General features: G+C 58.4%; 58 protein-coding genes (2 of these 58 only partly in view). 18 read left to right on the forward strand and 40 right to left on the reverse strand.

What is annotated here, in order from left to right; genetic code table 11:
* The 17 genes from fliD to KGA88_RS12200 all read right to left on the reverse strand — a co-directional run.
* Positions 1 to 1,186: the 5' portion of a flagellar filament capping protein FliD gene (fliD, locus tag KGA88_RS12120; RefSeq protein WP_110659840.1), read on the reverse strand. The gene continues 203 nt to the left of window position 1, outside the view; only the first 1,186 of its 1,389 coding nucleotides appear in the window; its start codon is at positions 1,184 to 1,186; its stop codon lies off the left edge, out of view.
* An 81-nt stretch (positions 1,187 to 1,267) separates the two neighbouring features.
* The gene (locus KGA88_RS12125; protein WP_110659839.1) at positions 1,268 to 1,615 is read right to left on the reverse strand and encodes a flagellar protein FlaG; all 348 of its coding nucleotides are present in this window, start codon (positions 1,613 to 1,615) and stop codon (positions 1,268 to 1,270) included.
* A gap of 74 nt (positions 1,616 to 1,689) precedes the next feature.
* Positions 1,690 to 3,126, reverse strand: a complete 1,437-nt coding sequence (locus KGA88_RS12130; RefSeq protein ID WP_110659838.1) for a flagellin — start codon at positions 3,124 to 3,126, stop codon at positions 1,690 to 1,692.
* Positions 3,127 to 3,379: 253 nt separating this feature from the next.
* Positions 3,380 to 4,309 carry a ketoacyl-ACP synthase III gene (locus KGA88_RS12135; RefSeq protein ID WP_110659837.1) on the reverse strand — a complete coding sequence of 310 codons (930 nt, stop codon included), beginning with the start codon at positions 4,307 to 4,309 and terminating at the stop codon, positions 3,380 to 3,382.
* A gap of 299 nt (positions 4,310 to 4,608) precedes the next feature.
* Complete coding sequence (locus KGA88_RS12140) at positions 4,609 to 6,198, reverse strand: flagellar hook-associated protein 3 (protein ID WP_110659836.1); 1,590 nt, start codon at positions 6,196 to 6,198, stop codon at positions 4,609 to 4,611.
* 13 nt (positions 6,199 to 6,211) lie between these two features.
* On the reverse strand, positions 6,212 to 8,224 hold the full coding sequence (flgK, locus tag KGA88_RS12145) for a flagellar hook-associated protein FlgK (RefSeq protein ID WP_223591246.1): 2,013 nt from the start codon (positions 8,222 to 8,224) through the stop codon (positions 6,212 to 6,214).
* 23 nt (positions 8,225 to 8,247) lie between these two features.
* Positions 8,248 to 9,537, reverse strand: a complete 1,290-nt coding sequence (gene flgJ, locus KGA88_RS12150; RefSeq protein WP_223591248.1) for a flagellar assembly peptidoglycan hydrolase FlgJ — start codon at positions 9,535 to 9,537, stop codon at positions 8,248 to 8,250.
* 11 nt (positions 9,538 to 9,548) lie between these two features.
* Positions 9,549 to 10,637: a flagellar basal body P-ring protein FlgI gene (locus KGA88_RS12155; protein WP_110661583.1), complete on the reverse strand. Its 1,089-nt coding sequence runs from the start codon at positions 10,635 to 10,637 to the stop codon at positions 9,549 to 9,551.
* A gap of 27 nt (positions 10,638 to 10,664) precedes the next feature.
* Entirely contained in the window at positions 10,665 to 11,360 is a 696-nt protein-coding gene (gene flgH, locus KGA88_RS12160) for a flagellar basal body L-ring protein FlgH (RefSeq protein WP_110661585.1), read from the reverse strand.
* Between the two features lie 52 nt (positions 11,361 to 11,412).
* Entirely contained in the window at positions 11,413 to 12,198 is a 786-nt protein-coding gene (gene flgG, locus KGA88_RS12165; protein ID WP_110661587.1) for a flagellar basal-body rod protein FlgG, read from the reverse strand.
* Positions 12,199 to 12,243: 45 nt separating this feature from the next.
* Complete coding sequence (locus tag KGA88_RS12170; RefSeq protein ID WP_110661589.1) at positions 12,244 to 12,984, reverse strand: flagellar basal body rod protein FlgF; 741 nt, start codon at positions 12,982 to 12,984, stop codon at positions 12,244 to 12,246.
* A gap of 203 nt (positions 12,985 to 13,187) precedes the next feature.
* On the reverse strand, positions 13,188 to 13,784 hold the full coding sequence (locus tag KGA88_RS12175; RefSeq protein WP_223591251.1) for a cytochrome c3 family protein: 597 nt from the start codon (positions 13,782 to 13,784) through the stop codon (positions 13,188 to 13,190).
* Positions 13,785 to 13,793: 9 nt separating this feature from the next.
* Positions 13,794 to 14,285 carry a nitrate reductase cytochrome c-type subunit gene (locus KGA88_RS12180; RefSeq protein WP_223591253.1) on the reverse strand — a complete coding sequence of 164 codons (492 nt, stop codon included), beginning with the start codon at positions 14,283 to 14,285 and terminating at the stop codon, positions 13,794 to 13,796.
* Between the two features lie 11 nt (positions 14,286 to 14,296).
* On the reverse strand, positions 14,297 to 16,801 hold the full coding sequence (gene napA / locus KGA88_RS12185; protein WP_223591255.1) for a nitrate reductase catalytic subunit NapA: 2,505 nt from the start codon (positions 16,799 to 16,801) through the stop codon (positions 14,297 to 14,299).
* Entirely contained in the window at positions 16,792 to 17,058 is a 267-nt protein-coding gene (locus tag KGA88_RS12190; RefSeq protein WP_223591257.1) for a chaperone NapD, read from the reverse strand. Before KGA88_RS12190 ends, napA begins: the two co-directional genes overlap by 10 nt.
* Positions 17,059 to 17,095: 37 nt before the next feature.
* The gene (locus KGA88_RS12195; RefSeq protein WP_095945465.1) at positions 17,096 to 17,263 is read right to left on the reverse strand and encodes a periplasmic nitrate reductase, NapE protein; all 168 of its coding nucleotides are present in this window, start codon (positions 17,261 to 17,263) and stop codon (positions 17,096 to 17,098) included.
* Positions 17,264 to 17,418: 155 nt separating this feature from the next.
* Positions 17,419 to 18,978 carry a sigma-54-dependent transcriptional regulator gene (locus KGA88_RS12200; protein WP_095945466.1) on the reverse strand — a complete coding sequence of 520 codons (1,560 nt, stop codon included), beginning with the start codon at positions 18,976 to 18,978 and terminating at the stop codon, positions 17,419 to 17,421.
* Positions 18,979 to 19,381: 403 nt separating this feature from the next.
* On the opposite strand from KGA88_RS12200, the gene phhA reads away from it, so the two are divergent.
* The 6 genes from phhA (at position 19,382) to KGA88_RS12225 (ending at position 23,787) form a co-directional block, all read left to right on the forward strand.
* On the forward strand, positions 19,382 to 20,173 hold the full coding sequence (gene phhA / locus KGA88_RS12205) for a phenylalanine 4-monooxygenase (protein WP_223591259.1): 792 nt from the start codon (positions 19,382 to 19,384) through the stop codon (positions 20,171 to 20,173).
* A gap of 105 nt (positions 20,174 to 20,278) precedes the next feature.
* The gene (locus KGA88_RS12210; RefSeq protein ID WP_046816880.1) at positions 20,279 to 20,635 is read left to right on the forward strand and encodes a 4a-hydroxytetrahydrobiopterin dehydratase; all 357 of its coding nucleotides are present in this window, start codon (positions 20,279 to 20,281) and stop codon (positions 20,633 to 20,635) included.
* A complete protein-coding gene (locus KGA88_RS12215) occupies positions 20,635 to 21,828 on the forward strand; it encodes an amino acid aminotransferase (RefSeq protein ID WP_223591261.1) in 1,194 nt (397 codons plus the stop codon). The genes KGA88_RS12210 and KGA88_RS12215 overlap by 1 nt, the downstream gene beginning before the upstream one ends.
* Positions 21,829 to 22,096: 268 nt before the next feature.
* Positions 22,097 to 22,228: a hypothetical protein gene (locus KGA88_RS31410; protein ID WP_008051162.1), complete on the forward strand. Its 132-nt coding sequence runs from the start codon at positions 22,097 to 22,099 to the stop codon at positions 22,226 to 22,228.
* 74 nt (positions 22,229 to 22,302) lie between these two features.
* On the forward strand, positions 22,303 to 22,488 hold the full coding sequence (locus KGA88_RS12220) for a hypothetical protein (RefSeq protein ID WP_103394704.1): 186 nt from the start codon (positions 22,303 to 22,305) through the stop codon (positions 22,486 to 22,488).
* A gap of 99 nt (positions 22,489 to 22,587) precedes the next feature.
* On the forward strand, positions 22,588 to 23,787 hold the full coding sequence (locus KGA88_RS12225) for an MFS transporter (RefSeq protein ID WP_223591263.1): 1,200 nt from the start codon (positions 22,588 to 22,590) through the stop codon (positions 23,785 to 23,787).
* On the opposite strand, the gene arfB is transcribed toward KGA88_RS12225, so the two are convergent.
* The 7 genes from arfB to KGA88_RS12260 form a co-directional block, all read right to left on the reverse strand.
* Complete coding sequence (gene arfB / locus KGA88_RS12230) at positions 23,784 to 24,197, reverse strand: alternative ribosome rescue aminoacyl-tRNA hydrolase ArfB (protein ID WP_056853046.1); 414 nt, start codon at positions 24,195 to 24,197, stop codon at positions 23,784 to 23,786. The two genes, KGA88_RS12225 and arfB, sit on opposite strands and share 4 nt — an antisense overlap.
* Before the next feature lie 220 nt (positions 24,198 to 24,417).
* Entirely contained in the window at positions 24,418 to 25,830 is a 1,413-nt protein-coding gene (locus KGA88_RS12235) for an amino acid permease (protein ID WP_223591271.1), read from the reverse strand.
* A gap of 917 nt (positions 25,831 to 26,747) precedes the next feature.
* A complete protein-coding gene (gene rluB, locus KGA88_RS12240) occupies positions 26,748 to 27,959 on the reverse strand; it encodes a 23S rRNA pseudouridine(2605) synthase RluB (protein ID WP_223591273.1) in 1,212 nt (403 codons plus the stop codon).
* Positions 27,960 to 28,223: 264 nt separating this feature from the next.
* The gene (gene scpB / locus KGA88_RS12245) at positions 28,224 to 29,201 is read right to left on the reverse strand and encodes an SMC-Scp complex subunit ScpB (protein WP_223591283.1); all 978 of its coding nucleotides are present in this window, start codon (positions 29,199 to 29,201) and stop codon (positions 28,224 to 28,226) included.
* Between the two features lie 11 nt (positions 29,202 to 29,212).
* Positions 29,213 to 29,971, reverse strand: coding sequence for a segregation and condensation protein A (locus tag KGA88_RS12250; RefSeq protein ID WP_173862173.1), 759 nt, complete (start codon positions 29,969 to 29,971; stop codon positions 29,213 to 29,215).
* Positions 29,972 to 30,031: 60 nt separating this feature from the next.
* On the reverse strand, positions 30,032 to 30,661 hold the full coding sequence (locus tag KGA88_RS12255) for an L-threonylcarbamoyladenylate synthase (protein ID WP_103394698.1): 630 nt from the start codon (positions 30,659 to 30,661) through the stop codon (positions 30,032 to 30,034).
* 13 nt (positions 30,662 to 30,674) lie between these two features.
* The gene (locus KGA88_RS12260) at positions 30,675 to 31,538 is read right to left on the reverse strand and encodes a PHP domain-containing protein (protein WP_110658554.1); all 864 of its coding nucleotides are present in this window, start codon (positions 31,536 to 31,538) and stop codon (positions 30,675 to 30,677) included.
* 87 nt (positions 31,539 to 31,625) lie between these two features.
* Between KGA88_RS12260 and KGA88_RS12265 the strand changes: the two genes are divergently transcribed.
* From KGA88_RS12265 to KGA88_RS12280, 4 genes are all read left to right on the forward strand, one after another.
* On the forward strand, positions 31,626 to 32,222 hold the full coding sequence (locus KGA88_RS12265) for a septation protein A (protein WP_110658553.1): 597 nt from the start codon (positions 31,626 to 31,628) through the stop codon (positions 32,220 to 32,222).
* A 1-nt stretch (position 32,223) separates the two neighbouring features.
* A complete protein-coding gene (locus KGA88_RS12270; RefSeq protein ID WP_007984134.1) occupies positions 32,224 to 32,523 on the forward strand; it encodes a YciI family protein in 300 nt (99 codons plus the stop codon).
* A 110-nt stretch (positions 32,524 to 32,633) separates the two neighbouring features.
* Positions 32,634 to 33,047, forward strand: coding sequence for a translation initiation factor 2 (locus KGA88_RS12275; protein WP_110658552.1), 414 nt, complete (start codon positions 32,634 to 32,636; stop codon positions 33,045 to 33,047).
* A 7-nt stretch (positions 33,048 to 33,054) separates the two neighbouring features.
* On the forward strand, positions 33,055 to 33,732 hold the full coding sequence (locus tag KGA88_RS12280) for a response regulator transcription factor (RefSeq protein WP_007984138.1): 678 nt from the start codon (positions 33,055 to 33,057) through the stop codon (positions 33,730 to 33,732).
* 268 nt (positions 33,733 to 34,000) lie between these two features.
* Here the strand turns inward: KGA88_RS12280 and KGA88_RS12285 are convergent, their stop codons facing one another.
* From KGA88_RS12285 to KGA88_RS12325, 9 genes are all read right to left on the reverse strand, one after another.
* Positions 34,001 to 34,768 carry a LuxR family transcriptional regulator gene (locus KGA88_RS12285; protein WP_223591285.1) on the reverse strand — a complete coding sequence of 256 codons (768 nt, stop codon included), beginning with the start codon at positions 34,766 to 34,768 and terminating at the stop codon, positions 34,001 to 34,003.
* A gap of 91 nt (positions 34,769 to 34,859) precedes the next feature.
* Positions 34,860 to 35,453 carry an anthranilate synthase component II gene (locus tag KGA88_RS12290; protein WP_223591287.1) on the reverse strand — a complete coding sequence of 198 codons (594 nt, stop codon included), beginning with the start codon at positions 35,451 to 35,453 and terminating at the stop codon, positions 34,860 to 34,862.
* Positions 35,453 to 36,925 (reverse strand): anthranilate synthase component I family protein, encoded by a 1,473-nt coding sequence (locus tag KGA88_RS12295; protein WP_223591289.1) that lies wholly within the window; start codon positions 36,923 to 36,925, stop codon positions 35,453 to 35,455. Before KGA88_RS12295 ends, KGA88_RS12290 begins: the two co-directional genes overlap by 1 nt.
* Before the next feature lie 488 nt (positions 36,926 to 37,413).
* Positions 37,414 to 38,286, reverse strand: a complete 873-nt coding sequence (locus tag KGA88_RS12300) for an alpha/beta fold hydrolase (RefSeq protein WP_110658548.1) — start codon at positions 38,284 to 38,286, stop codon at positions 37,414 to 37,416.
* A gap of 29 nt (positions 38,287 to 38,315) precedes the next feature.
* The gene (locus KGA88_RS12305; RefSeq protein ID WP_110658547.1) at positions 38,316 to 39,200 is read right to left on the reverse strand and encodes a DMT family transporter; all 885 of its coding nucleotides are present in this window, start codon (positions 39,198 to 39,200) and stop codon (positions 38,316 to 38,318) included.
* Positions 39,201 to 39,207: 7 nt separating this feature from the next.
* Positions 39,208 to 39,819 (reverse strand): flavodoxin family protein, encoded by a 612-nt coding sequence (locus tag KGA88_RS12310; RefSeq protein ID WP_223591291.1) that lies wholly within the window; start codon positions 39,817 to 39,819, stop codon positions 39,208 to 39,210.
* Between the two features lie 4 nt (positions 39,820 to 39,823).
* Entirely contained in the window at positions 39,824 to 40,510 is a 687-nt protein-coding gene (locus KGA88_RS12315) for an iron-containing redox enzyme family protein (protein ID WP_110658545.1), read from the reverse strand.
* A complete protein-coding gene (locus KGA88_RS12320; RefSeq protein ID WP_110658544.1) occupies positions 40,503 to 41,057 on the reverse strand; it encodes an acetyltransferase in 555 nt (184 codons plus the stop codon). Before KGA88_RS12320 ends, KGA88_RS12315 begins: the two co-directional genes overlap by 8 nt.
* Before the next feature lie 13 nt (positions 41,058 to 41,070).
* Entirely contained in the window at positions 41,071 to 42,426 is a 1,356-nt protein-coding gene (locus KGA88_RS12325) for a phenylacetate--CoA ligase family protein (protein WP_110658543.1), read from the reverse strand.
* 386 nt (positions 42,427 to 42,812) lie between these two features.
* Between KGA88_RS12325 and KGA88_RS12330 the strand changes: the two genes are divergently transcribed.
* The gene (locus KGA88_RS12330; RefSeq protein ID WP_110658542.1) at positions 42,813 to 43,262 is read left to right on the forward strand and encodes a Spy/CpxP family protein refolding chaperone; all 450 of its coding nucleotides are present in this window, start codon (positions 42,813 to 42,815) and stop codon (positions 43,260 to 43,262) included.
* Positions 43,263 to 43,437: 175 nt separating this feature from the next.
* Positions 43,438 to 44,781 carry a sensor histidine kinase gene (locus KGA88_RS12335; protein WP_110658541.1) on the forward strand — a complete coding sequence of 448 codons (1,344 nt, stop codon included), beginning with the start codon at positions 43,438 to 43,440 and terminating at the stop codon, positions 44,779 to 44,781.
* Between the two features lie 108 nt (positions 44,782 to 44,889).
* Here KGA88_RS12335 and KGA88_RS12340 read toward each other — a convergent pair whose 3' ends face one another.
* On the reverse strand, positions 44,890 to 45,456 hold the full coding sequence (locus KGA88_RS12340) for an NAD(P)H nitroreductase (RefSeq protein WP_223591293.1): 567 nt from the start codon (positions 45,454 to 45,456) through the stop codon (positions 44,890 to 44,892).
* Positions 45,457 to 45,577: 121 nt separating this feature from the next.
* Here KGA88_RS12340 and KGA88_RS12345 point away from each other — a divergent pair, with 121 nt between their 5' ends.
* Positions 45,578 to 47,032 (forward strand): TrkH family potassium uptake protein, encoded by a 1,455-nt coding sequence (locus tag KGA88_RS12345; protein WP_110662382.1) that lies wholly within the window; start codon positions 45,578 to 45,580, stop codon positions 47,030 to 47,032.
* Here KGA88_RS12345 and KGA88_RS12350 read toward each other — a convergent pair.
* Positions 46,989 to 48,050 carry an AraC family transcriptional regulator gene (locus tag KGA88_RS12350; RefSeq protein ID WP_110662383.1) on the reverse strand — a complete coding sequence of 354 codons (1,062 nt, stop codon included), beginning with the start codon at positions 48,048 to 48,050 and terminating at the stop codon, positions 46,989 to 46,991. The two genes, KGA88_RS12345 and KGA88_RS12350, sit on opposite strands and share 44 nt — an antisense overlap.
* A 160-nt stretch (positions 48,051 to 48,210) precedes the next feature.
* Between KGA88_RS12350 and KGA88_RS12355 the strand changes: the two genes are divergently transcribed.
* A complete protein-coding gene (locus KGA88_RS12355; protein ID WP_103394688.1) occupies positions 48,211 to 48,522 on the forward strand; it encodes a DUF962 domain-containing protein in 312 nt (103 codons plus the stop codon).
* A 27-nt stretch (positions 48,523 to 48,549) separates the two neighbouring features.
* Positions 48,550 to 49,140 (forward strand): HD domain-containing protein, encoded by a 591-nt coding sequence (locus tag KGA88_RS12360; protein ID WP_223591295.1) that lies wholly within the window; start codon positions 48,550 to 48,552, stop codon positions 49,138 to 49,140.
* A gap of 162 nt (positions 49,141 to 49,302) precedes the next feature.
* On the opposite strand, the gene KGA88_RS12365 is transcribed toward KGA88_RS12360, so the two are convergent.
* Entirely contained in the window at positions 49,303 to 50,118 is an 816-nt protein-coding gene (locus tag KGA88_RS12365) for a UDP-2,3-diacylglucosamine diphosphatase (RefSeq protein ID WP_110659686.1), read from the reverse strand.
* A gap of 134 nt (positions 50,119 to 50,252) precedes the next feature.
* On the opposite strand from KGA88_RS12365, the gene KGA88_RS12370 reads away from it, so the two are divergent.
* Positions 50,253 to 51,017: an AraC family transcriptional regulator gene (locus KGA88_RS12370; RefSeq protein WP_223591297.1), complete on the forward strand. Its 765-nt coding sequence runs from the start codon at positions 50,253 to 50,255 to the stop codon at positions 51,015 to 51,017.
* A 71-nt stretch (positions 51,018 to 51,088) separates the two neighbouring features.
* Positions 51,089 to 51,982 carry a DMT family transporter gene (locus tag KGA88_RS12375; RefSeq protein ID WP_223591299.1) on the forward strand — a complete coding sequence of 298 codons (894 nt, stop codon included), beginning with the start codon at positions 51,089 to 51,091 and terminating at the stop codon, positions 51,980 to 51,982.
* Here KGA88_RS12375 and KGA88_RS12380 read toward each other — a convergent pair.
* The 4 genes from KGA88_RS12380 to recQ all read right to left on the reverse strand — a co-directional run bounded on the left by KGA88_RS12380 (position 51,976) and on the right by recQ (position 56,355).
* Positions 51,976 to 52,263 (reverse strand): SelT/SelW/SelH family protein, encoded by a 288-nt coding sequence (locus tag KGA88_RS12380; RefSeq protein ID WP_110659683.1) that lies wholly within the window; start codon positions 52,261 to 52,263, stop codon positions 51,976 to 51,978. The two genes, KGA88_RS12375 and KGA88_RS12380, sit on opposite strands and share 7 nt — an antisense overlap.
* 33 nt (positions 52,264 to 52,296) lie before the next feature.
* A complete protein-coding gene (locus tag KGA88_RS12385) occupies positions 52,297 to 53,547 on the reverse strand; it encodes a FimV family protein (RefSeq protein ID WP_223591301.1) in 1,251 nt (416 codons plus the stop codon).
* A gap of 127 nt (positions 53,548 to 53,674) precedes the next feature.
* Positions 53,675 to 54,109, reverse strand: coding sequence for a MarR family transcriptional regulator (locus KGA88_RS12390; protein ID WP_223591303.1), 435 nt, complete (start codon positions 54,107 to 54,109; stop codon positions 53,675 to 53,677).
* Between the two features lie 119 nt (positions 54,110 to 54,228).
* Positions 54,229 to 56,355, reverse strand: coding sequence for a DNA helicase RecQ (recQ, locus tag KGA88_RS12395; protein ID WP_223591305.1), 2,127 nt, complete (start codon positions 56,353 to 56,355; stop codon positions 54,229 to 54,231).
* Positions 56,356 to 56,639: 284 nt separating this feature from the next.
* Between recQ and KGA88_RS12400 the strand changes: the two genes are divergently transcribed.
* On the forward strand, positions 56,640 to 56,683 hold the 5' portion of the coding sequence (locus KGA88_RS12400; protein ID WP_046816855.1) for a YecA family protein. The gene runs 544 nt beyond the window's last position; 44 of the gene's 588 nt are visible here — the first part of the coding sequence; its start codon is at positions 56,640 to 56,642; its stop codon lies off the right edge, out of view.

Raw genomic sequence — 56,683 nt, forward strand, 5'->3', positions numbered from 1 at the left:
CCAGCGCGCCGGTAGTGGCTTTTGCAATGCCATCCGTAGCGGTGGTCATGCGCGCCAGCAATCCTTTGTCACCATTGAAAATACTGGTGATGTCCGCCGCATTGGTCGCGACCGCTTTGTCCCACTTCTTATCGTCTATGACCAGCAGACCCGTGGTCGAATCCGTACTGATACCGAATTGAGCGATTGATTTGAATGTGCCCGTGCCGGACATCGAGTTCAACTCATTGCGCAACGAACTCATCAGGGTGCGCATCGAGGCATCACCGGTCAATGCACCAGCAACCGGATTACCGTCTGCCCCTATCGTGACTTTGGTCTCGGCACTTATTGCCTTCACCAAAGCATTGTAGGTATCGACAAAACCTTTGACACCCGACTTCAATGCCGAGTTGCTGGTAGCCACTGAAATGGTGGTCGGTGTCGGTTTGGGTGCGCCGGTAGCTGTCGGTGAAACCGACAACAACTTGATGCTCACACCACTGACCGCTTCGGCAATCGTGTTGGTCTTGGACTGCATATCAATGCCATCAATGCTGTACAAGGCGTTTTTCGGCTGATCGATAACTGTTGCACCAACGTCAAGACCAGAGCTACCCGATAGCGTCAGATCCGAGCCCACCCCCATGGTCGTAGAGGTCAGCACCAGCCGCGAACCCGTAGCATCCGTCAGGATGTTTGCACTCAATCCGGACGTGGAAAATTGCGAATTGATTGAGTCCCGCACTTGTTGCAGCGTTGCCCCTGCCGGAACACTCAAGTCATAGTTTTTACCCGACTGCGTAATCGTCAAGGTTGTCGGCGTCGAACCACTGTTCACCACCGACGAAGTACCGCCCGCAAAAGTACTGGTCGACAGCTTCGAGGCGCTCGCCAACTGCGTCACTACCAACGCAAAACTGCCCGTAGAGGCACCATTGCCCGCCGTCATGGTGGCGACCTTTTCATCCGAGGATGAGGTAATCATGCCGCGGAAACTGTTATCCGCACCCATGTTTGCCAAAGCGCCGCGGAAGGCATCCAGAGCCGCCTGGATCTTGCCGAGGGACGACAGCGTGGTAGTTGCTTTCAACGTCTGAGTGTTGATCTGCGTCTGCTTGGGCACTTTTTCCGCGTCAACCAGAGACTTAACAATCGCCTGGGTATCGATATTCGAGCCGATACCACTAACCGTTGAACCCGCCATCGTCTTTCTCCTTATGCAGTGGCCGCCGCTTTCTTGGCGAATGGCGCCTCAAACGCAGACAGCAACAAAATTCATGCCAGCTTAAACTTTGTCATCAAACAACAAGTGGCTGGCTTGGCTCAGGCTTTGCGCCAGTTTTAATGCAGTTTCCGAAGGGATCTGGCGAATCACATCACCACTTTCGGTGGCGATGACTTTGACCACAACCCGTCCAGTAGAATCATCAATGGAAAAATCCAGCTTGCGCTGACTCGCTTGTACAAATTCGCGAATATCAGTAACAGCCTTTTCCAGCTCATCACGCTTCGGTTCCGTTGCCACCGGCGCAATAGCCTCAACTTTGGTTCGGCTGGCCGGCTCAATGGCTGCTGGCGGGTTTTGCGGCACAACCGATGGATAAGACTGGTTCAACTTGATGCTCATATCCATGTCCAACCTCCTCATTACGGAAAAGACAAAAGGGCACGTAAACGCGCCCTTCCGTCAATTACCAAACGCTGAAATTACTGAAGCAGCTTCAGCACAGCGGATGGCAGTTGGTTAGCTTGCGACAGGATGGCAGTCGAAGCCGATTGCAGAGTTTGTTGCTTGGTCAGCTCTGCAGTTTCAGCAGCGAAGTCCACGTCCTGCACGGTCGAACGAGCAGCGGTGGAGTTCTTCTGGATGTTCTGCAGGTTGTCGGCTGTGGTGGTCAGACGGTTTTGGGTAGCACCCAGACCCGAGCGAACGCCGTCGATGGTGCCGATAGCCTTGTCGATAACTGCCAGAGCGTTTTGCGCGTTGGTAGCGTCGGTGACGTCGGTGTCGGAAATAGCGGTTTTGGTCGACGACACAGTTGCAGCACCGAACAGTTGAGTAACACCGTCCGCAGCACCAGCACCCAGGGAGTAACCTTTGGCGGAATCCAGAGAGATCTGACCGGTTACAACCATTGTGTCGAGGATTGGAGTAGAGGTACCGGCATAGGCACCAGCACCATCTTTAACATCAACACCAATTGCGGCCTGTGCACCAGCATCGGTACCCGAGAACACCAGGTTTTCGCCCGAGTCGGACTTCACTTCCAGAGTGCCGTTGACTTCGTCATAGTTGACGCTGATGCCCAGCTTGGCGGAGTTGGACTTCAACTGATCGGCCAGGCTGGCGGTGTCTGTCACGCCGACAAACTTGACGGCGCTACCGTTGCCCACAGCCAGGGAGAAGTTTGCCGGAGTGGTTGCTGCTGCAGCAGCGACAGAGAATTTAACCTCAGTGCTCGCAGTGGCAGTCAGGCCACCCACTGCACCGTTCAACTGGGCAGCGATGTCCTTGGCAGAGGCGCCAGCGAGGTAAGAAACACTTTTGGTCTGGCCGTTACCAGTAACGGTGATGTCACCGGCAGCAAGACCCAAAGCAGCTGGAGTTACCGCAGAGCTCTTGATTTGCTGCGAACCAATCTTGTTGGCCGCTACGTTTTCCAGGCTGATGTTGATGGTTTCGTTGGCGTTCGCACCAACTTGAATAGCCTTGGTACCGTACGAACCGTCCAGCAGTTTCTGGCCGCCGAAAGTAGTGGTTTGCGAAATACGGGTCAGTTCCGAAGTCAGAGCCTGGTATTCGTCGTTGTTCGACTTACGGTCGTCGGCGCTCAGGGAGCCGGTAGCCGAGGACAGGGCCAGGGTACGCATTTTCTGCAGGATGTCGGTCGAAGCCTGCATTGCGCCTTCAGCGGTTTGAGCGATGGAGATACCGTCGTTCACGTTCTTGACAGCTTGGCCCAGACCGTTGATTTGGCTGGTCAGGCGGTTAGCGATTTGCAGGCCGGCAGCGTCGTCTTTAGCGCTGTTGATACGCAGGCCGGAAGACAGGCGCTGCATGGAGGTAGCCAGGGCGCCGCCAGCTTTGTTCAGGTTGCCCTGGGTAGTGATCGACGCAATGTTGGTGTTTACGGTTAAAGCCATGACGAAATCCTCGTTGGATGGATACTGCGGCTTCCGGCCCTGGCAACCGCCTGGTGTGGCCTAGAGAACCTACGTAATAGTTATCGTCGTGAAGAGGCTTTGCTTGAGCGGTTTTTTCGAATTTTTTAGTGGCAGCTTGCCAGCCCCTTTATTTTCAAGGCTTTAGAGCCAGAAAGTCGGCGTCATAAAAACGCAAAACGCCCGGAAGTTTAAATTTCCGGGCGTTGTTTTTTTGTAGCGTCGAGTCAGTCAATCAACCGCGATAAAGAATCGCCGAACCCCACGAGAGGCCCACGCCAAAGCCGCTGATGGCAACTCGGGTCCACTTGGAGTCGAAGACATGATTCTGCAGCAGCAGTGGAATACTCGAGGAGACCGTATTGCCGGTCTCGAGCATATCCTTGACAAACTTCTCCGGCTCACCTTCTTCGAAGCGGCGCGCTACAGCATCAACGATGGCCGCACTGCCCTGGTGAATGCAGAAGGCATCGATATCGGCTGCCTGCAAATTGGACTCGTCCAGCAGCTCATGCAAATGCGCAGGGACTTTCAACAGCGCAAAGTTGAACACCTGGCGACCGTTCATGAAGAACACACCGTCGCTGACCTTCAGGTGCGGTGCGCCGGAACCGTCGGTGCCGAACTTCGATTTGCCCAACTGCCAGACAGCATTCTCGCCCATCCAGGTGGCGGTAGCGGCATCGCCGAACAGCATGGTGGTATTGCGGTCTTCCGGATCGACAATCTTGGAATAAGGGTCAGCGGTGATCAGCAGGCCGTTTTTCAGCCCTGCCGCTTCCATGAAGCCTTTGATCGCATAGATGCCATAGACATAACCGGAACAGCCCAGAGAAATATCGAACGCGGCGACATGGGTCGGCAAGCCCAGCTTGTCCTGAACGATCGCGGCGGTGTGCGGCAAGCCTTCCTCATCACCATTCTGGGTGACGACGATCAAGCAATCGATGGACTCGCGCTTGAGTTCGGGGCTGGCGGCGAACAGCGCATTGGCTGCTTCGACACACAGGTCGGAAGTTTCCTGATCGGCATCCATGCGCGGCAAAAACGCAGAACCGATCTTGCCAAGAATAAAGGTTTCGTCCTTGTCGAACTTTGCACCCTGGGCGTAATTATCAATCCCGGCTGCCGGCACGTAACTCGCTATATTTTTTATGCCAATCATTATGGCTTCCCAATAATAAACAGCTGAACATCGCCGCTCGCTGAATCGAGGGCGTCTACAGTCGGGGCCCACCCCACAGAGGAGGCATTGTCGGGGCTCAAACAGCCCGCCACCGTCACCGCCCGCAGACAGGATACAGTGAAGATGCCCGTTTTGACCGACGGGTCACTCATAGATCGCTGCTTTATTTGAATTAATGGTCGGGATCGCGCCCGCCCTGTGCCGTATACGCCTGAAAAAAAAACAAAAAAAAGCCAGCCCCCGATAACAGGGGCTGGCTCCAGACGGCCAAGACCGACTTAAAGCTTGTTGAACAGGCTCAACTGGGAAACCTTGGCGAATGCCAATTGCGCGGCCTGCAGCATGGTTTGCTGCATGGTCAGCCGGGTCAGCACTTCCGCAGGGTCGGTATCTTTGATGGAAGACTGTGAAGACGCATTGATCAGGCCTGTACTCTGAATCTGATCACTCTGCATATCCATCACATTACCCCGAGCACCGATTGCACCGCGCGTCAGGTCAACCTGGTTTTTGGCATTGCTCAGGTTGGCAATTGAAGACGCAATCACGCTGTCCAGATTGCGCTGTGCCGCTGGATTACCTGAAGTCGGTATCTCAAGTGCCTGCCGAAGCTGACTGACGGTATCAAGTACGTTCTGTGTCTGGTGCGTGTTGACTGCGATATCGAATTGATCGCCTGCTGCCGGGGTAGCTGGGGGGGTGCCTCCGGTGAGGGTAAAGCTGACACCGGCAGCTGTCGCCACGCCAGCGACCACTGCCCCCGAAGTTACCGGTGTGCTGCTACTGGTCAACGGGCGGGAGTACAACTCAAAGGTCCCTGGTCCCGTGAACTTCAGGACCGCTCCGCCTTCAGGGAAAAAGCTCTTGTAATCGGCAGCGTTGGTCACTGAAGCCTGGCCAATCTGTACCGTTGAAGTGTTACCCGGAGCACGCGTGCTGGCGAAACTGTCTGGCTTTGCCGCCAACTGGAAACTATGACCGGCGATGACCGCATCCGCATTTGCAGCGTTGTCACTTGCCTGGAACGAGATATCCAGCGCAAAGGACACTCCGCGGAAATTGATGTCGGAACCATCCTTGTTATTCGGATCGAAACTCCCGCCACCACTCGCCTCGGCAGTTACATCGTTACCGGCGGCATCGGTAATTACAAACTGTGTACTGCTGGTGAATGAAAGTGTGTATGGCTGACCGTTGCGGAAGTTGGCATCGAACGCAGGGCCGGAACTTACCAGCCCCTGAGTCAAGGCCACGCGCCCGTCATCTACGGCCGGCGCGGTCATGGTGGTCGAACTGCGAGCGGCGTTGACCGCCTGCTGGAAAACGTCCCAACCAGTGTCGTTAAGGCCCAGTGACATCGAGTCACCGATTTTCAGCTCTAGTTGAGTCTGATCACCTTGATAACTGTAGGTACCGTCACTGTTGCGCAGAAAGGGCTGTGTGTTGCTGCTGGCACCGGAAAAGATGTATCTACCGTTAGCATCTTTGCTGTTCATCAAGTTCAGCAACTGTTCTTCGGCCTGACCGACTTCCTCACCAATGGATCTGCGATCATCGTCATTCAACGACGCACCGCCGGCACGCACCGCCAACTCGCTGACCTTTTGCAGCACGGTGTTGATACTGTCCAGCACACTTTCTTCCTGCGCCTGAGCGGTGTTCAGTGCATTGATGTTAGTGGTGTACTGACCCAGCATGGCTTTTTGCTGCTCAAGTTGCAGCAAACGGGCCGCACCAACAGGGTCATCCGACGCGGTCTCAAGCTTGACGCCGCTACTGGCCTGCTCCGCACTCTTCATCACGTTATTGAGATTGCGGGAATAGTTGGCCGCCGACGTGGCGTAATACTGCGCAGTAGAAATTCGCATGTTCTACGGCTCCTTAAAGGGCATTGATCAGAGTGCTGAAAATTTCCTGCGCAGTCTTGATGATCTGCGAAGAGGCCGTGTAGTACTGCTGGAACTTGGTCAGGTTGCCAGCCTCCTCATCGAGATCGACACCGGACACAGAGTCACGCGCATTTCGCGCCCCGGTCAAAATGGTGTCAGTGGCGGTGCCATCCAGTTGAGCTTGCTTGGCCTGGGAACCGACCGTCGAGACCAGGCCACCATACGCATCAGTAAAACTCACGCCCGGACTGGTGGCAGTCGCACCAACCGTCGCCTTGGTTTGCAGCCCGAGCAAGGCCTGGGCATTGCGGTTGTCGGTACTGTCAGCAGCGGTCATGGCGATGTTGAAGCTGTCCCCCGAAGCCGGGCTGCCGCTGACGGTCATCCCCACATTGAAGGTTTTGGCGTTGCCGCCGGCATCGGTGTAAGGCACTGCGATATTCAGGTCGTTGTTCTGGCCAGGCACGATGTTGCCGGTGCCGATGCTATTGCCCTTGGCGTCGAATACTTGATAGGCCGTGGCACTGGTCATCAGCATGCGAACCGGCATTGCAGTCTTGACTGCGGCCTGCACTTCCAGGCGCTGCACCGGATCATAGATGTCCAGGGAGGTGGTCAGGCTCGGCTGGCTGACAGCGCCAGTACCGGCATTGCCCGAGGCCTTGGTCGACGTCAGAGGAGCAGCGGTCGCCAGGGTCTTGGCGTCGGTCATGACCGTGGTCATGTCTGCGGCACCGCTACGGGTCGGCGTAACCTTGAAGGAGTCACCGACGGCCACCGAACCGCTGTTCAGGCTCAGGCTGAAACCATCGATCACCGGGTCAGCGGCAGGCGGCGTGGCGAACGCGAAGTTGCCCATGTCGGTGTTATCCGACAGTCGACGCACGTTGTAGCCCGACGCCGTGACCGTGACCTGATAATCACTGGCTTGCAACTTGCTGGCATCTTTGATGGTGACATTCAGATTGCCGGACGCTGGATTGTTGTTGGCATTGGCAATGCTGCGCTGGCTGATGGCCGTCGCGCTATTGATGTTGTTGAACAGTGCGGCACCGAAGTTACCGTTCTGATCCAGCCCCTGCCCCAGCTGTTTGTTGACCTGATCGGCCACAACCATGGCGATACGCCCCAGGTTGTTGACCGCGGGCGTCAGCACTTCTGTTCGATAGCGCAGCAATCCGCCCATCTGACCGCCGCTCAACACACCCGTGATATCGATCGACGAACTACCACGATCCATGATGACCGTTGAACGAGTCGGATCGGCCGGGTCCGCCGTCACACGCAGTTTATTGACCGTGTCGCCGACAACCAGCGGTTGGCCGCTGCCCAGATAGATATCCAGTCGGCCTTCGGTTTGGGTGACCTGTGTACCGACCAGTTCGTTGAGCTGACGGATGCTTTCGTTACGCTGGTCCAGCAGTTCGTTGGGCGTCCCCCCCGAACTACTGACTTCACCAATTTTCTTGTTGTAGGCCGCGACGGTCGACGCCAGTTTGTTGACCTGTTCGGCCATCGAGCCCAGTTGATCGTTGATGTACGAACCCTGCTGCTTCAACTGCTGGGACATGGCATTGAAGCGACTGCTCAGGCCCTGGGCATTGGTCAACAAGGCCTGACGAGAAGCGTTGTCGTTGGAGTTGCCGGACAGCGTTTGCAGCGACGAAAAGAACGACTGCAGTGTCTTGGTAATACCGGTGCCGCTGTCGGACAGCAGCTTGTCCACTTGCGTGGCCTGCCCCAGATAAGCCTGCGCGTCACCATTGAGCGAAGTCGTGGTCTGCAATTGCGCATCAAGGTAGCTGTTATAGACCCGACGCACATCCGCCAGGGTCGTACCGGTGCCGATGAACACATTGCCATTCTGAATAGAGCCTTTGCTGCCCTGAACAGTTTGCTGACGCGAATAGCCGACGGTATCGACGTTGGAAATGTTATTACCGGTAGTCACCAAGGAAGCGTGACTGGCGGACAAACCCGACATCCCGATATTGAGCAAACTCATGGTTCAGACCTTAATCCTTGTGCCTATAAAGGCGTGGTGGAAACGCCCGCCGCAGCGTAGTTCTGGTAACTCGTCATCTGCTTGGCTATCTGCGAAATCTTGCTTGCGTAGTCCGGGTCGGTTGCGTAACCGGCCTTCTGCAACTCGCGTACAAATTGTTCTGGGTTATCGGCCGACTTCACGACATCTTGATAGCGATTATTGGTCTGCAGCAAAGTCACAAGGTCATGGAAACTGTCCTTGTAGGAGTCGTAGGAACGGAACTCGGCCGTCTCCTTGACCATCTGCCCGTTGCGGAATTCGCTGGTGATCGCCCGCGCCGAACTACCCTGCCAGCTGTTGCCGGCCTTGATGCCGAACAGGTTGTGGCTGCTGCTGCCGTCCTGGGCACGCATGACCGACTTGCCCCAGCCGGTTTCCAGGGCTGCCTGGGCTACCAGGTAACGTGGATCGACACCGATCCGGGCAGCGGCCTCCTTGGCCATCGGCAACATGGTGTTGACGAACTGGTCGGCGGAGCTGAAGGCTTTCTTCGCTGGCGCCAGAGGAATCTGCGCCATGGCGCGACCGTAAATCTGCATGCCGCCAGCGGAAGCCTGCTGCGCGTTCGCCAGCCAGTCGCCGTTGTACAGCGGCCCCGTACCGGTGCTCGTGGTGCGCTCCGGCAACGCGGTCTTGTCGAGCCTCGTGGTGGCAGCGGTCGTCGCCGAAGGCACCAGCCCCGCCAACAGCCGGTCAGCCAGCTTCGGCGGCAACGCCAGGCGTCGCTGATTGATCAGCGCCATGTCATTGCGATGGGTACCCTCGCCCGCCTCTTGCGACGTATGGACCGATCGCGAAGCCCACAACGGACGCTGGCCATTGACCCGCGACAGAGGGCCATTGATTGCCACCGTGCCCGCCGCCACCGGCGTTTGCACGGCAGCTTTCGCGGCCTCTTGCTTGGCCAGCGACGCTGCGGCGGCTTCACCCGGGGCCATTGGCTTGTTCTTCGACATCTGGCGCATCAACACGTCCGCCAGGCCAATACCGCCACCTTCGCGGGACATGGAAACAGCCAGTTGCTGGTCGTACATTTCCTGGTACTGCTTGGCCGCCGGCGTGTTCATCGGATTGTCCTGGCCCAATGCTTCGGTGGCCGAGCGCATCGACTTGAGCATTTCCCCGAGGAACAGCGACTCGAACTCCTGCGCCACCTTGCGCATGTTGCCGTCGCTGTTCTTGTCGCCGACCTTGAGCTGATTCAGACGATTCAAGTCCGAATAGGAGCCCGAATCGCTGCTGCTGACCAGACCGCTCTTGCGCATATCCACGATGGCCGTCCTCAGATCACGATCAGGTCGGCTTGCAGCGCGCCGGCCTGTTTCAGCGCTTCGAGGATCGCCATCAAGTCACCCGGTGCCGCGCCGACCTGGTTCACCGCCCGCACGATCTCGTCGAGGGTGGTGCCCGGGCCGAACTTGAACATCGGCTTGGCTTCCTGCTGGGCATTGACCTTCGAACGTGGCACGACCGCCGTGGTGCCATTGGACAGAGGGCCGGGCTGGCTGACGATCGGGTCTTCGGTGATGGTCACGGTCAAGCTGCCGTGAGTGACGGCCGCCGGGGAAACCTTGACGTTCTGGCCGATCACGATGGTGCCGGTACGGGAGTTGATGATGACTTTCGCCACCGCCTGGCCTGGATCGATTTCGAGGTTTTCCAGGATCGACAGGTAGTCGACCCGCTGGCTCGGATCGAGCGGCGCGGTGACGCGAACCGAACCACCGTCGATGGCCTGGGCCACGCCAGGGCCGAGCATGTCGTTGATCTTGTCGACGATGCGCTTGGCGGTGGTGAAGTCGGAGCGGTTGAGGTTCAGCGTCAGGCTGTTGCCCTGGTTGAAACCGCTCGGCACCGCGCGCTCTACCGATGCACCACCGGGGATGCGACCGGCTGACGGAACGTTGACGGTAATCTTCGAGCCGTCGCGACCTTCCGCATCGAAACCGCCGACCACCAGGTTGCCCTGGGCCACCGCGTAGACGTTGCCGTCGATACCTTTGAGTGGCGTCAGCAGCAAGGTGCCGCCGCGCAAGCTCTTGGAGTTACCGATGGACGAAACGGTGATGTCGACCTGTTGACCCGGCTTGGCGAACGCCGGCAAATCGGCACTGATCGACACCGCCGCGACGTTCTTCAGCTGCACGTTGCCCGAGCCCGGCGGCACCTTGATGCCGAACTGCGAGAGCATATTATTGAAGGTCTGCAGGGTGAACGGGGTTTGCGTCGTCTGGTCGCCGGTGCCGTTGAGCCCGACCACCAGGCCATAACCGATCAACTGGTTGGAACGCACGCCGGAAATGCTGGCGATATCCTTCAGGCGTTCGGCCTGCGCGTTGAACGCGGCGGACAGCATCAAGGCGGCCACCATGAGGTGTTTAAGATTCAAACTGACCACCTAGAAAGGGAACAGCGGGCTGAGGAAGAAACGGTCGAACCAGCCTGGCTGACTCGCATCGGCAAACGAACCGGTGCCCGAGTAGGTGATGCGCGCATCGGCCACACGGGTCGACGACACGGTGTTGTCGGTGGCGATGTCATCGGCGCGAACCAGGCCGGCAATCCGTACCAGCTCGTCGCCGGTATTGAGGGTCATCCACTTCTCGCCGCGCACCGCGATGATGCCGTTGGGCAACACATCGGCGACGGTCACGGTGATCGAGCCGGTCAGTGTGTTGCCTTGGGCCGCCTTGCTGTCGCCCTTGGTGGCGCGGTCGCCTTCGTAGCTGGCGCTCAGGCTCAGGTCGCCATCACCGAACGGGTTGTTGGTGGTGGCACTGCCGCCGAACAGCGAGGTCAGGCCGATGCCGGTCTTGCTGTTCTTGGCCACCTGCGAGTTGGCGTTTTTACTCGCCTGGGTCCTTTCGTTCAGGGTGATGGTGATGATGTCACCGATCCGGAACGCCTTGCGGTCGCTATAGAGGTTCTGTTCGAAACCGGCCTGATAGATCGAGCCGTTGTTCGCGGCCGCCGGCAACGGCGTACGCGGCAACACCGGAGCGTAGTAAGGGTCATTGGGCTTGGGCGTCGAAGGCACGCAACCTGCGAGCGCGACGATCCCACTCAGTGCCAGAACAGATACATAGCGATTCATGACCCTACCTCACGGTGTTGCAGGCAGCCTCATGGCCGCCACATAGACTTGATTACAGATTCTGCGTTACGAACGAGAGCATCTGGTCGGCGGTGGAGATCACCTTGGAGTTCATCTCGTAGGCGCGCTGGGTGGTGATCATGTTGACCATCTCCTCAACGGTGCTGACGTTGGACGTTTCCAGGGTGTTCTGCAGCATGGTGCCGAAACCGTTCAGGCCCGGGGTGCCGACTTGCGGCGCGCCACTGGCGGCGGTTTCCAGGAACAGGTTGTTGCCCACCGCTTGCAGGCCGGCCGGGTTGATGAAGTCGGCGGTTTGCAGGTTGCCGATCACCTGGGCAGCCGGGTTGCCGGCAACGGTGATGGACACGGTGCCGTCGCGGCCGACCGTGAAGGTCTGTGCGTCGTTCGGAATGACAACCGCCGGCTCCAGGGCAAAGCCACTGGCGTTGACGATCTGGCCGTTGGAGTCCAGGTGGAAAGTACCGTCACGGGTGTAGGAGGTGGTGCCGTCCGGTTGCAGGATCTGGAAGAAACCACGACCGTCGATGGCCATGTCCAGCGGCTGCTCGGTGGTTTGCAAGCTGCCGGCGGTGAAGTTTTTCTGGGTGCCGACGATGCGCACACCGGTACCCAGTTGCAGACCCGACGGCAGTTCGCTGTCCTGGGTCGACTGGGCGCCTGGCTGACGCTTGATCTGGTAGAGCAGGTCCTGGAACTCGGCGCGGTCACGTTTGAAACCCGTGGTCGACACGTTGGCCAGGTTGTTGGAAATGGTGGTCAGGTTGGTGTCCTGGGCGGACAGACCTGTTTTGGCAACCCATAGAGCCGGAAGCATTCGATTCTCCTCGTGCGCCTGTTTTACGGCGCGACGTTCTGGTAATTAGCTGATCTGCAAGACCCGAGCCATGGCCTGGTCATCGTCTTTGGCGGTGTTCATCATCTTGATGTGCAGCTCGAACTGCTTGGACAAGGCCAGCACCGAGGTCATCTCTTCCACGGCATTGACGTTGCTCGACTCGAGAAACCCCGACACCAGCTTGACGTCGGCATCAGCTTGCGCAGGCGCGCCGTCCTTGGTGTGGATCGAACCGTCCAGGCCCTTGGTCATGTTCTTGAGGTCCGGATTGACCAGCTTGATGCGGTCGACTTCAGCCATCACCCGGGGACCTTCGCCCATCGCGCGGATGCTGATGGTGCCGTCCTCGCCGACTTCGATCTGCTGCTCCGGCGGCACGGCAATCGGCCCGCCATTGCCCATGACCGGCATGCCGTTGCCGGCGCGCAGCACGCCCAGGGCATCAACATTCAGGCTGCCGGTGCGCACGTAGCTTTCACCGCCATCGGGATTCTGTACGGCAATCCAGCCGCTGCCTTGCACGGCAACGTCGAGGTCGCGGCCGGTTTCCACCAGCGAGCCCGGGGAGAAATCGGTGGCCGGGCGTTCGGACATGGCAAACGCACGCGCCGGAAAGCTGTCACCGAACACCGGCATCGAACGGGCCTGCTCCAGGTCTTTCTGGAAGCCATTGGTGGAGATGTTCGCGAGGTTGTTGGCATGAGCCTTTTGCGCCAGAGCATTCTGGCTGGCGCCGGTCATTGCCACATAAAGGTACTTGTCCACAATTGTTCCTCTGCCTGCCGGACGTTTGCCGCCCACTGCTGTGTTGCGCAGGTTGTAGCAATTTGCAGACCAACTTGCGCGCGCAGGCTCAAACCCCTTTTAAACAGGGCGTTCGAGGCTAATCAGAAGGGAATCGAACAATGTATCGAAGACGAAAAACCGGCGCGGATATGCCGTTTGGCGGCAACACCGTGAAAAGCCGGCTACCAGCCTTTCACGCCGCTCATGTCGGGCAGTTTGTGGGCAATGCCTTTATGGCAGTCAATACAGGTCGCCTGGCCACTGGCCAATGATGTGGAGTGCATGCTGGCAGCGCGTTTGCCCTGGCGTGTGAAGTCCATGAACTCGAAGTTATGGCAGTTGCGGCACTCCCGGGAATCGTTTGCCTTGAGCCGTGCCCACTCGTGTTCGGCCAGCTCCCGACGCATGTCCAGAAACTTGTCCCGGGTACTGATAGTGCCGAACAACTTGCCCCATACCTCCTTGGAAGCCTGCATCTTGCGGGCGATTTTGTGCGTCCACTCGTGGGGTACGTGACAGTCCGGGCATGTGGCGCGCACGCCCGAGCGGTTGGTGTAGTGAATGGTTTCCTGCAACTCGACATAAACGTTGTCGCGCATTTCATGGCAGGACGTGCAGAACTTCTCGGTGTTGGTCGCTTCCAGCGCGGTGTTGAACCCGCCCCAGAAAATCACCCCGGCGATAAACCCGCCGAGGGTCAGGAAGCCCAGGCTGTAATGCACGCTGGGCCGACGCAGCACACCCCAATAATCCTTGAGCAAGGCAAGCAAAGATTTCATGGCCTCTCCTCAAGGTTTCGGCTGGCGGTTGATTTCGTCTTGCAAGACCTGGTCGATGTTCTTGAAGCTGTTGCTCACCAGTGGCTTCACATCCTTTTGCGGCACGTGACACTGGTTGCAGAAGTATCGGCGCGGCGACACCGCCGCCAATGCCTGGCCGTCACGGTCCATGTAGTGCGTGATGCTGATCATCGACGCCTGGGTACGCGCACTGTTGGCGCGACTGTGACAGGACAGGCACTTGTTGCTGTTCTTGTCGATGGCATAGCCGCGAATGCTGTGGGGAATGGTGGGCGGTTGCTCGGGGTAATTGCGCTCACGCTTGAGGTCCTTGTTCTCGTCTTCCGCGATGGGCGGTGCCGGCAGCTCCTGGGTCAGGGTCCCGCCGACTCGCCGCCCGTCCGGCGCTGGCGCATCCAGTGGGTAACCAGGGTCTGCCGCAAACGCTACGGGCAACCAGACCAGCAGAGCAGCAAGCAGGGGCAGCGAACGATAATTCATGAAAGCTCTCCTTATGCCGTCTTGATCAACTCAATCCTGATCGCGCATTTCTTGTAGTCAGTCTGCTTGGAGATGGGGTCCGTCGCATCGAGCGTGACTTTGTTGATCAACCTGTTGGCATCGAAAAACGGCACGAATACCAGACCTTGGGGCGGCTTGTTGCGCCCCCGGGTTTCAATGCGCGCACGCATTTCGCCGCGCCGACTGATCAGTTTCACTTCGCTGCCACGCCGGGCATTCAAGGCCTTGGCATCGGCCGGGTGCATGTAGACCAGCGCGTCGGGGACCGCTTTATAGAGTTCTTCGACACGCTGGGTCATGGTCCCGGTGTGCCAATGCTCAAGCACCCGACCGGTACTCAACCAGAACGGGAAGTCCGCGTCCGGGGCTTCCGCAGGAGGCTCGTAGGGCAGCGCGAAGATGATCGCCTTCTTGTCGGGGTAGCCGTAGAACTGCACGCCACTGCCCTTTTCGACATAGGGGTCGTAACCCTCACGGAAGCGCCAAAGCGTTTCCTTGCCTTCGACGACAGGCCAGCGCAACCCGCGCTCGGAGTGATAACGATCAAAGGGTGCAAGGTCATGACCATGTCCACGGCCGAACTGGGCATATTCTTCGAACAGGCCTTTTTGCAGGTAGAAACCGAAATCCCGGGCTTCGTCGTTCTGATAACCCGCCGCCATCTGCTCAACCGGGAACTCATCGACCTGGCCATTCTTGAACAGCACCTCATACAGGGTCTTGCCCTTGTATTGCGGTGAACCGTCCAACAGCTCTTGCGGCCAAACCTCGTCGGTTTTAAAGCGCTTGGAAAACTCGACCAATTGCCAGAGATCCGACTTGGCGTCACCCGGCGCCGAGACCAGTTGATGCCAGAACTGCGTACGCCGCTCCGCGTTGCCGTAAGCGCCCTCTTTCTCGACCCACATCGCCGTGGGCAAAATCAGATCGGCTGCCTGTGCCGAGACGGTGGGATACACATCCGACACCACCACGAAGTTCTCGGGGTTGCGCCACCCCGGCAGCACTTCCTGCATGATGTTAGGCCCGGCCTGCATGTTGTTGCTGGCCATCGTCCAATACACATTGAGCACGCCATCCTTGAGCATGCGACTCTGCTGCACGGCATGGAACCCGACCTTTTCCTTGATGGTGCCCGCCGGGAGCTTCCAGATTTTTTCCGCGGTGGCGCGGTGCGCCGGGTTGGTGACCACCAGGTCGGCCGGCAAGCGATGGGAGAACGTGCCCACTTCACGCGCAGTCCCGCAGGCCGAAGGCTGGCCCGTCAGCGAGAAAGGACTGTTGCCCGGCTCGCTGATCTTCCCGGTCAACAGGTGAATGTTGTAGATCAGGTTGTTGGCCCACACACCGCGGGTATGCTGGTTGAAGCCCATGGTCCAGAACGAAACCACCTTGCGCTTGGGGTCGGCATACAGTTCGGCCAATGCCTTGAGGCGCTCGGCCGGCACCCCGGTTTCCTTGGCGGTGCGTTCGAGGGTGTAGGGTTTTACGAAAGCGGCGAATTGCTCGAAGTCGATGTCGGTCCAGGTGTTCGCCTTGTCGGCATTCCTGGCTTTCATCTCCAGCGGATTATCGGCACGCAAACCGTAGCCGATGTCATCGGTGCCTTTGGCGAATTTGGTGTGCTTGCTGACGAAGTCTTTGTTGACCGAACCGCTTTCAATGATGTGGTTGGCGATGTAGTTGAGAATGAGCAAATCAGTCTGTGGCTTGAACACCATCGGAATGTCGGCCAATTCAAAACTGCGATGTTCGAAAGTAGAGAGCACGGCCACTTTCACATTTGGCTGACTTAAACGGCGATCGGTCACCCGACTCCAAAGAATCGGATGCATTTCCGCCATGTTTGAACCCCACAGGACGAATGCATCGGTGACTTCGATATCGTCATAACAGCCCATCGGCTCATCGATACCGAAAGTGCGCATGAACCCCATGACCGCCGAGGCCATGCAATGGCGTGCATTGGGGTCGATGTTGTTCGAGCGGAACCCCGCCTTCATCAATTTGTTGGCCGCGTACCCTTCCCAGACCGTCCACTGTCCGGAACCGAACATGGCGATCGATTCCCCGCCCTTGTTCTTCAGCGCCTCCTTGTACTTCAACTCCATCACATCGAACGCCTGCTTCCAGGACACCGGCTGAAACTCGCCCTGTTTGTCATATTGCCCGTTGGTCATGCGCAACAGCGGCTGAGTCAGCCGATCAACGCCGTACATGATCTTGGATAGAAAGTATCCTTTGACGCAGTTCAATCCGCGATTGACCTCGGCTTTAACGTCACCATGGGTTGCAACAACCCTGTTGTCCTTGGTCGCCACCATGACACTGCAACCGGTACCACAAAAACGACAGGGCGCCTTGTTCCAGTCCAAGGCGACCATGTCTTCTTCGGTAACCAGGTTGCTGGCAGAGGTAAACACCGGGAGGCCCGCAGCCGCCGCAGCGATCCCCGCAGCCTGGGCTTTAACAAACTCTCGCCGCGTCATAGGCATGTGTTTTCTCCCGTTACATCGAGAATTTCGTGATAAACCAGAGCGGCGTTGAGCACACCCGGCAAGCGGTTGATCTGATCGATTCGCTGAAGGATCTGGCTTTCGTGTTCGGTTTCCAGCACAACCACCAGTTTGCCGGCGGGACTTTCCTGATGAAGCTCAACGCCCTTGAGCAAACGCAGATTGGCTTTCACCGCCTCGAACAAGGCAGGACGGGCATGTACCACCAGGCTGGCAATATGCAGCGTCTTTTCCATGACCCGTACTCCCTGCTGAATTAGAGATAGATGGCAATCAGTTAGGGGGGCCTGGCGGACCGAGGAGCATTTGCAGAAACCAGACAAAAAAACCGTAACCACCGACTATCGCCACCGATAACAGTGGAAACAGAACAATGATCAGGAAATAGAACAGGCGAGTTTCTTTGCGAACTCGCCGGGTAGAGTCATCCATTGATGGCATGGTTAGCGCTCCTGCCAAACTGTGAGAAAAGCCTAGATGGCTTGTTCGGCAACTTCCATGATTCAGATCAATGGAAGGAATTTAGCGCTTTAAACAAGAATAAAACACACTGGACAATTATTAACACTCACTAAACATTCTTATTTTAACAAGCCTCAACGCTCAAGTTTGCCTATTTCATATTCACGCAACTTGTTGGCAATCGTTGTATGAGAGACACCCAGCCGCTTGCCGAGCAATCGGCTGCTGGCATGCTCCGAATAAAGCCGCTCCAGCACTGCTTTTTCAAAGCGTCCGACAATTTCATCCAGTCCGCCTTCGAGCGAAAAGTCGCCCAATGGCTGACGCACACCATAGTCAGGCAGACGAATATGCTCAGCCTTGACCGTCCCGCCGTCACACAGGGAAACCGCCTGGAACAGCACGTTCTCCAGCTGCCGCACGTTGCCCGGCCAATGGTAGTGACTGAGCCGCTCCATTGCCGCCGGGGCGAGCTTGGGTAACGGACAACCAATCTGCCGACTGGCCTGATCGAGGAAGTGTTCCACCAGCGGCGTCAAGCCATCAAGGCATTCGCGCAACGGCGGGATGTGCAGCGACAACACGTTCAAGCGGTGATAGAGATCTTGGCGGAACTCGCCGCGAGCGCACAATTCGGACAGGTCGACCTGGGTCGCGCAGATCACTCGCACGTCGAGGTACACCTCTTCATCGCTGCCTACACGGCGGAAGCAACCGTCCTGCAAAAAGCGCAGCAATTTCACTTGCAAGCGCGGGCTCATTTCGCCGACGCCATCGAGAAACAGCGTACCGCCCGCCGTCAGCTCCAGCAGCCCGAGCTTGCCCTCGGCCCGCGCCCCTTCGAAGGCACCGGGGCCGTAACCGAACAACTCCGTCTCGGCCATGGACTCCGGAAGACCGGCGCAATTGAGCGCCATCAATGGCGACTGCCCGCGAGGACTGGCCAGATGGCAGGCCCGCGCCAACAATTCCTTGCCGGTGCCGGTTTCCCCTTCTATCAATAGCGGCGCATCCAGTGGCGCCATGCGCCGCGCCTCGCGCACCACCGCCGCCATGACTTTAGAACTCTGGAAGATGCTGTCGAAGCCACGCAATTCCTGCTTGCGCACGTTGTAGATACGCTCACCCACCCGGTCGGCGCGGTGCAGGGTCAACACCGCACCGGCCATGGCCTCGCTGTCGTCATGCTCCGACTGCAAAGGCGCAATGTCGGCCAGGAACACGTCGCCCTTGACCTTGACCCGCAGCCCGTTGATCCGCGATTTGTTGGCGCGCACCAGTTCCGGCAAATCGAAATCCTCGGCGTAGCGCGACAGGGGAATCCCCGGCACCTCGTCGACCCGCACACCCAGCAACTGCGCCGCTGCCCGGTTGGCCGCGACGATGGAGCCACCCATGTCGATCGACAGCACCGGAAACTCCAGCGCACCGAGCAGTGCATTGAGCTCCATATGACGACGCTCGCTCGGCATCAGCCCTACACGCTTGACGCCAAAGACCCCGGCAATCGCTTCGAATTTCGGACGCAAGGCCTGGAACTGAATATTGATCAGGTTCGGGCAATGCAGGTAGATGGCGTTGCCATGCTCCCCCCCCACCTCACCGCGAGCCACGTTGATCCCGTACTCCACCAGCAGGTTGAGAATGTCGCGCAGGATGCCGATGCGGTTCTGGCAGTGGACTTTGATACGCATATAAAAGGCCTGAAAGAGCAGTGATTGAGGTCGATGCCTGACGCACAAACTGTGGGAGCGGGCTTGCTCGCGAAGGCGTCGGCATAGCCAACATTGATGTATCAGATAGACCGTTTTCGCGAGCAAGCCCGCTCCCACAGGGGGCTACGACACCCTTGAGGTGGAGTTTTCTGCGGCAGCGCCAAGATAGTCGTCAAGATTATGTGACAGGTGGAGGGCTTTTCCCACCCGCCAATCTCAACATTTACGCACTTGGGCCAAATACGTAACGAAAACTTTACGATTATCGAGGGTTTTTCCTGCGGGTTACGCCGAGCACCTGCTGCAACGGTGCAATTCATGGGGTATTTCTAGGTCCATAGCAGCACAAAACAAGAACGAAGCCCCCTAGCAGGAGAGCAGCATGAAGCAGACGCAATACGTGGCTCGCGAGCCCGATGCGCAAGGTTTTATCGACTACCCCGCCGAAGAACACGCGGTGTGGAACACGCTGATCACTCGCCAACTGAAAGTGATCGAAGGGCGTGCGTGCCAGGAATACCTGGACGGTATCGAAAAACTCGGTCTGCCCCACGACCGCATTCCTCAACTCGGCGAAATCAACAAGGTCCTCGGTGAAACCACCGGTTGGCAGGTTGCCCGGGTTCCCGCACTGATTCCCTTCCAGACCTTTTTCGAATTGCTGGCCAGCAAGCAGTTTCCGGTAGCGACCTTTATTCGTACCCGCGAGGAACTGGATTACCTGCAAGAGCCGGACATTTTCCACGAGATCTTCGGCCACTGCCCGTTGCTGACCAACCCGTGGTTCGCCGAATTCACCCACACCTACGGCAAGCTCGGCCTCAAGGCGTCCAAGGAAGAACGCGTGTACCTGGCGCGCCTGTACTGGATGACCATCGAATTTGGCCTGGTCGACACCCCGCAAGGCCAGCGCATCTACGGCGGCGGCATCCTGTCTTCTCCGAAAGAGACCGTGTATTGCCTGTCGGACGAGCCTGAGCATCAGGCGTTCGATCCGCTGGAATGCATGCGCACGCCATACCGCATCGACATCCTGCAGCCACTGTACTTCACCCTGCCAAATCTCAAGCGTCTGTTCGACCTGGCTCACGAAGACATCATGGGCATGGTCAAGCAAGCGATGCAGATGGGTCTGCACGCACCGAAATTTCCGCCAAAACCAAAAGCTGCGTGAACCGCGACTTTTGCTGACAAGTGAGTCTGTCAGTCACCGTCGCTTTGGTTTAGCGTGACGGTACTGTCGACCGATATAAAAACACTCGATTTCAGGAAACACACCATGTCCACTTTGAACCAAGCCCATTGCGAAGCCTGCCGCGCCGACGCCCCACAAGTCAGCGACGAAGAACTGCCGATCCTGATCAAACAGATCCCGGACTGGAACATCGAAGTTCGCGACAGCATCATGCAGTTGGAGAAGGTCTTCCTGTTCAAGAACTTCAAACACGCCCTGGCGTTCACCAACGCGGTCGGTGAAATCTCCGAGGCTGAAGGCCACCACCCAGGCCTGCTGACCGAGTGGGGCAAAGTGACCGTGACCTGGTGGAGCCACTCGATCAAGGGCCTGCACCGCAACGACTTCATCATGGCCGCGCGCACTGACATCGTTGCCAAGGACGCTGAGGGGCGCAAGTAATGCACTTCGACGCCATCGGTCGAGTACCTGGCGACCCGATCCTCGGCCTGATGGAGGCCTACGCGCAGGACCCGAACCCGCGCAAGTTCGATTTGGGCGTGGGTGTCTATAAAGACGCCCAGGGCCTGACGCCGATTCTCGAGTCGGTGAAACTTGCCGAGCAACGCCTGGTGGACGGTCAGCCGACCAAGACCTACATCGGTGGTCACGGCGAACCGGCGTTCGGTAAAGCGATCAATGAGCTGGTGCTCGGCGCGGACTCGGCAGTGATCGCCGCACAACGCGCTGGCGCCACCCAGACTCCGGGCGGCACCGGGGCTTTGCGCCTGAGCGCGGACTTTATCGCCCAATGCCTGCCGGGACGCGGCGTATGGTTGAGCAACCCGACCTGGCCGATCCACGAAACGATTTTTGCGACAGCCAAGGTCAAGGTCAGCCACTACCCATACGTGGGCAGTGACAACCGTCTCGACGTCGACGGCATGCTGGCGGCGCTCAATGAAGCGCCCAAGGGCGATGTGGTATTGCTGCACGCCTGCTGTCACAACCCGACCGGTTTCGACCTGTCCCAGGAGGACTGGCAACGGGTGCTGGAGGTAGTCCGCAAGCGCGAACTGCTGCCGCTGATCGACTTCGCCTATCAAGGATTCGGCGATGGCCTGGAGCAGGATGCCTGGTCGACCCGGCTGTTCGCCGCCGAATTGCCGGAACTGCTGATCACCAGCTCTTGCTCGAAGAACTTCGGCCTGTACCGCGACCGCACCGGTGCGCTGATTGTCTGCGCGAAAAACGCCGACAAGCTCACCGACATCCGCAGCCAGCTGGCCAACATCGCCCGCAACCTGTGGTCGACGCCACCGGATCACGGTGCTGCCGTGGTCGCGACCATCCTCGGCGACCCGGAGTTGAAAAACCTCTGGGCTGACGAAGTGGAAGGTATGCGCCTGCGTATCGCCCAACTGCGCAGCGGTTTGGTGGAGGCGCTGGAGCCTCACGGCTTGCGCGAGCGCTTTGCGCACATTGGCGTGCAACGCGGGATGTTCTCCTACACCGGCCTGTCGCCTGAGCAGGTGAAGAACCTGCGCGATCATCACAGCGTGTACATGGTCAACTCCGGCCGGGCCAACGTGGCTGGCATCGATGCCACGCGCCTGGATCTGCTGGCCGAGGCGATTGCCAGCGTCTGCAGATAGCATAAACGCACTGCAAACCCTATGTGGGAGCGGGCTTGCTCGCGAATGTGGAGTGTCAGTCGACTTCAAAGCTGACTGATCCACCGCATTCGCGAGCAAGCCCGCTCCCACATTTGTTATGTGTTGCCCCCTCTGTCTATACAACCCCATCCGTCGAAACAAATGGATATAAAAGTCCGTTTGTCATTTTCAGTGCTGTATCCTGCCCAGGCTTTTTTAAAGCGCGGATCTACCAGATCTATCAACAGACTTAGCGAGGAGCGCAACCATGCACGAGATTCCCAATCTCCCCTTCCCAAGCCTGCACGTACCTGAGCAGACGACCACGCAACAAGCCGGCGCCCAACAGCCCGAGCCGAAAGAAGCCACTGACAGCCGCCAGGCTGACAGAGAAGACTGAAACACCCGCCGTACAGACCGTGTGGAAAGCGCTAACATGCGCTTTCCACACTGCCTGAAACGAGAACTCTATCCATGACCGATGAATTCAGCGAAGCGCAGGCCAGCGTCCTGATTGGCACCGCCGAGAAAATGATCGAGATCTGGAATCGCCTCTCCCCCGAGAAACAAGCCTCGTTGCTCGCCCGCTTCGGCACCCAGGAAAACGCCCTGGCCGCCCTGGTCACCACGCAACTGGTCGCTCCCGTCAAAGCTGAATGACGCCGCCCGGCAAATAGTTTTACTTTTTCACAACCAACGAGCGTCCACACCGCTATCATAAGCAGCCTATCTATCCTGCTTTACCGTGGACCTTTACCCATGCCTGAAAACCAGCGCCCCCTGGCGGTCACGCTGCAAGTCGTCTCCATCGTCCTTTTCACCTTCATCGGCTACCTGAATATCGGCATCCCCCTGGCCGTATTGCCCGGTTACGTCCACACCGACCTGGGCTTCGGCGCCGTGGTCGCGGGCCTGGTGATCAGCGTGCAATACCTGGCCACCCTGCTTAGCCGCCCTTATGCCGGGAAGATCATCGACAACAAGGGCAGTAAACTGGCCGTAATGTACGGCCTGGCCGGTTGCGGCTTGAGCGGTGTATTCATGCTGATTTCGGCCTGGACCCAAAGCCTGCCGGCCTTGAGCCTGATCAGCCTGCTGATCGGTCGCCTGGTACTCGGCAGCGCGGAAAGCCTGGTGGGCTCAGGCTCGATTGGCTGGGGCATCGGCCGGGTCGGCGCGGCGAACACCGCCAAGGTCATCTCCTGGAACGGTATCGCCAGCTATGGCGCACTGGCCGTCGGCGCGCCCTTGGGCGTGTTGCTCGTCCATCAACTGGGCTTGTGGAGCATGGGCGTGAGCATTGTCTTGCTGGCCGCGCTCGGCCTGCTGCTGGCCTGGCCGAAAACCGCCGCGCCCATCGTCGCCGGTGAGCGCCTGCCGTTCATGCACGTGCTCGGGCGGGTCTTCCCCCACGGCTGCGGCCTGGCCCTGGGCTCCATCGGTTTTGGCACCATCGCCACCTTCATCACCCTGTATTACGCCACGCAACACTGGGACAACGCGGTGCTGTGCCTGAGCCTGTTCGGTGCCAGCTTCATCGGCGCGCGCCTGCTGTTCGGCAACCTGATCAACCGCCTCGGCGGCTTTCGCGTGGCCATCGCCTGCCTGTCGGTGGAAACCCTCGGCTTGCTGTTGCTGTGGCTGGCACCGGATGCCCATTGGGCACTGGCGGGTGCGGCACTGAGCGGCTTCGGCTTTTCGCTGGTGTTTCCGGCGCTGGGAGTGGAAGCGGTCAACCTGGTACCGGCCTCCAGCCGTGGTGCGGCTGTCGGTGCCTATTCGCTGTTCATCGACTTGTCGTTGGGCATTACCGGACCATTGGCCGGTGCGATTGCGGCAGGATTTGGTTTTGCATCGATCTTCCTGTTCGCCGCCCTCGCCGCACTCAGCGGTTTGATGCTGAGCCTGTACCTGTACCGGCAGGCGCCGAAGCAACGCGAAGCGCGGGACACGCCCTAGAAGTCGACCTTGCCGCGCCCGGCCTTGATGTTGCCACGCTTGCTCTTGGATTCGAGGCGACGGGTCTTCGAGCCAAGGGTCGGTTTGGTCGGGCGGCGTTTCTTCTCGACCTTGGTGGCGCTCTGGATCAACTCGACCAAACGCTCCAAAGCATCCGCACGGTTCTGCTCCTGCGTGCGGTATTGCTGGGCCTTGATGATCAACACACCGTCGCTGGTGATGCGGCTGTCGCGCAGCGCCAGCAGCCGCTCCTTGTAGAACTCGGGCAAGGACGACGCCGGAATGTCGAAGCGCAGGTGCACGGCACTGGAGACCTTGTTGACGTTCTGCCCACCGGCGCCCTGGGCGCGAATGGCCGTCAACTCGATCTCGGCATCCGGCAGATGCACGTTGTTGGAAATCACCAGCATGGAAAAGCGTCCGTATTCAGAACGTGCAGGATACCGCGATCAGATCTTCAGCACGCCACAAATCCCCTGTGGGCTTGCTCGCGAATGCGGAGTGTCAGTCGACTTGAATACCGACGGTTAAACCGCTTTCGCGAGCAAGCCCGCTCCCACAAAGGGATTTGTGTGAAGCCTGAAAACAACAAACCCGGCGCATGGCCGGGTTTGTTGTTTTTGCGCGGAGTTACTTCACTGCCGCCTGCAACGCATGTTGCGCACTGCGCTTGTTCTTGATGCCGTAGCAGACCCACATGAACACGAGCCACACCGGAATCGCGTACACCGATGTCTGGATCCCCGGAATCAACAGCATCACGCCGAGAATGAACAACACGAACGCCAGGCAGATGTAGTTGCCGTACGGGTACCAAAAGGCCTTGAACAGCGGCGTTTGTTTGGTCTTGTTCATGTGCTGGCGGAACTTGAAGTGCGAGTAGCTGATCATCGCCCAGTTGATCACCAGGGTGGCAACAACCAGCGACATCAACAGTTCCAGCGCATTTTGCGGGATCAGGTAGTTCAGCAGTACCGCGATCAGGGTCACGGCGGCCGAGGCCAGGATCGAACGTACCGGCACGCCGCGCTTGTCGATCTTCGCCAACGCCTTCGGCGCATCACCCTGCTCGGCCATGCCCAGCAGCATACGGCTGTTGCAGTAGGTACCGCTGTTGTACACCGACAGCGCCGCGGTCAGGACCACGAAGTTGAGGATGTGCGCGGCGGTGTTGCTGCCCAGCATCGAGAACACTTGTACGAACGGGCTGCCGCTGTAGGAATCACCGGAAGCGTTCAGGGTGGTCAGCAAGCTGTCCCACGGCGTCAACGACAGCAGGATCACCAAGGCGCCGATGTAGAAAATCAGGATCCGGTAGATCACCTGGTTGATGGCTTTCGGGATCACGGTTTTCGGCTTGTCGGCTTCGGCAGCGGTGAAACCGAGCATTTCCAGGCCACCGAAGGAAAACATGATGAACGCCATGGCCATCACCAGACCGGTGATTCCGTTCGGGAAGAAGCCACCGTGGGACCACAGGTTGCTGACCGCTGCTTGCGGGCCGCCATTACCGCTGACCAGCAGGTAGCTGCCCAGGGCAATCATGCCGACGATCGCCACGACCTTGATGATTGCGAACCAGAACTCGGCCTCGCCAAAGACTTTGACGTTGGCCAGGTTGATGGCGTTGATCAGCACGAAGAAGCCAGCTGCGGAGACCCAGGTCGGGATGTCCGGCGCCCAGTAGTGGATGTATTTGCCGACCGCCGTCAGCTCCGACATGCCCACCAGGATGTACAGGATCCAGCAGTTCCAGCCCGACAGGAAACCGGCAAAGCCGCCCCAGTACTTGTGGGCGAAGTGGCTGAAGGAGCCGGCCACCGGATCTTCGACGATCATTTCGCCCAGTTGGCGCATGATCATGAAAGCAATGAAGCCGCAGATGGCGTAGCCAAGGATCATCGACGGGCCAGCGGATTTCAGCACCCCGGCCGAGCCGAGGAACAAGCCGGTACCGATTGCACCACCGAGGGCAATCAGTTGAATGTGGCGATTTTTCAGGCCGCGTTTCAGCTCGCCTGATTGCGGGTTTTGTCCACTCATGAAAAGGGTCTCACGCAAGGTTTGATGATGTTCAGTAGGCGTTGCTGCTCAAGAAAGGCGTTAAGCGGCACCGATCAAACCCCAGCGCAGGCACCAGGAGTTCAGCGTAATTACAACGGTCATGCGTCACCTGTTTGTTTTTATCTGTGACGAAATCGAACCCGACACGCTCGTGACGCGGCGGAGTGAACAAGGCGGATAGCCTTGAGGGTTGCGCAGATGCGCAGGAGGTCACAGGTAAAACGCGGCGCATTGTACACCTGTAACCCCCTGCTGCCAGACCCGCTGGACAAGCGTGTCTATTGCCGGGATTGCCTGTGTCCGCCCCGAGAGGCCCGGGCGGCTGCAAAAAAAGGGTCAGATCCTTGCGGATCATCGACGGGAAAGGCAGGAAAACCGCCTCTCGCAGAGAGATAGAGTTGGATTGCGGCGTTCATTGCGCCTCCTTTTTGTTATGCACCTGCACGACAGGCATGGCGCGCATAACACCCTGCATGGAGTGTTGAAACAAGCGGGCTAGAGGGTTGGAAGGCGCAAGGAAGGCGCTGATGTGTAAGCGTTTTCTTACGGCATACGGGGATAGGTGAATCCACGGGGTTAATCGGCGGATTTCGTCAGGATTTCTTTACAGGGCGTAATTTTAGCTTTCCACTTCGGACATCCCGGCGCGGCAACTGGCACTATCGCGGGGAAGACAGATAACGCAATACCTGGAGGAGCAGGCTTGCTGGCGATGGTCGTTACCGATAACGCGTATGAACTGGATAAACGCGGTGCACTTGAGCCCATCGCCAGCAAGCCGGCTCCTACAAGGGACCGTGGCTACGCTGAAAATGAAGTGGACTCCAAACCATTGAAAGCCCCCCAAAAAAAACGCCAACCCGAAGGTTGGCGTTTTTTATCAAGCGCTCAGCCGATTACTCCGGCTTGCGACGACCGAAGCCTGGACGCTGGCCGGAACCGGCCGGTGCGCCACGGCGCTTGCCCGATGGCTTGTCACCGTCGACCAGCTTGATCCCGGGACGCTTCGGCGCAGGCTTGGCCGGGCGCTTGGTGTCGGCCGGGCGATCGGCTACCGGCGTACCACGACCTTCGCCACGCTCGGTACGACCATTGGCCGGACGTGGCGTACGTGGACCGCGTTCGCCGTCCTGACGCGCGACTGGCTTGCGCCCTGGACGCTCGCCTTCGATCTGCGGTTCGCGGCTGGCTCGTGGCGCGGCTGGCGCGTCAGTGGCCGGACGCAGGGTACGCACGCGCTCGGTCTTGGCCATTGGACGCGAGGATTTACGCTGCATCCGGTCCAGCTTGTCTTTGCTCTTGGCGTTCATCTGCGGCATCGCGACCGGCGTCAGGCCGACCTCGGCACTCAGAATGTCGACTTCGTACTGGCTCATTTCGCGCCAGCGGCCCATCGGCAGGTCGGAGTTGAGGAACACCGGACCAAAACGCACGCGCTTCAGACGGCTGACCACCAGGCCCTGGGATTCCCACAGGCGACGAACTTCGCGGTTACGACCTTCCATCACCACGCAGTGGTACCAGTGGTTGAAGCCTTCACCACCTGGTGCCTGCTTGATATCGGTGAACTTGGCCGGGCCATCTTCAAGGACAACGCCAGCCTTCAGGCGCTCGATCATCTCGTCATCGACTTCGCCACGCACACGTACCGCGTATTCACGGTCCATTTCGTAGGAAGGATGCATCAGGCGGTTGGCCAGCTCACCGTCGGTGGTGAACATCAGCAAACCGGTGGTGTTGATGTCCAGACGACCGATGTTGATCCAGCGGCCTTCTTTCGGCTTTGGCATTTTGTCGAACACGGTCGGGCGACCTTCCGGGTCGACACGGGTGCAGATCTCGCCGTCGGGCTTGTTGTACATGATCACGCGGCGGACCGATTCGGCGGCCTCTTCACGCTTGATCACCTTGCCATCGATGGTGATGGCGTCGTGCATGTCGACACGCTGGCCAAGGGTGGCGTCTTTGCCGTTGACCTTGATGCGGCCGTGGCTGATCCAGGCTTCCACGTCACGGCGCGAGCCGACGCCGATACGGGCGAGGACTTTCTGCAGTTTTTCGCCTGCTGGGCCGATTTCCTGGTCGTCTTTCTGGTCTTTGATACTCATCTGGGCACCTCCCGGTGTGGTCTGAAAACTGGGTACTTGGGCGAAGGGATCGCCGAAGGGTCGCGAATCATACGCGCATGCGGGCGATTGCGCATCAGAGACTAGCTGATCGAGGCAAGGTTATTGGTTTTTCCGCTGGCCGGTGATCGCGGACGATCACCGACCTTCTGTAGGAGCCGGCTTGCTGGCGATGGCGTCACCGCGGTCCCTCAGAGACACCGCGTTGGCCGCATCGCCAGCAAGCCGGCTCCTACAGGGTTGTGGTCAGTCTTCGAACTCACGGCGCTCGGCTTCGATGGCTTCAGCCAGGGCCAGGGCTTCGGCCTCTTCGTCCGACAGTTCCGGCTCGGGTTTCGGTTGTTCGAGGGCGGCTACAGCGGCCAGCAGTTTTTCCCGGGCTTCGGCGACACCAAGGATGTCGTCTTCTGGCTCCGGTTCAATTTCCGCTTCAGGCTCGGGCTCGGGCTCTGTCGCTTCAACTTCTGGCTCGATAACCGACTGCTCCGAATCGAACTCAGGCGACGCGCCATCACGCAGCAAGTCGTCGAAGTCGGTCTTGAGCCCCTCCTCCATGCTGTCCAGTTCCAACAACAACGTGTGGAAACTGGTTTCTTCCTTCGGCTCTTCCGGCTCGGCGCTGGCGTCGGCCAACTCTTGCAGCCCGGCGGGCACCGGGGCGTCGTCGAAATCCAGCACCGGGTCCGGTTCCAGTTCGCGCAGTTCGGCCAACGGCGGCAGGTCATCGAGGTTTTTCAGGTTGAAATGATCAAGGAACGCCTTGGTGGTGGCGAACATCGCCGGTTTGCCGGGTACGTCGCGGTAGCCGACGATGCGGATCCACTCGCGCTCCATTAGTGTCTTGACGATGTTGCTGTTCACCGCCACGCCCCGTACATCTTCGATTTCACCACGGGTGATCGGCTGGCGATAGGCGATCAGGGCCATGGTTTCCAGCATGGCGCGGGAATAGCGCTGCGGACGCTCTTCCCACAGACGCCCGACCCAGGGCGCAAATTTTTCGCGAATTTGCAGGCGATACCCCGAGGCCACTTCCTTCAGTTCAAAGGCGCGGCCATCGCAGGACTTGGCCAGAATCGTCAGGGCCTTCTTGAAGACCGGCGGTTCCGGCCGCTCGCCCTCTTCGAAGAGTTCGAACAGGCTTTCCAAAGATTGCGGCTTTCCCGAGGCCAACAGAAAGGCTTCAAGCAAGGGTGCCAGGTCACGGGGTTCAGTCAGGTTCATGTTTCGACTCGTTATTCGGCTCGGGCTCGCACGTGGATCGCGGCAAATGGCTCATTCTGCACCAGCTCGACCAGGGATTCCTTGACCAGTTCAAGGATCGCCATGAAGGTCACCACCACGCCCAGGCGTCCTTCTTCAGCGGTGAACAGCTCGACAAATGGCACGAACCCGCCGCCCTTGAGGCGTTCCAGCACATCGCTCATGCGCTCGCGGGTCGACAGCGCCTCGCGGCTGACCTGATGGCTTTCGAACATGTCGCCACGGCGCAACACCTCGGCCATCGACAGCAGCAACTCGGACAGGCGCACGTCCGGCAACAACTTGCGTGCCCGGGCCTCCGGGGCGTCGAGTTTGGGCACCACCACGTCGCGACCGACGCGGCTCAAGCCATCGATGCCTTCGGCGGCGGCCTTGAAACGCTCGTATTCCTGCAAGCGGCGGATCAGTTCGGCGCGCGGGTCGTCCTCTTCGTCCTCGACGGTTTCGGCCCGCGGCAGCAGCATCCGCGACTTGATCTCGGCCAGCATCGCGGCCATCACCAGGTACTCGGCGGCCAGCTCCAGGCGCACCGACTGCATCAACTCGACGTAGCCCATGTACTGGCGAGTGATTTCCGCCACCGGGATGTCGAGGATGTTGATGTTCTGTTTGCGGATCAGGTACAGCAGCAGGTCGAGGGGCCCTTCGAAGGCTTCGAGGAAGACCTCGAGGGCATCAGGCGGGATGTACAGGTCCAGCGGCATTTCCATGACCGCCTGGCCATAGACCATGGCGAAGGGCAGTTCCTGCTGGGCTCCGGCCTGACTGTCGACGGGTTCTACTGCGGACATCTAGGCCTCGACCATGAACGGCGCAGGGTCACCGCAACCAACGCGAATGACTTCCGGCTCGCCGTCGGCGAGGTTGATCACGGTGGACGCCTTGATCCCGCCGAAGCCGCCGTCGATGATCAGATCGACCTGGTGTTCGAGCAACTGACGCATTTCATGCGGGTCGCTCAACGGATCTTCATCGCCAGGCATGATCAGGGTCACGCTCATCAACGGCTCACCCAGCTCCGCCAGCAGCGCCAGGGCAATCGGGTGGCTCGGCACGCGCAGGCCGATGGTGCGTTTCTTCGGGTGCAACAACAGTCGTGGCACTTCGCGGGTGGCATTGAGGATGAAGGTATACGGCCCCGGCAGATGGGCCTTGAGAATGCGGAACGTGCCGGTGTCGATCTTGGCGAACAGGCCCAGTTGCGACAGGTCGCAGCAGATCAACGCAAAGTTGTGTTTTTCATCCAGCTGCCGCAGGCGCCGAACGCGCTCCACGGCGACCTTGTCGCCGATCTGGCAACCAATGGCGTAGGAAGAGTCCGTGGGATAAATCACCACCCCGCCCTTGCGGATGATCTCGACGGCCTGTTTGATCAGGCGCGCTTGCGGGTTTTCCGGATGAATCTGGAAAAATTGACTCACGTTCTCTACCTGTTCAGACGGCGGCAATAATTGGGTCATGTTTGAATCGACACCATAGTGGTGGCAGATCCTCCGGGAGCGGCCGGTATTCACCGATCTCCGACCAGCCTCCAGGGCCATGAAAATCACTGCCGGCACTGACCAGCAGACCGAATTCGCGAGCGAGAATGGCCAGGCTGCCCACTTGCTCGGCAGGCTGGTAACCATTGACCACTTCGATGGCGTGGCCCCCTGCTTGAATATAGTCGGCAATCAGGCGACGTCGCTTGCTTCGGGTGAATTCGTAGTGCCAGGGGTGCGCCAGGCTGACCCAGGCCTTGGCCGCGCGCAGGGTTTCGACGGTTTCCTCCAGGGTCGGCCAGTGTTGCTTGACGTCGCCCAGCTTGCCGGCGCCCAGCCATTTTCGGAACGCCTCGGCGCGGTCCTTGACGAAACCTTCGCGCACCATCCAGTCGGCGAAATGCGGGCGGGCCGGCGCGTTGCCGCTGTCGCCCAGCTCCTGCTGGATCTGCCGGGCGCCCTCCAGCGCCCCCGGCATGCCTTTGAGCGCCAGTTTGCGGCTGATTTCCTCGGAGCGCAGCCAGCGGCCATCATGCAGTCTGGCGATGGCCTCGACCAACGGTGCGGCATTCACGTCAAAACCGTAGCCCAGGACATGAATGGTCGCGCCGCCCCAGGTGCAGGACAGCTCGACGCCATTGACCAGTTGCATCCCCAACGCGGTGGCCGCCTGGCGGGCCTCGTCGAGGCCTTCAAGGGTGTCGTGATCGGTCAGGGCCAGGACTCGCACGCCTTTCTCGAACGCCCGCGCCACCAGAACCGCAGGCGCCAGGGCGCCATCGGAGGCCGTGCTATGGCAGTGCAAATCAACATTCACGGGGCTTTGTAACCTCAAATCAGCTGGCGCTATCGCGCGCCCATATGTTTGTTATTATGCCGCCACATCCTGCTTCTGGCTGCCATTGTGAAACAATTCATCGATTTCATCCCGCTCCTGCTGTTCTTCATCGTCTTCAAACTCGATCCAAGGGTCGTCGACATCCTCGGCCACGAGGTAACTGTAGGCGGTATCTACAGCGCCACCGCGATGTTGATCATCAGTTCGCTGGTGGTCTACGGCACGCTGTTCATCAAACAGCGCAAGCTGGAGAAAAGCCAGTGGCTGACCCTGATCGCCTGCCTGGTCTTCGGCAGCCTGACCCTGGCGTTCCACAGCGAAACGTTCCTCAAGTGGAAAGCCCCGGTGGTCAATTGGCTGTTCGCCCTGGCGTTCATTGGCAGCCACTTCGTCGGTGACAGCCTGCTGATCAAACGCATCATGGGCCACGCGCTGACCTTGCCGGAGCCGGTCTGGACGCGCCTGAACATCGCCTGGATCGTCTTCTTCCTGTTTTGCGGTGCCGCCAACCTGTTTGTCGCGTTCACTTTCCAGAGCTACTGGGTCGACTTCAAGGTCTTCGGCAGCCTGGGCATGACTTTGCTGTTCCTGGTCGGCCAGGGTATCTACCTGTCCCGCCATCTGCACGATGCCGACACCACTACGCCAAAAACCGAGGACTGACATGCTTTACGCAATCATTGCCACAGACGTCGCCAATTCCCTGGAAGCCCGCCTGGCCGCACGGCCTGCACACCTTGAGCGCCTGCAAGTGCTCAAGGGCGAAGGTCGCATCGTTCTGGCCGGTCCACACCCGGCGGTCGACAGCAATGATCCGGGCGCGGCGGGTTTCACCGGCAGCCTGATCGTCGCCGAATTCGATTCCCTGAGCGCCGCCCAGGCCTGGGCCGACGCCGATCCATACATCGCCGCAGGCGTCTACGCCAACGTTCTGGTCAAGCCGTTCAAGCAAGTCCTGCCGTAATTCCCTCCCACGCGGTGAACCATATCGGTTCATCGCGTTCTCAATCGCTCATTATTCTCGTTTGCCGGCCGACAACTTTTCCAATACTCGTATTGGAACCAGGAGTCGCCATGCGCAAAGGTCCGTTGTGCCTGATGTTGGTCACGTTATCGATCGTGGCGCCCGCCCACGGTGAAGACTACGCCGAGGGTGGAAACTCGACGCCGCTTTCCTTGAGCGCCGGCAGCCAGATCACCGAACTGCAGCAACGCTTGAAAGAAAGCGAACGGCAACGGGAAGAACTGAGCAAACAATTACAAACTGCCGATGGCGAACGCGAAAGCCCGCTGCTGGCCCGGTTGCGCCAGGAGAACCAGCGCTTGAAGCTGCAACTCAAGGAAGCCCAGGCCAGCAGCCCCCTGCCGCGCCTGCTGACCGACCAGCAACAATGGTTTGTCATTGGCGCCGGGGTAGCGCTATTGGCTCTGCTCTGCGGTATCTTCGCCAGTGGAGCAAGTCGAAAACGTCGACAATGGCTAAATTGAGTGAGTCATGAGCGAGCTGTTACTTATTGATGATGACCAGGAGCTGTGTGAGCTCCTGAGCAGTTGGCTGAGCCAGGAAGGGTTTCAGGTACGTGCCTGTCACGACGGTCAGAGCGCACGCCGCGCACTGGCCGAAACTGCCCCGGCGGCCGTGGTGCTGGATGTGATGTTGCCCGATGGTAGCGGCCTGGAACTGCTCAAACAATTGCGCAGTGATCACCCGGACTTGCCGGTACTGATGCTCTCGGCCCGGGGCGAGCCTCTGGACCGCATCCTCGGCCTGGAACTCGGCGCCGACGATTACCTGGCCAAACCCTGCGATCCACGGGAACTGACCGCCCGCCTGCGCGCCGTCCTGCGCCGCAGCCATCCGGCGGCGGTGTCCAGCCAGATGGAACTGGGCGACCTGTGTTTCAGCCCGGTGCGCGGCGTGGTCAGCATCGACGAGCAAGAGTTCACCCTCACCGTCTCAGAAAGCCGCCTGCTGGAAGCCTTGCTCAAGCAGCCCGGCGAGCCCCTGGACAAACAGGAACTGGCGCAGATCGCCCTCGGTCGCAAGCTGACCCTGTACGACCGCAGCCTCGATATGCACGTCAGCAATCTGCGCAAGAAGATCGGCCCGCACCCCGACGGCCGGCCGCGCATCGTTGCGCTGCGCAGCCGTGGTTACTACTACAGCCTCTGAATCCGAAATCGATACCGTTGGGGGTTCAGAGCCGCCGCGAAAAACAGCCTTCGCCTGACTACTTTGACGTAAGTCAGCACCCCACTTCACATCTGACTGATCTGCGAGACCTCAAACTTGTGTATGAGTGTCTCCGGTCATATGAGCAGCTTCCTGTCAGTTGACCGTTTACAAAAAAACCAGGTCACCTTCGCTTTTTTCTCACTGCAATACATGGTGTCTGCTATCAAATTCGATTTGAAATGAACAGCCGCACCATGATCGTTTGCTACAGTGAAATCAATCCCTGCGCCAAAGCCACGCCTACCGCTTGCCGGCGGCTAAAAGAGCCTAGTTTTCGACTCGCATTGGCAATATGAAAATTGATGGTGCGTTCCGAGCAGCCCAAGATGCAGCTCATCTCCCAAGTCGTTTTACCCACACAGGACCATTTCAGTACTTCAGACTCTCGCAGGGTCAAGCTGCAGAATTTCTCGCCTGGTTTTATCAGGTGCTTCTGTGAACCTTCCAAAAGAAACGGAATTAGCATGAACAGCTTCCCTAAGGGGGCATCCAACCCATCGTCAAATTCATCTGTAGAATTCATGCAGTGAGCAACATTGAGTGACCCGACCATTTCGTTACACCTCAGAGGAATGCTAACCCCTTGTAAAAGGCCGTACTCCTCACGCGCCTTCCAGAACTCGTTGGTCCTGCTCCGCGCCTGCCTCCGTGCGTCCACCCAAACAAGCGGTACAAAATGGTGACGGCAATGCCTTATTATCGGGTCCACCTGAATAAAGTTCTCATCCTTGTATCGTCTTAGCCAATCAGAAGGGTAAGTCGTCATAATCCTATTGAAAGGGTCATTCGTTGTAGAGGAACCTAGGCTAAGCAAGTAACTGTCATAGCCGATTCGATGCAGCACCTTGCGCAAGTGCCTTTCCCAGTCACTCCGATGCAAATCCTTGGCCAATACGGAGAAATCATCCAATACCGGTTTGAAGTTAATCCTCAGGAGTACATCTTTTTTTCTATATATATTTAAGTCATCCACGCCGAGTCCCTGCCACACATAGAAACTTTTTTTCGATACGATGCAACATTGAAGATACGAGTTACCGTTCAGGCAACCCGTTGTCCGTCGCCTATACTTCTGATTTGCAACAATACTGCCCTATAAAACTTTTGAATACCCCAAGACCATCCTCCGTCAGAATGCTCTCGGGATGAAACTGGACACCCTCTATCGAATGTTTTAGATGCCGAACCCCCATGATGTATCCGTCATCACTTGAGATGGATGTCACCTCCAGTTCCTCGGATAGGTTTTTGTTATCGATAATTAACGAATGGTAGCGTGTCGCTTTGATCGACTTGCCATTAGTATGGGCGTACACACCTTGCCCATCGTTAATTATCGTGCTGATCTTTCCGTGCATGACATTGGCAGCCCGAATAATCGAGCCACCGAAAGCCAAGCCAATAGCCTGATGTCCAAGGCATACGCCCAATATGGGCAAGCGCCCTTTAAAGTGGTGGATTAATTCGATATAACCGGCTTTCTGTGGGTGGCCGGGCCCAGGGCCAAGTACGCAAAAATCCGGGGCATACGCTTCAATCCTTTTAATCAGCTCCGGAACATCATTACGCTCTACATGAGTTTCCAGCCCCAACTGCTCAAGGTACTGACTGATAATAAATACAAAACTGTCATAGGCATCAACCAGAAAAACTTTCATTACAGCATCTCCCTTCCGGTAACGGCGCGATAAACAGAGCTCATTTTGTAGAATGTTTCAGTCCATTCTTTATCAGGTGCCGAGTCCGCGACGACACCTGCGGAAGCCCTCAAGTAATAGGTGCCCTCTTTATGAACTGCTGACCGAATACACAAAGCCGTATTGATGCTACCGTCGAATCCGATCAGGCCAACCGCTCCGGCATATATCCCGCGCCGGCTGTTTTCCATACTTTCGATAATCTGCATCGCGCGAATCTTCGGTGCACCTGTCATGGTTCCCGCCGGAAATGACGCCTTAATAACATCAAATGCATCGAAGCCTTTACGCAATAAACCGCGCACATTTGACACCATGTGATAGAGGTGAGAATACTCCTCGACTAACATCAACTCATCAACTTCAAGTGATCCTGGCTGACAGACGTGACTGATATCGTTTCTGCACAAATCCACTAACATTAGGTGTTCCGCTCGCTCTTTTTCAGAGCGCGTCATGCTCAAAATCAACTCGCTGGAGGGTATGCCGGGTGTTTTCCCCACGGTTCCGGCGATGGGTCTCATTTCGATCAGATCGTCCTTGATCCGGACAAACAGTTCAGGGCTGGCGCCGATCAGGTCGACCCCACCCAAATTGGCTAGGTACATGTAGGGTGACGGGTTGTTTAGGCGCAATGCCCGATACACATCAAAGGGTTTTACAGGTGTGTCAATCTGCACTTCGTGACCCAATTGAATTTGATAAATATCGCCTTGACGAATGTGCTCCAGTGCCTTGTCGACCCAGCCAAGAAACTGCTTTTTTTCCACTGTATCGCGAGTAACCGTAACGGATGGGTAAACAATCGGCGCCTCAGAGGCTGGAATGCCCATGGCATCGGCCAACAGTAATGCATAGTCATCGGTGCTGCGGAACTTCCATAGAGAACTATTGTTAACCATGACATCCACAGTTCCATTGGCGTGGAAATACACCAGCGTCTGAAACACAGTCAAGGCAATGACCGGATAATCATTTGTCCGCTCCGTCAGGTCAGGAATATCTTCGATAAACCGGACACTGTCATAAGAGAAGTAACCAAAAAAAGCGAGGCTGGGATTAGGCTGGCGCGGAACGTCAAAAGGTTTTTGTAACGCACGCAACAAATCCCATACGGCATCGTTCGAATCAATGCTGACACGCTCACTGTCGTCCAAAACAATTCCCTGTTCCAACAGCGAACTGCTTAAATGTGCGGTCAGCCGGTCATTTCCCTCAAGTGTCGCGTACCCCTCATATATCTTTACCGCCAGCAATGGCTCCATCCCAATTATAGTCGCCTTACGATCGCGACTGGGGCCAGACAGCGACTCAAGAATAAATATCTGATCAGGTCCTATTGCCTTTGCTGCCGCTTGATATACAGCCAACGGGTCGCATTTCATGCGTTCAGTGTGCAGTTGAACACTGACGGGGGTAGTTATCTCACTCATGGTATAACTCCTTTATTTTTGCCAACCACTCACACAGATAAGAGTCGAACGCACAAGCCGATACCAAAGCTGGCAAGCGGCTCAATCAGCGTAATTATTGATTTAAAGAATCCATCAATCAGGCGGTCGCATGGCAAGCTAACCGATAGCACACGATGCTGCGCAGTTCCCAACTGCACAGCCAAGCTGTGTGCGGTATCGAGGAAAGAGGTAGTAATCATGGCGTCGACTCTGCCTGATTCTCTGTTCGGGGTATGTCAGACATGTCCTTTAATACATACGGACTACTCCGTAAGAAAAAAGACGCTACCAGGGAAGCCCGCTAACTAACGCCTGAAGCTGCTCGGAACTCAGCTTTAGCTGCGACCCATGTCGGTTGCTGGGCCTATCGAATCGACTTGGTGCATGCCGCGCACCTCCAGTCGCTTACTGCACACGGGTTCACGCAAAGAGCCACCTCGAAAAAGAGGCAGAACTTACTGCACCATTTAGGCAAGAAACCGCTGGATAGCATCCAGGGTCTGCTCGCCACACTCCAGATACGGAACATGCCCCGCGCCCTCAATGATGCAGACACTTGCTTGCGGCAGGAGATTGTTGACCTCATCCAGGCAAGAAACATCAAACACGCGATCGTTGCTCCCCCACACAATCAAGGTCCGGGCCTGGACGTCAGCTAGCCGCTTTTGAAGCGGGTACAATCCGGCGCCGTTGAAGTCCCCCAGTATTTTCCCGACCCGCACATAGCGAAGCGCACCCTTGGTAGCCAGAGCCTTTGCCAGAAACGCCGGGACCTTCGGCACTCGAGTAAACACGATCTCCCAAAGCCCCTGCATTTCACTGACGGTCCGGTAGCCAAAGGGATACTTGCCAGACTCAAGAAACTTGCTCATGGCCGGACTAAGCCTTGCCGCCGGCAAGCCGGCAGGCGCCATTGCGATTAAACGGGATACCTCTGCCGGATAAGTGGCTGAATAAAGGCAGGCAATACAGCCACCAATGGAGCTGCCAATCAATACGACGTCCTTGAAGGACTGCGCATCGAAAAAAGCCTTCAACCGCTCCACTTGAGCCACAGGACTGTAGCTTTGTACGCCGTCGAACGAGGATTCCCCCTCACCGGGAAGGTCCAGGAAAACGCAGTTGTAAGCGTCCACCAACGAGTAAATTTGCGGCCCCCACTGATCCTTACTGGCCCCTAATCCATGGAGGAACACCAGGGTGGGCCCGGCCTCGTGGCCGTTCGAGTACAAATAGGCGATCTCATAAACGCCTGCTTTCCAGCGCCGGACTTTAAGCCTGTAGCGAAACCGGTTTTGCTGACGCAAGGCGAGCAGTACCAACTGACCTGGCCACTTCATGGAAAATAACCTCTCAACGGGTTCGCCGATCAATCGGCTGGGTTATTGCTTGCACAAGCCTGCCGGGGCGGCAGGCGGACCTGGCAAAGCCCGACACCGACAAAAACCGCCGCACCGCCGACAACAAGGCTCAGCGACAGACCTTCTTTCAGAAGAAGCTGGCTGACCGCGACCGCAAACACTGGCACCAATAACAGAAACGGCGTCAGGCGCTGGATAGGGTGTCTGCCCAAAAGCCAATACCACAGGCCAAATCCAATCAGCCCGCCGCTTACGGCGGTATACAGCACGGCAGCCCAGGCCGTCGGACTGGCCGTCAGGACAGAACTCCACGCCTGCCCCTCTACCGCAGCCGAAACAAGCAGCAACTCCGGCGCAGCAATCAATGCCGTCCACGCGCTTATCGCCACCGGGTTGAAAGGTCCCCAGCGCTTGGTGAGCAACGTTCCCACGGCGAAGACAAAAGCCGCAGCGATCACCAGCAATATTCCCGACAACGCACCGCCCTTGCCTACGCCACCCAACACCGTCAACACGCCAAGCAACGCGATGACAATTCCCCCCACGACGGGTAATGCGATGCGCTCCCCCAATATTGCAAAGGCCAGCAATAGAGTGAAAGGTGTCGCCAACTGGTAAGCGACTGCAGACGTCGAAGCATCCACTCGCGAAATACCGCAATACAGCAATCCGAAATGAAGCGCCCCCACCAGGGAAGCGATCCCGAACACTTGAAGCAGTTCGCTACGTTTTGGGACTCCGCAAAAAGGTACTAATACAGCCGCCATCAAGGCGAAGCGCATAGCGACCATGAGGATAGGCGGAAGCTCTTGCCCGCCAATTTTAACCGCCGTCACTTGTGCCCCCCACAGGAATGCCACTAGTACGGCTATCAATGAATCTCGAATAGGCATCTATCCATCATCCCGTTTGAAATTGGACTTGCTTGAGCAGGCGCAAACGCTCGGCGCCGCGACGGGGTTGTTCGTTCAACTTTTGATAGTGCTCCACGAGACGATCCAGGGTTTCCCGCAATGCCTGTTCCGCTTCCGGGTCCTGAACCAGTTGTGTGTTGAACGTGGCCGGAAACCCCGAGCCGACCAACACCATTTTGTTCAACAGGACATTGAGCACCACCTGGCCAAATACCGCCGTGTGACCGTATCGACGCCCCACCACCGCCACCGCTGCAAGTTTGTCTCGCAGTGGCCGCTCTCGCGGACGCATGAAGCCATACCCCACCCGCTCCAGGAACGCTTGGAAACGGCTGTTGGTTCCATAGGCATGCATCACTGGCAAGTACAGAATGGCGTCCGCCTTGACCATTTCATCGACGATCGCGGCGACATCGTCTGGCAGAGAACAATCGATGTGTGAACAGGCGTTATCGGCATCGCAGTAGTCGATACGAAAATCGCGAAGCCAGAGATCTTCGACCGATGCGCGTCCTTTCAGGTGGCGTCGAATCAACGACACCACCCGACTGCTGACCCCGTGTGACCGGCTTGACCCGACAATGACGATCAGCTTCATCAGTTCAGGATGCCTTGGCCAATGGCGCGTCGACGAGACGTTCATATTCCAGCAGCGACTCCTCCAGCAACTGACCGGTTAGGTACAACGTCACCCTCGCCACTTCTTTGATCTGTGCTCGCTCTTCATCCGTCTTCACCGCGCGTTGCATCGCCAGGCGCACTTCTTCGGAGTGCTTTTCATCAATGGTCGAATGGGCGACAAAGAAGGTCATCTGCTCATCTTTAAGTCCCAGGTCTACGCGGAACTTGTTCAGGATGGGCTGGATGTGGCCATACACCTCTTCTGCCCAATAGCTGTAACCCAAACGGGCAATCGGTCCCAGGCGAATGGCCACGTCGTTCAGATAAGCGATCAGCGCCTGAGTGGGAGGAAGCGGTGCAGGCAGCGACGCAGGCAAGGCAGCGATGGACTCTAGGTCACGAAGGACCATTTTCTCGTGGCCCAACTCTTCAAGTGCGTGCTTGTAAACGAAGCGCAGCAGCGTCGTCTGACCCGGATCCGCGCTGAATGCACAGGCTGCCTGATTGATCGAGTTGAACCGGGTGTAATGGTAAACCTGGAGCATCACCTGCTGATAAAGTTCGACCGTAATCGGTTGCTCAAGGCTGTGACTCCAATAGCGACCTTTTTTGATTTTGGCCCAGCCGCTGTCGACAATGGCATCCAGATCTTTGAAGAAATTATCCATGAGCTACTTTCCCTTTTATGGTGTTAAAGACGGTTTCCAACTCCAGGTAAACCAAACTGTAATCACGTGATGATTGACAGCTAGCCCAGATAATATCGTCGGCCAGAACATGCCCTCCGATATCGACATACAAGGCAGCCAAGCGCCCCCGGCACAAAGCCGAGATGTATCGAAACTGCGTATTGGCCTTCAACCAAATGGCTGTTTGCAGAAGAAAGAATCTCAAGTGCAAACCGCCTCTGTACTTCTCATCCAACACCAGACGATTGGCGTCAAACGAATCCATTGGATGAGCGAAGTAAAGCCCCACATTAACGACCCGTTCGACAAAGCTCATGCCATGTCCTAACGGAGTTATCCGGATAGCGCCGACAATCTCGTCTCCATCCAGATAAGCCATGTGATACGAGTAGGTATCGCGCAATGCCTCGGCATCGGAAAAACTTTCCTCACTGGCAGGGTTGTCACCAATGTAGCGAGACCTTAAAGAACACACTTTCTGGAAAAGTTCACTTTTCGCCGACACGACTTGTACGGACATACTCATACAGTGCCCTCGCCTATCGGCTGCGCTGATCGACAATTCGCGCTTCTTTCCAACTGAACCAACTGCCCAGATTCACGTGGTCATCAAGGTCATCGACCATCATGATTGTCGCCTCAACCCCCAGGCGCTCGCGCACGCGTTCACGAATCAGCAACGTCAATTGGCTGCGATCACCTCGGTAAAAACTGGACATTTCCATTTTGGCGATCACCGTATCCCTGCCATTCACGCAGTTGATGACGATTTGATAACCTAGGCATTGCTCGACACCTTCAAGCAGCGCCTGCTCGATATGGCCAGCTGTGAAGGCCTTGCCGTTAAGGGTCATGGAATCTTTGACACGCCCAACCACTTTCATTACTTGCGCCAGGGCAATCGGTTTTTTTGCTGCTTTTTGAATGCAGACCAAATCGCCCGTGCGGTAGCGAATCAACGGTTTCACGCCGTCGATCAGCATGGTGACGCACAACTCCCCTTCACCACTGTCACCCAGACTTTCGCCCGTTTGCGGGTTCAACACCTCAATGATGTAGTTGAGTCGATGGGGTATCAGTTGGTCGCTGGTATTGGCAGCGGCAATAATCATCGCTTCTTGTGAGCCATACAGGCTGTTGTAGGCCTCACAACCCCAGAGGCTGTACAAGTTGTTCTTCAAGGCTGGCGTACAGAGCTCACCGCTCATCATGAACGCCCGCAAATGAAAGTCCTCGCGCGGGTTGAAACCCTGCCGCTCAGCCTCCTTGGCCAGTGCCAGTAGCAGTCCCGGGGCCGACGCGACGACGCCGATACGCAAGTCCTTCATCAACTGGAGCGTCTTGGGATAGCCGATGACCGGAGAGTGCGGCCAGATTTTGGCGTTACAGACACCCAACTGATGACATACATCACCCAAGGTATCGCCGAAGGAATGCACCTCAGTTGGCCCCATGACGCCGACAACAGTTTTCTCTGCAGGGAAATGTTTCTCCAACACCGCTTGGTACGCCATCGCGAGTTGTTTGTTACTTGCATAACTTTCTTTTTTATCCCGCGGACAAGGGGTTGCCGGACCGGTCGTGCCGGTAGTTTCATAATAATAAACACTGTCTTCAAGTGTGCCGGACAAAATATCCAGCCCGGCCTCTCTTAAGTCATCTTTAGTGGTAAAAGGAAGTGAAGCGAGATTCGCCAGGGTGATGTCTTCGACATCAATATCTTTAAAGTGCTTACCATAAAATACGGACTTGTTTTTTACGTGACGCAGAACTGTTTTAAGCCTTTCTTCATGCCATTGCTTAAGATTGTCTTCACTAAGCGTGTTGGTCCAGTACTGCCGATGGATATCGTCATACTTTACGGTGAACTCATCAAATACCTTTCTCGCAACCATGCCTTTCTCCCTCATCGAAATTGGTGTTCTTCGCCATGACGACTGCTTTCTCTGAGTGCCGACACTAACCAAGCCACGGAAAACCACAAACCTGTCAACTGAAGCAGTTGCCCACAATAAAAAAATATGCTAGAGCAAAATTATTAAGGCAGATTTTACCTACGTAAACGACCAACACAGCTCAAAGAGGCGCGCTAGCGTAATACCTGGCACAAAGGAGAGTTGCGGCGAGCAAAGTGTAATTAGTCCGTCGATGTGGTGGAATTGTCAGGTCTGCACAAAACCATCTTTACCCAAGCTTTACGCTTCGCTGACTGCCGCTGACCTTGATCTGCGTAATCTGCATTCATCCGGAACGTACCGGGAACGAGACAAGGAGATACACCATGCGCAAGACTCTTATCGCTCTGATGTTCGCAGCTGCCCTGCCGACCGTTGCCATGGCCATGCCTGAAGGCGCAGGCCCGATGGATGGGCCGATGGACGGCTCGCGCCACGGCGGTCAGATGCACGGCATGCACGGTAAAGGCCCCTACAGTCAACTGGACCTGAGCCGCGAACAGCGCGAGCAGATCCGCAAGATCATGGGCGAGCAGATGCATGAGCGTAAGCAGCTGGTCGAGAAGTACCTGGAGAAACTCTCGCCAGCCGATCAGAAAGCCATGAAAGACGAAATGACTGCCAAGCACCAGAAAGCCGAAGCCGACGTGCGCGCCGTGCTGAAGCCGGATCAACAGAAGAAATTCGACGAGATCCAGAAAAAACAGGCCGAGCGTCGCGCCGAGTGGGCTGAATTCAAGGCCTGGAAAGCGCAGCAACCGCAAAAAGCGCAATAATGCGCTGACCCCGGACCCAACGGCTCAACACCGTTGGGTCTGATGTTTTTGATCCCCTGTGGGAGCGGGCTTGCTCGCGAAGGCGGTGTGACAGACAGCATCTATGTCGAATGTGCCGACGCTTTCGCGAGCAAGCCCGCTCCCACAGGGTTTGGTGCTTATCCGAGGATTTCCTGTGCGTTCATTGTTCTGGCGTATCCTGGCCAGCTTCTGGCTGGCCATCGCTCTGGTTGCAGGGCTTTCCATCCTGCTCGGGCACATGCTCAACCAGGACGCCTGGATTCTCAGCCGCCACCCGGGCCTCAACACGCTGGCCGAACAGTGGACGCAAACTTACGAAAGTCAGGGCGAAGACGCCGCCCAGGACATTCTCCAGCAACGCAAACGCCAATATCACATCGACGTCCAGGTGCTCAACGAGAGCGGCGATCCGGTCGTACGCGGTACCTTCCCCAAACGTGCGGCGGCCTTTGAGGCCCGCCAGAACAACGAGGACCGACGCCTGCCATGGCGACGTCTGACTGATGAGTTCACCAGCGAAAAAACCGGTGACACCTACCTGTTCATCTACCGCATTCCACACCCGGAACTGGACGCCTGGCACCGCGAAAGCCTGCTTTGGCCACTCAGTGCCCTGGGAATCGCCCTGGTGGTGCTCACCCTGTTTAGCCTGCTGGTGACCTTTTCCATCACTCGCCCGCTCAGCCGTCTGCGCGGAGCGGTGCATGACCTGGGACAGACCACGTATCAACAGAACAGCCTGGTCAAGCTGGCCAACCGTCGCGACGAATTTGGCGTGCTGGCCAACGACTTCAACCGCATGGGTGCGCGCCTGCAGAGCCTGATAGGCAGTCAGCGACAACTGCTGCGCGATGTCTCCCACGAACTGCGCTCGCCCCTCGCCCGCCTGCGTATCGCGCTGGCGCTCGCCGAACGAGCCGGGCCGCAAGAACGGGAGCAGCTCTGGCCGCGCCTGACCCGTGAGTGCGACCGACTGGAAGCGCTGATCAGCGAAATCCTCGTGCTGGCGCGGGTCGACTCCGATAACGCCAGTGCCGAAGAGGTGGATCTGAATACCTTGCTCAATACCGTGCACAAGGATGCACAACTCGGTTCACCCGAGCAGCTCGTGCACCTCGAAGCCGAGTCGCAACTGAATCTGAAGGGCTGGCCGACCATGATCGAACGGGCCGTCGACAATCTGCTGCGCAATGCCCAGCGTTTCAATCCGGTGGGAGGCCTGCCGATTGAAATGCAGGCGCTGCGCCAGGGTGAGCGGATCGTCGTGACCGTGCGCGATCACGGGCCTGGAGTCAGTGCCGAATATTTGAGTCAGCTCGGTGAGCCGTTTTATCGGGCGCCGGGGCAGACAGCGGCCGGACATGGCCTGGGGCTGGCCATCGCCCGGCGAGCAGCGGAGCGGCATGGCGGCAGCCTGGTGCTGGCCAATCACCCGGAGGGCGGGTTTATTGCCAGCCTGGAATTACCGTTGGTGCCCGGAGCTATCGTACAACCCTGAAACCTGTGGGAGCGGGCTTGCTCGCGAAGAGGGAGTGTCAGGCAACCAGGTTGTTGACTGGCACACCGCTTTCGCGAGCAAGCCCGCTCCCACACTGGATGTGGGGTATCAGGCCTTGCCTGGCCAGGCGCTGACGAACTGGGTCAGATCGACCTTCTCGGCCACTCGCGGTTCTTTCTGCGGCGTGCCCAGATACAGGAATGCAATCACCTCTTCCCCTTCCGCCAGGCCCAACCCGTTGGCTACATGCGCCGAGTAAGCCAGGTCGCCGGTACGCCACACCGCACCAATGCCCTGCGCATAGGCCGCGAGCAAAATCCCGTGGGCGGCACAGCCCGCCGCCAGCAGTTGCTCGGACTTGGGATACTTGACGTGCTCCTGCACGCGGGCGATCACCACCACCACCAGCGGCGCCCGCAGCGGACCATTGCGCGCCTTGTCGATGGCCGCTTCGTTGACTTCGCTGTCCGCTAACTTCGCCGCTTCGGCCAGCAACTCGCCCATGTGCTCGCGTGCCGCGCCTTCTACCGTCAGGAAACGCCAAGGCTGCAAATGACCGTGATCCGGGGCGCGCATGGCGGCGCCAAACAGCACTTCGCGCTGCTCGGCAGTGGGTGCAGGTTCAATCAGTCGTGGAACGGAAACACGGTTGAGCAAAGCGTCGAGAGCCTGCATCGGCCACCTCCTGAAAAAATTGTGCGGCTATTCTAGCTGTAACTGCCACAGCGGTGCCGGTTTACATGCCCTGCCTCGCGGGTAGAATGGCGACCTTTCCACTATCAGCCGAGCGGACCTCATGGCGTTGCCGACCTTACGGATCATTGGTTTCATCATCGGCATCTTCCTGATCACGCTGGCGATTTCCATGGTCGTACCCATGGCCACGCTGGTCATTTTCGACCGCACCAGCGACCTGCCGTCGTTCCTCTGGGCCAGCATGATCACCTTTGTCGCCGGTCTGGCGCTGGTGATTCCGGGACGCCCCGAACACATTCACCTGCGCCCCCGGGACATGTACCTGCTGACCGTCAGCAGTTGGCTGGTGGTGTGCATCTTCGCCGCGCTGCCATTCCTGCTGACCCAGCACATCAGCTACACCGATTCATTCTTCGAAAGCATGTCCGGCATCACTGCCACTGGCGCAACCGTACTCAGCGGCCTGGACACCATGTCCCCCGGCATCCTGATGTGGCGCTCGCTGCTGCACTGGCTCGGCGGCATCGGGTTTATCGGCATGGCGGTGGCGATCCTGCCTCTGCTGCGCATCGGTGGCATGCGGCTGTTCCAGACCGAATCGTCGGACCGCTCGGAAAAGGTCATGCCCCGCTCGCACATGGTGGCGCGGCTGATCGTGGCGGCCTACGTCGGCATTACCATTGTCGGCAGCCTGGCGTTCTGGTGGGCCGGGATGAGCCTGTTCGACGCCATCAACCATGCGATGTCAGCGATTTCCACCGGCGGCTTCTCCACCTCCGACCAGTCTTTGGCCAAGTGGCCGCAACCGGCGGTGCATTGGGTCGCGATCGTCATCATGATTCTCGGCGCCCTGCCGTTCACCTTGTATGTCGCCACGTTGCGGGGTAACCGTCGGGCGCTGATCAAGGATCAACAGGTTCAAGGCCTGCTCGGCATGCTGCTGGTGACCTGGCTGGTGCTCGGCACCTGGTATTGGTGGACGACCCAGCTGCATTGGCTGGACGCACTGCGACACGTGGCGCTGAACGTGACATCGGTAGTGACCACCACCGGTTTTGCACTGGGGGACTACAGCCTGTGGGGCAATTTCTCGCTGATGCTGTTCTTCTACCTGGGGTTTGTCGGCGGTTGCTCCGGCTCGACCGCGGGGGGCATCAAGATTTTCCGCTTCCAGGTCGCGTACATCCTGCTCAAGGCCAACCTTAACCAGCTGATTCACCCACGCGCGGTGATCAAGCAGAAGTACAACGGTCACCGCCTCGACGAAGAAATCGTGCGTTCGATCCTGACCTTTTCGTTCTTCTTTGCGATCACCATCTGCGTGATTGCGCTGCTGCTGTCGCTGCTCGGCGTGGACTGGATGACCGCCCTCACCGGCGCGGCCAGTACCGTGTCCGGTGTCGGCCCGGGGCTGGGCGAAACCATCGGCCCGGCGGGCAACTTCGCCACCCTGCCGGACGCCGCCAAGTGGATTCTGTCATTCGGCATGCTGCTGGGCCGACTGGAGATCATCACTGTGTTTGTGCTGTGTATTCCGGCATTTTGGCGTCATTGACCGCTTCAGGTGCTTGCAACAGCCGCATCCGGTATTCGCCGGGTGTGGCATCGAACCAGCGCCGGAAAGCACGGAAGAAGTTGCTCGGATCAGCGAACCCCAGCAAGTAGGCAATTTCCAGCAAGGTCATGGTCGGTTGCGCCAGATACTGCTCGGCCAGCTCGCGCCGGGTATCGTCCAACAGCACCTGAAAGCTCGTGCCCTCTTCCTGCAAGCGCCGTTGCAAGGTGCGCTGGGACAGATGCAGCGTCTGCGCCACGGTGTCGCGCTTGGGTTCGCCCTGGGGCAACAGGCGGCACAACACCTGCCGCGCCTTGTGGGTCACGCGGCTCTCGGAAAAGCGCGCCAGGTACTCGCCAGCAAAGCGGTCATGCAGCAGCGCCATGGCTTCGTTGGCGGTAGGAAGTGGCGCTTCCATGTCCGCGCGTTCGAAAATCAGCGCATCGTAAGGCGCGTTGAACACCAGGGGTGCATGGAAGGCTTGTTTGTAGGGTTCCAGATTGACCGGCTCGGCGCCTTGCACCAGCACTTTGCGTGGCTGCAACGTACGCCCGGTCAACCAGCTGCACAGCGCCAAGGCACAGGCCAGTGACGCTTCGGCGCTTTGCCGGGTTGGCGGCAGATGGTCGCCATGTACTGTCAGAATCAGCGCGTAGCCTTCTTCCAGCAGCTTGAAACTCAGGTCGGCACTTTCGGCGATGATCCGCTGATAGCGCACCAGGCGCCGAAAGCCTTCGGCCAGGGTCTGGCTGGACATCAAGGCGTAACCGGTCACATGGAACTGCGCCGGTCGCACCACCTTGCCCATGTTCAGGCCGATGGCCGGGTTACCCGACAACTCGACCGCGCGTTGCCACAGCCGTGTCATGGAATCTTGCGGGAAGCGTGCATCCGGATCATCCAGTGCCGCGTAGTCGAGCCCCAGCTGCTTGAACAGAACCCGGCAATCCAGGCCGTCCATCTCCAGCGCTTTGACAATCCCCATCGCCCAGCTTGCAGAAGTCGTTCGTTCGCTCATGGCGTTTTCTTACATGGTGAGCCGTATGTGACGGCTATTGACCAAAGGATACTAAAGTGGCGCCTATTGTCACTGGCTGATGCCATTGATCACTCTAGACTCAAATAAGCTAGCCGCAGAACAACTTGCAATCAGAACAATAACCACAGAGATCGCAGTCGTGGAAAACGTCAAACGATTCAACAGTTTCGCTGAGTTCTACCCTTACTACCTCAGCGAACACAGCAACAGTACCTGCCGCCGACTCCATTTTATCGGCACGACGCTGGTTATCTTGATACTGGCGCTGACCATTGGTCGGGGCGCCTGGATGCTGCTGTGGGCCCTGCCTCTGGCGGGTTACAGCTTTGCCTGGGTCGGGCATTTCTTCTTCGAGAAGAACCGCCCGGCAACCTTCCAACACCCGTTCTATAGCTTGCTCGGCGATTTTGTCATGTACCGGGACATGGTCCTGGGGCGCGTTCCGTTCTAGCTGACATCCGTCACAAGAGAGTTGCCTATGAATGCCAATGCCCGCTTCACCCACATGAAGGACGGCACACAGGAAGACTGGGCGATCATCGCCGCGGACTTCAGTGCCTACGCGCGACAATTGCCGACCAGGATTGTGGCGCACCTGAAGTTACTGGAGGGTGATTTTGGCGGTTTCCCGGTGGATCGCCTCACCCACTCCCTGCAAACCGCCACCCGCGCCTGGCGCGATGGTCGTGACGAAGAGTACGTGGTCTGCGCCCTGCTCCACGATATCGGCGACACCCTGGGTTCCTACAACCATCCGGACATCGCGGCAGCGATCCTCAAGCCGTTCGTCAGTGCCGAGAACCTGTGGATGGTGGAAAAGCACGGGATTTTCCAGGGCTACTACTTCTTCCATCACCTGGGCATGGATCGCCATCTGCGTGAGCAATTCCAGGACCACCCGCAATACCAGGCGACCGTCGAGTTCTGTGCCAGGTACGATGCGGCGGCGTTTGACCCGGCGTACGACACGCTGCCATTGAGCTTTTTCGAGCCGATGATGGAGCGCTTGTTTGCGCACCCCAGGGATTCAATCTACAAGGCGGCGATGCAAGAGCATTCAGCAGCCTGATGACCTATGGCGACCATTGTGGCGAGGGGGCTTGCCCCCGTTGGGCTGCGCAGCAGCCCTATAGCCACTCACCGCAGAACGCCAGATAGATCGCACTCGTCGATTCACGGCGGCTTCGCCGCCGAGCGGGGGCAAGCCCCCTCGCCACAAAAATCAAATCAATCAGGCCAACTCTGCCACCCTGGCCGCCTTCAACTGCGCCTCACGCGCCTGGGCATCCGCCAGGCGATACAGCTCGATCGAACCATCCCAATGTTCGATCAACGCCGTGCACGACTCCACCCAGTCGCCGCAATTGAGGTAGTCCACCTCGCCAACCTTGCGAATCTCGGCATGGTGAATGTGCCCGCACACCACCCCGTGCAGCTCGCGCTTGACGCATTCATGGGCGATGGCTTCTTCGAAGTCGCTAATGAAGCTGACCGCGGTTTTCACCTTGTGCTTGAGGTAGGCCGACAGCGACCAGTAGCCGTAGCCATATCGCGCGCGCCAATGATTGAGCCAGCGGTTGAGGGTCAGGGTGAATTCGTAGGCCGAGTCACCGAGAAACGCCAGCCAACGATGGTAACGAGTGATCACATCAAACTGATCGCCGTGAATCACCAGCAGGTGCCGGCCGTCGGCGGTGACGTGCACGGCTTCGTCCACCAACTGGATATTGCCCAGGATCAGCTTCGAATAGCGGCGCAGGAATTCGTCGTGGTTACCGGTGACGTAGATCACCTCGGTGCCCCGCTTGCTCATGGTCAACAGGCGACGGATGACGTTGGTATGCGCTTGCGGCCAGTAAATGCCGCCGCGCAATTTCCAGCCGTCGATGATGTCGCCGACCAGGTAGATCTTGTCCGCGTGGTAGCCCTTGAGAAACTGCGACAGGTGTTCAGCCTGGCAATCCCGAGTGCCCAAATGCACGTCGGAAATCCATAAAGTCCGTACGCGTTGCTTACGGGTGGGTTTGGCGAGCTCGGCGCTGGTCATGGGCAACCCTCTGGCAAGTTTTGCCAAGTCTGCCCCGACCCGGTTAATGGTCCATGACAGCATCAAGTCAGTCCCGTGACAGCGCTAACAGGCCCGCTCGGTGTAGACTGACGCCCTGAACCGGGAGACCCGCGATGAGACCGATCCTCACGCTTCGCCAATACAGCCACGATCTGATCGTCCACAGCCACGACCACGCGCAACTGGTGTTCGGGCTTTCGGGCGCCCTGGATTTCGAGGTTGACGGCCGTGGCAGCCAGGTGGTCCAGCAGAGTTTCGTGGTGATACCGTCGGGCGCTCATCATGCGTGTGGCAGCCCCAATGGCAGCCGCTGCCTGGTGCTGGATGTGCCCGGCGAGCAATGGGTTGCCCAGTCGTTGGGCGATCACGCCGAGTCCAGCAGGCGTTTGCTCGACAACGCCGGCCGTCTGTCACTGGACGCCGGGCAAAGCCAATTGGTCAGTTGGCTGGCAAACAGTCCGGTCGATGATCCGCTGATCGCACAACAAGGCGCGGTGCTGCTACTGGCCAGTCTCAACAACGCCAGGCCCGTCACCATCGGTGGTCGGCGCCTGCCCTACGCCGCGCTGAACGCACACATCGATCAGTACGCGGCGTACCCGCTGCAGGTGGCCGACCTGGCCCGGGTGGCCGGTCTCTCCAGCGCCCGTTTGCATGCGCGGTTCGTGGCCGAATGTGGGCAGACTCCAATGGACTACATCCGCAGCCGACGCCTGCACATCGCGGTGAGCCTGCTGCGCAACTCGGCGCTGCCCATCGGTGAGATTGCCAGCCGTGTCGGCTACAGCTCCCAGAGCGCCTTCGCGGCGGCGGTGCTGCGCGAGTTCGGGGCATCACCCGGAAAACTGCGACGCGAGACTGGCGACAAAAAACGCTAGTTTGCCGACAGACTTGATGGGCGATTACGCGCTTCAATGATGCCTCTGTTCGTTTGTCGTTAAGGATTGCAATGACTCCTCGTACCGCCCTTGGCGCCCTGCATATCGGCGCATTGATGTTCGGCCTGACCGGCGTGTTCGGCAAACTGGCGGCCGCGTCACCGGCGATCATCGTGTTCGGCCGTGCCGCTTTTGCCGTACTCGCACTGGCGTTTTTTGCACGCTTCGCCAGCCAGACGCGCTGGCAGAAACTTGAAGCCGTGGACTGGCGTCGCCTGCTGCTCAGCGGCTTGTTGCTGGCCGGGCACTGGGTGAGCTTCTTCATTGCGGTGAAAGTCGCAGGCGTGGCGATTGCGACGCTCGGTTTCGCCAGTTTCCCGGCCTTTACCGTGATCCTTGAAGGGCTGATCTTCCGCGAGCGCATTCGCGCCAATGAGATTGTGCTGGTGCTGCTGGTGAGTGTCGGGCTGGTGCTGGTCACACCTGACTTTGATCTGGCCAGCGGCGCCACCACCGGCCTGCTGTGGGCCGTGGGCTCCGGGCTGCTGTTCGCCCTGCTGTCGCTGACCAATCGTGCCAGCTCCGGGCGGGTGCCGCCCGTGCAGGCAGCGTTGTGCCAGAACGTGGTGGTTGCCTTGTGTCTGCTGCCGGTGGCGGCGCCGCAATTGAGCGAAGTACGCGCCATCGACTGGCTGTGGATCAGCCTGCTCGGTGTGTTCTGTACCGGTGTCGCCCACAGCCTGTTCGTCGCCAGCCTCGCGGTGATCAAGGCACGCACCGCCGCCGTGGTGTTCGCCCTGGAGCCGGTCTACGGCATCACCGTCGCGTGGCTGCTGTTCAATGAAAACCCGACCCTGCGCATGTTGCTGGGGGGCGCGCTGATCATCGTGGCGATTGTGGTGTCCAGCAGGTTCTCAACTGGCACAAGCAAGAAAGCCGTTGTCGCCGAGGCTGCATCTCACTGAGTGCGGTCGTTGTGCCCCAGGTCGCGGGCCGGGTCGATCTGGTCGCGGACCCGCTGCTTGAGCACTTTGGCCTCGGGGAAGCCACCGTCCGCCTTGCGTTCCCAGATCTGCACGGCGTCACAGAAAACATGAAAGACCCCGCCGGTGCCTGGCACCAGGGAGACTTTGCCCAGGTCATCACCAAAGGTGCTGAGCAGTTCCTGGGCCAGCCAGGCTGCACGCAACAGCCATTGGCATTGCGTGCAGTAGGTGATGACAATTTCGGGTTTGCTTGCGCTCATGATGGGACCTGACTCCAGAATTTGACGACGCCGCTATGATAGCCCGGCCGGTGTCGTCCGAGTCGCGGGATCGGGTTGCGCCTCCAGCGCGAATGCAGGCTCGAACATGGCCAGAGCAACTGGCGGCTGGTTCTCGTTTGGGCTGATCACCTCCCAGCTCGACGCGATGGAAAACTCATCCAGATTGAGTCGGTACTCATCGTCAGGGGCGGATTCGCCAGGCGTCGCCAAACCCGGAATCACTGCCACGGCAGCAGTGACCGGGATGATAGGACGGCTATCGACCCGCTCAAGCTCTTCATTGGCTGGCCCCACGTCGCGCTGCGGAGTGGACGGTTGCCTGACCGGCGGCCATACCGAGGGCTCGGCAAAGACTTCAGGCAACGGCTCATGCGGTAGCAGTGCCTCCGAGGCTGTGGCCTCATGCTGCTGGCGCCGGTGGCGAACAAACCAGCCCAGCGCCAGCAACGCCACCAGCGCTGACACGCTGGTAATCGGCAGCCAGCCAGTTCCGGGTTTTTCAGCAATAGCCGGGGCTGGGGCCACTGCGTCAGCAGCAATGGGTTGCGCCTTTACTTTCTCGAGTTCCGCCAGCTGGGTTTGCAGTTCGGCCAGTTGTTTTTTCTGGTCGGCGATCAGTTGGTCCCGGTCCTGAAGCTTCGCGTTGAGCTCATCGACAGTGACTTGCAACTGGTGGTTTTGCAGGGTGCTGGCGGCCAGTTGTTCGACAGCGGGATCAACTTCGGGTACGTCCGTTTCTGGCGTCGTCCTGGCCATGGGTGACGGCGCTACGACCGGTTGAACACTGGGGAATGCGGACGCCGGGGAACTGGAAACCGCTTCATCGGCAGCGGGAACAACACCAGGCGAACCCGGCGGATCGATCAGTACCGTGTACTCGCGTAGTAACCGACCGTTGGGCTGATCGAGCTGCACGAGGAAATTCAGGAAGGGTTCACTCACCGGTTTGCTGGAGGTCACCTGGATCAAGCTGCGATTACCGCGCAGGACCGGAGTGAACTTCAGGTTGTCGAGGAAAAATACCCGCTCGACGCCGGCACGGCTGAACTCGTCTGCCGTTGCCAGGCTCACCGACAACTCGCTCTCCTCCAGGCCAGCGGCATCCACCAGTGCGATATCGGCACGCAGCGGTTGATTGAGTGCCGAATGCAGAGTGATTTCACCCAGCCCCAGCGCCGGTGTCCATGCCGAGTAAGTGGCCGCGACCCCGGCCAGCAACCACTGAAAACAACCGCGCAAAACCAATCGCCAACACTTGAGCATGAGCATCCTTGAGATCTACAAAAACTACACGTACGCGTTCGTACATCCGTTACGAACACGATATTGCCGAGTAGTTCTTATAGTCCGCCCTATGCGCTATCTCAAAAACCTGGCGTTCGGTTATGCCTCAGGATTTTTCAAGGTTGCCCAGGATGTACCCGTGAACCCGCATGCACACCTTCAAGTCCGCCTCATCGACGCCCTCGAACAGTTCGTGGCGCAGTTGCGTGGCAATGGTTTCAATTTGTTCGATCAGGGGCAGCGCCGGCGCGCAGAGCACGATTTTCTTTGCCCGACGGTCTTCCAGTACTGCCTGGCGTCGCACCAGACCTTGGCTTTCCAGGCTGTCGAGCAAACGGGCAAGGGTCGGGCCTTCGACGCCGACGCTTTGTGCCAGCTCACGCTGGGTTGGGGCTTCTTCGAAACGCGCGAGGTGCAGAAGCACCAGCCAGCGTGCCTGGGACAAACCCAAGCCCGCCAGCCGGCGGTCCAGTTCGGCACGCCAGCCACGGGACATCTGGGCCAACTGCATGCCAAAGCGGTGTTGATCGGTTAACGGCATAAAACACTCATGGTTAGACTGAAATAAATTAAAACTAATTATTAGTCAGCTAAGCATGAGCCTCGATTTGAGGCAAGGCTTGATCTGTAGTGAAACGTTACATCAGCAATACAGATGTCTCAAATCTCGAATTCCGACTGCAAGGCAGCCCGCACGCAGTACAAAACCCCCTCAGGCACCCGTCCCGCGAACAGCGCGGCGATTTCGGAAACCGGCGGCAACTCGCCTTCACCGTCGAGGAAAGCATCCTGCACTTCGCCCATCAGCTCTTCAGGCAGATCCAGTGCCTGTTCCAACGACAACTGCTGCTTGCCGATCGCCTCGGCCAGCATGGTGTAGACGTTCTTTTCCGAGCATTGCAACTGACCGGCGATCTGTACCGGCGTCATGCCGGCCCGCGCCAGGGTGATCAATTCGTGACGCACGTCGGCCACCGCTTTCGGTGCCTCGACCTGGCCGCCGAGCACTTCGAGGAAGGCCTCGCCATAACGCTCCAGCTTGCGCGCCCCGACGCCGCTGACCGTGGCCATTTCCGCCAGCGAGGTGGGCTGGCTGCGCAGCATTTCCAGCAAGGTCGAATCGGGGAAGATGACGTACGGCGGCACACCATGTTCTTCGGCAAGCTTGCGCCGCAGGGCGCGCAAGGCTTCCCACTGCTCGCGTTCTTCGCCGCGGACCAGTTGGCTCGCCTGGCTCTTGCTGCTTTTCGCCACGGTTTGCGCCTTGAGATCGCGGCGCAGTTCCAGGGTCACTTCCCCTTTGAGCAGCGGCCGGCAACTGTCGCTCAAACGCAAGCCGCCGTAGCCCTCGAGGTCGATATCGGCCAGGCCACGGGCCACCAGTTGGCGGAACAACGAGCGCCACTCGCCCTCCGCCATCGCCTTGCCGACACCAAACACCGACAGGTGCTGATGGCCAAAGTTGCGGACCTTTTCGTTGTCCTTGCCGAGCAACACATCCACCAGGTGCCCGACGCCGTAGCGCTGGCCGGTGCGGTAGATCGCCGACAGTGCCTGACGCGCCGGCTCGGTGGCATCCCAGGTCTGCACGCCGTCGACGCAGTTGTCGCAATGCCCGCAAGGCTCGGGCATGTCTTCGTCGAAGTAGGCCAGCAGCGTTTGCCGACGGCAGCGGGTTTCTTCACAGAGCGAGAGCATGGCGTCGAGCTTGTGCTGCTCCAGGCGCTTGTGACGCTCGTCGCCTTCGGAGTTCTGCAGCATCTGCTTGAGCATCACCACGTCTTGCAGGCCGTAGGCCATCCAGGCGTCCGCCGGCAGGCCGTCACGGCCGCCACGACCGGTTTCCTGGTAATAGGCTTCAAGGGATTTCGGAAGATCGAGGTGCGCGACAAACCGCACGTTGGGCTTGTCGATGCCCATGCCGAACGCCACCGTCGCGACCATGATCAGGCCTTCCTCATTGAGGAAGCGTTTCTGATTGAAGGCGCGCAAATCATTGGGCAGGCCGGCGTGGTACGGCAGCGCCGGGAAGCCCTGCTCGCTGAGAAACGCGGCGACTTCCTCGACCTTCTTGCGCGACAGGCAATACACGATGCCCGCATCGCTGCGGCGCTCGGCGAGGAACGCCAGCAACTGCTTGCGCGGCTGTTCCTTGGGCACGATGCGATAAAAGATGTTCGGCCGGTCGAAACTCGACAGGAAGCGCTCGGCGTCTTGCAGGTGCAGACGGGTGACGATTTCTTCCCGGGTACGTTTGTCGGCCGTGGCGGTCAGGGCAATGCGCGGCACGCTGGGGAACATTTCCGCCAACTGGCCCAGCTGCAGGTATTCCGGACGGAAATCGTGCCCCCATTGCGACACGCAGTGTGCTTCGTCGATGGCGAACAGGGCGATGTTCAGCTCTTGCAGAAATGACAGCATGCGCGGCTGGACCAGGCGTTCAGGTGCCAGATAGAGCATTTTCACTTCACCGCGGCGGATGCGGGCGGCGAGGTCGCGCTGCTGCTCGGCGCTGAGGGTAGAGTTCAATGCGGCGGCCGCTACGCCCAGCTCTTCGAGGGTAGCAACCTGATCGTCCATCAGTGCGATCAGCGGCGAGACCACCACGGCCAGGCCTTCGCGCAACAGCGCCGGGACCTGGAAGCACAAGGATTTGCCACCACCGGTAGGCATCAGGACCAGGGCATCGCCGCCGCTGGCCACGCGCTCAATAATTGCACCCTGGCGGCCACGGAAACTGTCGTAGCCGAAGATGTCCTTGAGGACGCGTTGAGCCTGTTCGAGCATAAAAACTCCAAAAATCACCGAAACATCCCTGCAAGGCTGGTTCAGAACCCGCGACGCTGCACCGACAAATCGTAAGTGCGCATTGCATGACGCTTCACATTTCAGCCGTGACACCAGCAGGGCATCACAAAACGCGCGAGTATACCCGAGCCCCGTCCGGCAAAGGGCACCGCTGATAAGACACAGACAAACCAACCTGTGGGGCAAATATGCCGGGCGGCTGGCCCAAGCGCTCAAGAAGGCCTAGAATTCCCGCATCGAACATTCCCCAAGGTAGTCCTTTAATGTCCTTCGCTGAGCAACTAACCCGCCTGCAAGTCTTCCTCGA

Source organism: Pseudomonas sp. A-R-19 (genome assembly GCF_019956575.1).
Taxonomy (GTDB): Bacteria; Pseudomonadota; Gammaproteobacteria; order Pseudomonadales; family Pseudomonadaceae; genus Aquipseudomonas.

Bases quoted from the DNA above. Each gene is read 5' to 3' on its own strand.
- KGA88_RS12125 (WP_110659839.1), bottom strand. From the start codon at position 1,615: ATGGATATGAGCATCAAGTTGAACCAGTCTTATCCATCGGTTGTGCCG.
- KGA88_RS12130 (WP_110659838.1), bottom strand. From the start codon at position 3,126: ATGGCTTTAACCGTAAACACCAACATTGCGTCGATCACTACCCAGGGC.
- KGA88_RS12135 (WP_110659837.1), bottom strand. From the start codon at position 4,309: ATGATTGGCATAAAAAATATAGCGAGTTACGTGCCGGCAGCCGGGATT.
- KGA88_RS12140 (WP_110659836.1), bottom strand. From the start codon at position 6,198: ATGCGAATTTCTACTGCGCAGTATTACGCCACGTCGGCGGCCAACTAT.
- flgK (WP_223591246.1), bottom strand. From the start codon at position 8,224: ATGAGTTTGCTCAATATCGGGATGTCGGGTTTGTCCGCCAGTCACGCT.
- KGA88_RS12155 (WP_110661583.1), bottom strand. From the start codon at position 10,637: ATGGTGGCCGCCTTGATGCTGTCCGCCGCGTTCAACGCGCAGGCCGAA.
- flgH (WP_110661585.1), bottom strand. From the start codon at position 11,360: ATGAATCGCTATGTATCTGTTCTGGCACTGAGTGGGATCGTCGCGCTC.
- flgG (WP_110661587.1), bottom strand. From the start codon at position 12,198: ATGCTTCCGGCTCTATGGGTTGCCAAAACAGGTCTGTCCGCCCAGGAC.
- KGA88_RS12175 (WP_223591251.1), bottom strand. From the start codon at position 13,784: ATGAAATCTTTGCTTGCCTTGCTCAAGGATTATTGGGGTGTGCTGCGT.
- KGA88_RS12180 (WP_223591253.1), bottom strand. From the start codon at position 14,285: ATGAATTATCGTTCGCTGCCCCTGCTTGCTGCTCTGCTGGTCTGGTTG.
- napA (WP_223591255.1), bottom strand. From the start codon at position 16,801: ATGCCTATGACGCGGCGAGAGTTTGTTAAAGCCCAGGCTGCGGGGATC.
- KGA88_RS12190 (WP_223591257.1), bottom strand. From the start codon at position 17,058: ATGGAAAAGACGCTGCATATTGCCAGCCTGGTGGTACATGCCCGTCCT.
- KGA88_RS12195 (WP_095945465.1), bottom strand. From the start codon at position 17,263: ATGCCATCAATGGATGACTCTACCCGGCGAGTTCGCAAAGAAACTCGC.
- KGA88_RS12200 (WP_095945466.1), bottom strand. From the start codon at position 18,978: ATGCGTATCAAAGTCCACTGCCAGAACCGCATCGGCATCCTGCGCGAC.
- phhA (WP_223591259.1), top strand. From the start codon at position 19,382: ATGAAGCAGACGCAATACGTGGCTCGCGAGCCCGATGCGCAAGGTTTT.
- KGA88_RS12210 (WP_046816880.1), top strand. From the start codon at position 20,279: ATGTCCACTTTGAACCAAGCCCATTGCGAAGCCTGCCGCGCCGACGCC.
- KGA88_RS12215 (WP_223591261.1), top strand. From the start codon at position 20,635: ATGCACTTCGACGCCATCGGTCGAGTACCTGGCGACCCGATCCTCGGC.
- KGA88_RS31410 (WP_008051162.1), top strand. From the start codon at position 22,097: ATGCACGAGATTCCCAATCTCCCCTTCCCAAGCCTGCACGTACCTGAG.
- KGA88_RS12220 (WP_103394704.1), top strand. From the start codon at position 22,303: ATGACCGATGAATTCAGCGAAGCGCAGGCCAGCGTCCTGATTGGCACC.
- KGA88_RS12225 (WP_223591263.1), top strand. From the start codon at position 22,588: ATGCCTGAAAACCAGCGCCCCCTGGCGGTCACGCTGCAAGTCGTCTCC.
- arfB (WP_056853046.1), bottom strand. From the start codon at position 24,197: ATGCTGGTGATTTCCAACAACGTGCATCTGCCGGATGCCGAGATCGAG.
- KGA88_RS12235 (WP_223591271.1), bottom strand. From the start codon at position 25,830: ATGAGTGGACAAAACCCGCAATCAGGCGAGCTGAAACGCGGCCTGAAA.
- rluB (WP_223591273.1), bottom strand. From the start codon at position 27,959: ATGAGTATCAAAGACCAGAAAGACGACCAGGAAATCGGCCCAGCAGGC.
- scpB (WP_223591283.1), bottom strand. From the start codon at position 29,201: ATGAACCTGACTGAACCCCGTGACCTGGCACCCTTGCTTGAAGCCTTT.
- KGA88_RS12250 (WP_173862173.1), bottom strand. From the start codon at position 29,971: ATGGTCTATGGCCAGGCGGTCATGGAAATGCCGCTGGACCTGTACATC.
- KGA88_RS12270 (WP_007984134.1), top strand. From the start codon at position 32,224: ATGCTTTACGCAATCATTGCCACAGACGTCGCCAATTCCCTGGAAGCC.
- KGA88_RS12275 (WP_110658552.1), top strand. From the start codon at position 32,634: ATGCGCAAAGGTCCGTTGTGCCTGATGTTGGTCACGTTATCGATCGTG.
- KGA88_RS12280 (WP_007984138.1), top strand. From the start codon at position 33,055: ATGAGCGAGCTGTTACTTATTGATGATGACCAGGAGCTGTGTGAGCTC.
- KGA88_RS12290 (WP_223591287.1), bottom strand. From the start codon at position 35,453: ATGAAAGTTTTTCTGGTTGATGCCTATGACAGTTTTGTATTTATTATC.
- KGA88_RS12295 (WP_223591289.1), bottom strand. From the start codon at position 36,925: ATGAGTGAGATAACTACCCCCGTCAGTGTTCAACTGCACACTGAACGC.
- KGA88_RS12300 (WP_110658548.1), bottom strand. From the start codon at position 38,286: ATGAAGTGGCCAGGTCAGTTGGTACTGCTCGCCTTGCGTCAGCAAAAC.
- KGA88_RS12305 (WP_110658547.1), bottom strand. From the start codon at position 39,200: ATGCCTATTCGAGATTCATTGATAGCCGTACTAGTGGCATTCCTGTGG.
- KGA88_RS12310 (WP_223591291.1), bottom strand. From the start codon at position 39,819: ATGAAGCTGATCGTCATTGTCGGGTCAAGCCGGTCACACGGGGTCAGC.
- KGA88_RS12315 (WP_110658545.1), bottom strand. From the start codon at position 40,510: ATGGATAATTTCTTCAAAGATCTGGATGCCATTGTCGACAGCGGCTGG.
- KGA88_RS12320 (WP_110658544.1), bottom strand. From the start codon at position 41,057: ATGAGTATGTCCGTACAAGTCGTGTCGGCGAAAAGTGAACTTTTCCAG.
- KGA88_RS12325 (WP_110658543.1), bottom strand. From the start codon at position 42,426: ATGGTTGCGAGAAAGGTATTTGATGAGTTCACCGTAAAGTATGACGAT.
- KGA88_RS12330 (WP_110658542.1), top strand. From the start codon at position 42,813: ATGCGCAAGACTCTTATCGCTCTGATGTTCGCAGCTGCCCTGCCGACC.
- KGA88_RS12340 (WP_223591293.1), bottom strand. From the start codon at position 45,456: ATGCAGGCTCTCGACGCTTTGCTCAACCGTGTTTCCGTTCCACGACTG.
- KGA88_RS12345 (WP_110662382.1), top strand. From the start codon at position 45,578: ATGGCGTTGCCGACCTTACGGATCATTGGTTTCATCATCGGCATCTTC.
- KGA88_RS12350 (WP_110662383.1), bottom strand. From the start codon at position 48,050: ATGAGCGAACGAACGACTTCTGCAAGCTGGGCGATGGGGATTGTCAAA.
- KGA88_RS12360 (WP_223591295.1), top strand. From the start codon at position 48,550: ATGAATGCCAATGCCCGCTTCACCCACATGAAGGACGGCACACAGGAA.
- KGA88_RS12365 (WP_110659686.1), bottom strand. From the start codon at position 50,118: ATGACCAGCGCCGAGCTCGCCAAACCCACCCGTAAGCAACGCGTACGG.
- KGA88_RS12370 (WP_223591297.1), top strand. From the start codon at position 50,253: ATGAGACCGATCCTCACGCTTCGCCAATACAGCCACGATCTGATCGTC.
- KGA88_RS12375 (WP_223591299.1), top strand. From the start codon at position 51,089: ATGACTCCTCGTACCGCCCTTGGCGCCCTGCATATCGGCGCATTGATG.
- KGA88_RS12380 (WP_110659683.1), bottom strand. From the start codon at position 52,263: ATGAGCGCAAGCAAACCCGAAATTGTCATCACCTACTGCACGCAATGC.
- KGA88_RS12385 (WP_223591301.1), bottom strand. From the start codon at position 53,547: ATGCTCAAGTGTTGGCGATTGGTTTTGCGCGGTTGTTTTCAGTGGTTG.
- KGA88_RS12390 (WP_223591303.1), bottom strand. From the start codon at position 54,109: ATGCCGTTAACCGATCAACACCGCTTTGGCATGCAGTTGGCCCAGATG.
- recQ (WP_223591305.1), bottom strand. From the start codon at position 56,355: ATGCTCGAACAGGCTCAACGCGTCCTCAAGGACATCTTCGGCTACGAC.